General features: G+C 54.8%; 45 protein-coding genes and 1 other RNA gene (1 of these 46 running past the window's edge). 37 read left to right on the plus strand and 9 right to left on the minus strand.

Features of this window, described 5'->3' with window-relative positions; genetic code table 11:
* The 12 genes from MUU46_RS04965 to MUU46_RS05020 all read left to right on the plus strand — a co-directional run.
* Nucleotides 1-460 carry the end of a Rieske 2Fe-2S domain-containing protein gene (locus tag MUU46_RS04965; RefSeq protein WP_258964957.1) on the plus strand. The gene continues 563 nt to the left of window position 1, outside the view, so the window shows 460 of its 1023 coding nt (coding positions 564-1023); the start codon falls outside the window, past its left edge; the stop codon is at nt 458-460.
* Nucleotides 460-1209: an SDR family oxidoreductase gene (locus tag MUU46_RS04970; RefSeq protein ID WP_258964958.1), complete on the plus strand. Its 750-nt coding sequence runs from the start codon at nt 460-462 to the stop codon at nt 1207-1209. Before MUU46_RS04965 ends, MUU46_RS04970 begins: the two co-directional genes overlap by 1 nt.
* Before the next feature lie 14 nt (nt 1210-1223).
* Complete coding sequence (locus MUU46_RS04975; RefSeq protein WP_258964959.1) at nt 1224-2012, plus strand: IclR family transcriptional regulator; 789 nt, start codon at nt 1224-1226, stop codon at nt 2010-2012.
* Between the two features lie 88 nt (nt 2013-2100).
* A complete protein-coding gene (locus tag MUU46_RS04980) occupies nt 2101-3027 on the plus strand; it encodes a VOC family protein (protein WP_258964960.1) in 927 nt (308 codons plus the stop codon).
* Nucleotides 3024-4220: an NAD(P)/FAD-dependent oxidoreductase gene (locus MUU46_RS04985; protein WP_258964961.1), complete on the plus strand. Its 1197-nt coding sequence runs from the start codon at nt 3024-3026 to the stop codon at nt 4218-4220. The genes MUU46_RS04980 and MUU46_RS04985 overlap by 4 nt, the downstream gene beginning before the upstream one ends.
* 26 nt (nt 4221-4246) lie before the next feature.
* Nucleotides 4247-5503 (plus strand): MFS transporter, encoded by a 1257-nt coding sequence (locus MUU46_RS04990; RefSeq protein WP_258964962.1) that lies wholly within the window; start codon nt 4247-4249, stop codon nt 5501-5503.
* Nucleotides 5504-5513: 10 nt separating this feature from the next.
* A complete protein-coding gene (locus MUU46_RS04995) occupies nt 5514-6044 on the plus strand; it encodes a cupin domain-containing protein (protein WP_258964963.1) in 531 nt (176 codons plus the stop codon).
* Between the two features lie 9 nt (nt 6045-6053).
* The gene (locus MUU46_RS05000; RefSeq protein WP_258964964.1) at nt 6054-6824 is read left to right on the plus strand and encodes an alpha/beta fold hydrolase; all 771 of its coding nucleotides are present in this window, start codon (nt 6054-6056) and stop codon (nt 6822-6824) included.
* Entirely contained in the window at nt 6808-7602 is a 795-nt protein-coding gene (locus MUU46_RS05005) for an SDR family oxidoreductase (protein WP_258964965.1), read from the plus strand. The genes MUU46_RS05000 and MUU46_RS05005 overlap by 17 nt, the downstream gene beginning before the upstream one ends.
* Before the next feature lie 9 nt (nt 7603-7611).
* Nucleotides 7612-8382 (plus strand): aspartate dehydrogenase, encoded by a 771-nt coding sequence (locus tag MUU46_RS05010; RefSeq protein WP_258964966.1) that lies wholly within the window; start codon nt 7612-7614, stop codon nt 8380-8382.
* A 9-nt stretch (nt 8383-8391) separates the two neighbouring features.
* Nucleotides 8392-9861 (plus strand): aldehyde dehydrogenase, encoded by a 1470-nt coding sequence (locus MUU46_RS05015; protein WP_258964967.1) that lies wholly within the window; start codon nt 8392-8394, stop codon nt 9859-9861.
* 14 nt (nt 9862-9875) lie between these two features.
* On the plus strand, nt 9876-11516 hold the full coding sequence (locus tag MUU46_RS05020) for a thiamine pyrophosphate-binding protein (RefSeq protein WP_258964968.1): 1641 nt from the start codon (nt 9876-9878) through the stop codon (nt 11514-11516).
* A gap of 44 nt (nt 11517-11560) precedes the next feature.
* On the opposite strand, the gene loiP is transcribed toward MUU46_RS05020, so the two are convergent.
* Nucleotides 11561-12319: a metalloprotease LoiP gene (gene loiP, locus MUU46_RS05025; RefSeq protein ID WP_258964996.1), complete on the minus strand. Its 759-nt coding sequence runs from the start codon at nt 12317-12319 to the stop codon at nt 11561-11563.
* A 288-nt stretch (nt 12320-12607) separates the two neighbouring features.
* Between loiP and tkt the strand changes: the two genes are divergently transcribed.
* From tkt to mscS, 11 genes are all read left to right on the plus strand, one after another.
* On the plus strand, nt 12608-14599 hold the full coding sequence (gene tkt, locus MUU46_RS05030) for a transketolase (protein ID WP_258964969.1): 1992 nt from the start codon (nt 12608-12610) through the stop codon (nt 14597-14599).
* Nucleotides 14600-14944: 345 nt separating this feature from the next.
* On the plus strand, nt 14945-15388 hold the full coding sequence (cmtB, locus tag MUU46_RS05035) for a PTS mannitol transporter subunit IIA (protein WP_258964970.1): 444 nt from the start codon (nt 14945-14947) through the stop codon (nt 15386-15388).
* A gap of 27 nt (nt 15389-15415) precedes the next feature.
* Nucleotides 15416-16792, plus strand: a complete 1377-nt coding sequence (locus MUU46_RS05040; protein ID WP_258964971.1) for a PTS mannitol transporter subunit IIBC — start codon at nt 15416-15418, stop codon at nt 16790-16792.
* Nucleotides 16793-16819: 27 nt separating this feature from the next.
* Nucleotides 16820-18097, plus strand: a complete 1278-nt coding sequence (locus tag MUU46_RS05045; RefSeq protein WP_258964972.1) for a zinc-binding dehydrogenase — start codon at nt 16820-16822, stop codon at nt 18095-18097.
* Nucleotides 18094-19062 carry a class II fructose-bisphosphatase gene (glpX, locus tag MUU46_RS05050; RefSeq protein ID WP_258964973.1) on the plus strand — a complete coding sequence of 323 codons (969 nt, stop codon included), beginning with the start codon at nt 18094-18096 and terminating at the stop codon, nt 19060-19062. The genes MUU46_RS05045 and glpX overlap by 4 nt, the downstream gene beginning before the upstream one ends.
* Nucleotides 19063-19080: 18 nt before the next feature.
* Complete coding sequence (locus MUU46_RS05055) at nt 19081-19590, plus strand: MltR family transcriptional regulator (protein WP_159758531.1); 510 nt, start codon at nt 19081-19083, stop codon at nt 19588-19590.
* Nucleotides 19587-20297, plus strand: coding sequence for a nucleoside/nucleotide kinase family protein (locus MUU46_RS05060; protein ID WP_258964974.1), 711 nt, complete (start codon nt 19587-19589; stop codon nt 20295-20297). Before MUU46_RS05055 ends, MUU46_RS05060 begins: the two co-directional genes overlap by 4 nt.
* A 286-nt stretch (nt 20298-20583) precedes the next feature.
* Nucleotides 20584-21603 carry an erythrose-4-phosphate dehydrogenase gene (epd, locus tag MUU46_RS05065; protein WP_258964975.1) on the plus strand — a complete coding sequence of 340 codons (1020 nt, stop codon included), beginning with the start codon at nt 20584-20586 and terminating at the stop codon, nt 21601-21603.
* 47 nt (nt 21604-21650) lie between these two features.
* Nucleotides 21651-22814, plus strand: coding sequence for a phosphoglycerate kinase (gene pgk, locus MUU46_RS05070; protein ID WP_159758525.1), 1164 nt, complete (start codon nt 21651-21653; stop codon nt 22812-22814).
* Between the two features lie 103 nt (nt 22815-22917).
* Nucleotides 22918-23997: a class II fructose-bisphosphate aldolase gene (fbaA, locus tag MUU46_RS05075; protein ID WP_110511960.1), complete on the plus strand. Its 1080-nt coding sequence runs from the start codon at nt 22918-22920 to the stop codon at nt 23995-23997.
* Between the two features lie 191 nt (nt 23998-24188).
* Entirely contained in the window at nt 24189-25052 is an 864-nt protein-coding gene (mscS, locus tag MUU46_RS05080) for a small-conductance mechanosensitive channel MscS (protein ID WP_159758523.1), read from the plus strand.
* A gap of 49 nt (nt 25053-25101) precedes the next feature.
* On the opposite strand, the gene dctP is transcribed toward mscS, so the two are convergent.
* Complete coding sequence (gene dctP / locus MUU46_RS05085) at nt 25102-26148, minus strand: TRAP transporter substrate-binding protein DctP (RefSeq protein WP_258964976.1); 1047 nt, start codon at nt 26146-26148, stop codon at nt 25102-25104.
* Between the two features lie 205 nt (nt 26149-26353).
* Between dctP and argO the strand changes: the two genes are divergently transcribed.
* Together argO and MUU46_RS05095 are read left to right on the plus strand one after the other, a co-directional pair.
* Complete coding sequence (argO, locus tag MUU46_RS05090; protein WP_159758633.1) at nt 26354-26989, plus strand: arginine exporter ArgO; 636 nt, start codon at nt 26354-26356, stop codon at nt 26987-26989.
* A gap of 90 nt (nt 26990-27079) precedes the next feature.
* Nucleotides 27080-27817, plus strand: a complete 738-nt coding sequence (locus MUU46_RS05095; RefSeq protein WP_258964977.1) for an oxidative stress defense protein — start codon at nt 27080-27082, stop codon at nt 27815-27817.
* A gap of 50 nt (nt 27818-27867) precedes the next feature.
* On the opposite strand, the gene argP is transcribed toward MUU46_RS05095, so the two are convergent.
* The gene (gene argP, locus MUU46_RS05100) at nt 27868-28761 is read right to left on the minus strand and encodes a DNA-binding transcriptional regulator ArgP (RefSeq protein WP_159758517.1); all 894 of its coding nucleotides are present in this window, start codon (nt 28759-28761) and stop codon (nt 27868-27870) included.
* Between the two features lie 160 nt (nt 28762-28921).
* Here argP and rpiA point away from each other — a divergent pair, with 160 nt between their 5' ends.
* The gene (gene rpiA, locus MUU46_RS05105) at nt 28922-29581 is read left to right on the plus strand and encodes a ribose-5-phosphate isomerase RpiA (protein WP_159758515.1); all 660 of its coding nucleotides are present in this window, start codon (nt 28922-28924) and stop codon (nt 29579-29581) included.
* A 262-nt stretch (nt 29582-29843) separates the two neighbouring features.
* Entirely contained in the window at nt 29844-31076 is a 1233-nt protein-coding gene (serA, locus tag MUU46_RS05110; protein ID WP_159758513.1) for a phosphoglycerate dehydrogenase, read from the plus strand.
* Between the two features lie 94 nt (nt 31077-31170).
* Here the strand turns inward: serA and MUU46_RS05115 are convergent, their stop codons facing one another.
* The 3 genes from MUU46_RS05115 to zapA all read right to left on the minus strand — a co-directional run bounded on the left by MUU46_RS05115 (nt 31171) and on the right by zapA (nt 32340).
* Nucleotides 31171-31767 carry a 5-formyltetrahydrofolate cyclo-ligase gene (locus tag MUU46_RS05115; protein WP_258964978.1) on the minus strand — a complete coding sequence of 199 codons (597 nt, stop codon included), beginning with the start codon at nt 31765-31767 and terminating at the stop codon, nt 31171-31173.
* 18 nt (nt 31768-31785) lie between these two features.
* Nucleotides 31786-31969: non-coding RNA, 6S RNA (gene ssrS, locus MUU46_RS05120), on the minus strand.
* A 41-nt stretch (nt 31970-32010) separates the two neighbouring features.
* On the minus strand, nt 32011-32340 hold the full coding sequence (gene zapA / locus MUU46_RS05125; RefSeq protein WP_110511969.1) for a cell division protein ZapA: 330 nt from the start codon (nt 32338-32340) through the stop codon (nt 32011-32013).
* Between the two features lie 167 nt (nt 32341-32507).
* Here zapA and MUU46_RS05130 point away from each other — a divergent pair, with 167 nt between their 5' ends.
* The 8 genes from MUU46_RS05130 (at nt 32508) to MUU46_RS05165 (ending at nt 42538) form a co-directional block, all read left to right on the plus strand.
* The gene (locus MUU46_RS05130) at nt 32508-33086 is read left to right on the plus strand and encodes a YecA/YgfB family protein (protein WP_159758509.1); all 579 of its coding nucleotides are present in this window, start codon (nt 32508-32510) and stop codon (nt 33084-33086) included.
* 25 nt (nt 33087-33111) lie between these two features.
* Nucleotides 33112-34425 carry a Xaa-Pro aminopeptidase gene (gene pepP / locus MUU46_RS05135; protein WP_159758507.1) on the plus strand — a complete coding sequence of 438 codons (1314 nt, stop codon included), beginning with the start codon at nt 33112-33114 and terminating at the stop codon, nt 34423-34425.
* Entirely contained in the window at nt 34422-35588 is a 1167-nt protein-coding gene (ubiH, locus tag MUU46_RS05140; protein WP_258964979.1) for a 2-octaprenyl-6-methoxyphenyl hydroxylase, read from the plus strand. Before pepP ends, ubiH begins: the two co-directional genes overlap by 4 nt.
* A gap of 11 nt (nt 35589-35599) precedes the next feature.
* Nucleotides 35600-36802, plus strand: coding sequence for an FAD-dependent 2-octaprenylphenol hydroxylase (gene ubiI, locus MUU46_RS05145; protein ID WP_258964980.1), 1203 nt, complete (start codon nt 35600-35602; stop codon nt 36800-36802).
* 419 nt (nt 36803-37221) lie between these two features.
* Complete coding sequence (gcvT, locus tag MUU46_RS05150) at nt 37222-38316, plus strand: glycine cleavage system aminomethyltransferase GcvT (protein WP_258964981.1); 1095 nt, start codon at nt 37222-37224, stop codon at nt 38314-38316.
* Nucleotides 38317-38343: 27 nt separating this feature from the next.
* Nucleotides 38344-38733 carry a glycine cleavage system protein GcvH gene (gene gcvH / locus MUU46_RS05155; protein ID WP_258964982.1) on the plus strand — a complete coding sequence of 130 codons (390 nt, stop codon included), beginning with the start codon at nt 38344-38346 and terminating at the stop codon, nt 38731-38733.
* A gap of 128 nt (nt 38734-38861) precedes the next feature.
* The gene (gene gcvP, locus MUU46_RS05160) at nt 38862-41735 is read left to right on the plus strand and encodes an aminomethyl-transferring glycine dehydrogenase (RefSeq protein ID WP_258964983.1); all 2874 of its coding nucleotides are present in this window, start codon (nt 38862-38864) and stop codon (nt 41733-41735) included.
* Nucleotides 41736-41794: 59 nt separating this feature from the next.
* The gene (locus MUU46_RS05165; RefSeq protein ID WP_258964984.1) at nt 41795-42538 is read left to right on the plus strand and encodes an SDR family oxidoreductase; all 744 of its coding nucleotides are present in this window, start codon (nt 41795-41797) and stop codon (nt 42536-42538) included.
* 259 nt (nt 42539-42797) lie between these two features.
* Here the strand turns inward: MUU46_RS05165 and MUU46_RS05170 are convergent, their stop codons facing one another.
* Both MUU46_RS05170 and MUU46_RS05175 read right to left on the minus strand, forming a co-directional pair.
* Entirely contained in the window at nt 42798-44231 is a 1434-nt protein-coding gene (locus MUU46_RS05170; RefSeq protein WP_258964985.1) for a 6-phospho-beta-glucosidase, read from the minus strand.
* 119 nt (nt 44232-44350) lie between these two features.
* Entirely contained in the window at nt 44351-45085 is a 735-nt protein-coding gene (locus MUU46_RS05175; protein ID WP_258964986.1) for a MurR/RpiR family transcriptional regulator, read from the minus strand.
* Between the two features lie 44 nt (nt 45086-45129).
* On the opposite strand from MUU46_RS05175, the gene yqfB reads away from it, so the two are divergent.
* Together yqfB and trhA are read left to right on the plus strand one after the other, a co-directional pair.
* Entirely contained in the window at nt 45130-45441 is a 312-nt protein-coding gene (gene yqfB / locus MUU46_RS05180) for a N(4)-acetylcytidine aminohydrolase (protein ID WP_110511980.1), read from the plus strand.
* A 161-nt stretch (nt 45442-45602) separates the two neighbouring features.
* A complete protein-coding gene (gene trhA, locus MUU46_RS05185) occupies nt 45603-46262 on the plus strand; it encodes a PAQR family membrane homeostasis protein TrhA (RefSeq protein WP_159758487.1) in 660 nt (219 codons plus the stop codon).
* A 153-nt stretch (nt 46263-46415) separates the two neighbouring features.
* Here the strand turns inward: trhA and MUU46_RS05190 are convergent, their stop codons facing one another.
* A complete protein-coding gene (locus MUU46_RS05190) occupies nt 46416-47060 on the minus strand; it encodes a hypothetical protein (RefSeq protein WP_258964987.1) in 645 nt (214 codons plus the stop codon).
* Nucleotides 47061-47255 lie beyond the last annotated feature (195 nt).

The following is a 47255-nucleotide window of genomic DNA, read 5'->3' on the forward strand; positions in this document are numbered from 1 at the left end:
GGAGATGGTACTCCAGCCGACGAAAACCGGTTTTATCTTCGAGAAGAAAGGCCAAAGTGGCGTGAACTTCGACTGGGTAGAGCTGGGTAACAGCGGCGCTTACTGGATGCGGCTGTCTATTCCGTACAAAAAGCGCTTTGGGCCTGGTGGACACTTCTGGATTGTCGGAATGGTGGTGCCGGAAGATAACGACAACTGCCGGGTCTTTTTCTGGCGTATTCGTGGTGTGCAGGGCTGGCAGCGTGATTTATGGCGCTTTATGTACCGCAACCGCCTGGAAAAACTGCACTGGGAAGTGCTGGAGCAGGACCGTGTAGTTCTGGAAAGCCTCGCGCCCAATGCCCGCGATCACGAATACCTGTATCAGCACGATGTGGGCCTTTCCCGCCTGCGCCGCATGATGCAAAAAGCGGCTAAAGAGCAACTGGCTGCGCGCGAAGAACAGCAGGGAGCCGCCTAATGAACGGGCTGTTAAACGGTAAGCGTCTGGTGGTCACTGGCGCGGCGCGCGGCCTGGGCTTTCATTTTGCCAAAGCCTGCGCAGAGCAGGGGGCAGAGGTGGTGATGTGCGACATCCTGCAGGGCGAGCTGGCGGAAAGCGCCCATCGTCTGCGCGAGCAGGATTATCGAATCGAATCGCAGTTTATCGATCTGGCCGATGCGCACTCCATCACCGAGGCTTTTCGCGCGATCGGCGAGCAGGGGAAGATCGATGGTCTGGTGAATAACGCCGCGATGGCTACTGGCGTCGGCGGCAAAGATATGATCGATTACGATCCGAGTCTGTGGGATCGGGTGATGTCAGTTAACGTCAAAGGCACCTGGCTGGTGACTCGGGCGGCGGTGCCATTGTTGCGTGAAGGCGCAGGCATCGTGAACGTCGCCTCCGATACCGCATTGTGGGGCGCACCACGGCTGATGGCCTATGTCGCCAGCAAAGGGGCAGTGATCGCCATGACCCGCTCAATGGCCCGTGAGCTTGGCGAAAAGCGTATCCGTATCAATGCGATAGCCCCCGGTCTGACCCGCGTTGAAGCGACGGAATATGTTCCCGTCGAGCGTCATCAGCTGTACGAAAATGGTCGTGCGTTAAGCGGCGCTCAGCAGCCGGAAGACGTTACTGGCAGTGTGGTGTGGCTGTTAAGCGATCTGTCGCGGTTTATCACCGGGCAGCTGATTCCGGTCAACGGTGGATTTGTTTTCAACTAAAAAAGCGAGGCGGTATGGCAAACGATCAGGAAGTGAAATACCTGGTGCCGGGGCTGGAGCGAGGACTACAGCTGCTTCTGGCATTTGGCGAACAGCATCGCGATCTGACCTTTGCCGAGCTGCACCGGCTGGTAGATATGCCGAAAGCGACCGCCTATCGCGTGGTGCAGACACTGGAGTATATGGGTTTTCTGGAGCGTAATTCACGCACTAACACCTTCTCGCTTGGGATGAACGTGCTGCGTCTTGGTTTTGAGTACATTGCGTCGCTGGATGTGGCACAGGTCGGCCAGCCGGTAATTGAGCAACTGCGAGATACCAGCCAGTGCAGCAGCCATCTGGCGATCCGTGATGGACGGGACATTATCTACATCGCCCGCGTCAGCGCCGCCGGTTCACGCATCAATCAGGTCAGTATTGGCACGCGTCTGCCGGTTCACTGTACGTCGCTGGGTCGCATGCTGCTGACCGATGTCTCACGCAGCGATTTTGAACTGCTGTTTCCCGAGGAGCAACTGCCAGGCAATACGCCGGGACAACACCATGACCGTGAAACGCTGTGGCAGATGGTGCAGCAGGATAAAGCGCGCGGCTATGTGATTGGTGAATCCTTCTACCGTCATGGTATCTCCTCCATTGTCTACCCGGTCTACGATCGCAGCGGTCGAGTAGCGGCGGTGGTGAGCATTCTCGTGCCGTCGGATGAGATCCCTCAAACCGACAGGGAACGGCTGCAAAACGACGTCAGCATCGCGGCGGATAAAATTTCTGGCTTTTTAGGGTATCTGTCACAAGCCAGTTAAATCAATACGTTAATGGCAGGCGCTTGATTGCGTCGGGCATGTTTTACGCCCAAATCTGGGCGACAGAACAGTAAAGAGGCTACGAACAATGAGTGTAACCGGAATTGAAAAGCTGGAATTTGGTGTCGACGATCTGAACCATTGCGCCAAATTTATGCGTGATTTTGGCCTGACGGGCGATGCTAGCGGCCAGCGTTTTACGACCCTAAGCGGTGCGCGGGTGGAACTGAACCCGACTCAGAGCCCGGACTTGCCGCCGGCCTTTGAAGCAGGCAACACGTTACGCCGTATGACCTGGGGCGTAGCGGACCAGGCTGCGCTGGATGCGCTGCGACCTAAGTTGGCACAACAGCCGGCTTTTCGTGAGGTAGACGGCGCGCTGGAGTGTCAGGATCCGAACGGTATGACGCTGCGTGTGCAGGTCAGCCAACAAACCGCAGTGGATCTTGATGTCGAGCCGATTAACCAGTGGGGCGATGTGAGGCGAATTGATACGCCAAGTCCGGTTTATGATCGTGCGCAGCCGATCAACGTCGGTCATGTTGTGTTCTTCGTTGAAGAGCTGGCCGCGGTTGAAACGTTCTACCGTGAAGTGCTCGGTTTCCAGGTTTCAGACCGCTATATCAACCGGGCGGTATTCCTGCGCTGTGGCGTGCGCGGCGGTCACCATAACCTCTTTTTATTACAGTTACCTAACCGCAAACGAGGTCTTAATCACGTTGCCTTCACCGTGCGCGATATCCATGAAGTGATTGGCGGTGGTATTGCGATGAACAAAAACACCTGGAGCACCTTTATCGGTCCGGGTCGCCATCCGGTCTCTTCCGCCTATTTCTGGTACGTCAACAGCCCGACTGGCGGCGCATTTGAGTACTACACCAACGATGATTTTCTGACCGAGAACTGGCAGCCGCGCGAGCTGGAACATTCGCTGGTCTCCTTTACCGAATGGGCGGTGGAAGGCGGCATCGACCACGATACCCGCCGTCAGCAGAAAAAACCGGAGGCGGTATGACGGCGCGGATAGTGATTATCGGCGGTGGTCAGGCGGGCGGCTGGGCGGCGAAAACGCTGCGTGACGAAGGTTACGACGGTGAAATTTGCGTCATTGCTGAAGAGCCATGGGATTTCTATGAGCGTCCTCCACTGTCAAAGGCGACATTGCTGGAGGTTGAAGCGGCGCTGCCAAGGCTGTTTAGCGAGGAGGTCCAGCAAGCGTTAAACCTTAACTGGTATCGCCCACTACGCGCTGAATCCATTGATCGTGAAGAAAAAACCATACGCCTGAGTAATGGCGAGCGGCTCGGCTACGACAAACTGCTGATTGCCACCGGCGGTCGGGCTCGTTTGCCAGGCGAAGAATGGGCGAAACACCCGCAGGTTTACACCCTGCGCCACTGGCAGGATGCGCAGCGTCTGAAACAGCGGCTGACAGCCCTCTCGCGTCTGGGAATTGTTGGCGGCGGCTGGATTGGTCTTGAAATTGCCGCATCAGCGCGAAAGAGCGGCGTGGACGTCACCGTATTTGAACAGCAACCGGCGCTGTGTATGCGCTCGGTGAGCGGCGACGTGTCGCAGGAACTGGCACGCGTCCATCGTGCACAGGGCGTTGAGATCCGCAGTGGCTGTGGTGCGCTTGAGCTGGAAGAGCGTGATGGTCTGCCGGTTATCCACTGCGACGGCCAGCGTGAAGCTTTTGATGCAGTGGTGGTAGGGATTGGCGTTGATCTCAATCTTGAGCTGGCGCATGAGGCGGGGCTGGCCGTTGAGCGCGGGATCGTCGTTAATGCGCAGGGCCAGACCACCGATCCGGCTATTTTTGCAGCGGGGGATGTGGCTCAGCATCACCAGTATGGTCTGTGCATTCAGTCGTGGGCATTCGCCCAGAACCAAGCGATCGCGACGGCTAAAGCGATGCTGGATCCGCAGGCTGCGGGCTATGACGAAGCGCCGTGGCTGTGGTCGGATCAATACGGGCACAACATTCAGATCCTCGGGATCCCGCAACCAGGCATCCGGACGGTGGTGAGGGAGGATCCCAAAGGGTCGCTATTTTTCTCGATCGACGCTGACGGTCGCCTCAGTCAACTGGTGGCGTTTAACGATCCACGGACCGTCAAACTGGCGAAGCGCTGGATGGCAGCAGGACGGGATCTTTCTGCCGTACCGCTCGATGACCTGACCTTTTCGCTGATGTCATTGCGATAACACTCGCGCACCCTTAAGGGGGAGAGATGACCACATTAGAGACAAACGCCGCGCCGATCGAGGCAAGCGGTGAGGGCGTCCGTACGCCTGAAAAAGCGGTCCGCTGGGCAATTCCGTTGTCATTGCTGGCCTGCGTGCTGCTGGCGTTTTTTGACAAGATAAGCATTGCCGCGCTGTTTTCCGACAGCCATTTCCAGCAGGCGATGGGCATTGATTTTGACACCACGCGGCTCGGCATTTTGATGAGTGCGTTCTTGCTAAGCTACGGTTTTTCGTCGGTATTGCTGAGCGGATTAGGTGATCGTATCGCCCCGCAGCGCCTGCTTACCGGGATGATGGTGGTGTGGTGCCTCTTAATGGTGATGATGGGCTTCACGCATAACTACACGGCGATGGTCACCCTGCGCATTTTGCTCGGTATCGCTGAAGGGCCGCTATTCCCGCTGGCGTTCGCGGTTGTCCGCCATACCTTTCCGCAGCGGCTACAGGCGCGCGCGACCATGTTGTGGCTGCTTGGTACGCCAGTCGGTGCGGCTATTGGCTTTCCGCTGTCGATATGGCTACTCAACACCTTTGGCTGGCAGAGCACCTTCTTTGTGATGGCGATGCTGACGCTTCCGGTGCTGTTTTTGGTGCGTATCGGGCTGCGCGGCATTCAGCTGGAGAACAAAACAGCCGGAACGAAGGTGTCGCAGGAGGCGCGGCGTGCCGCGCGTCGCGAGTTGTTTGTGAGCTCCCATTTCTGGCTCATCTGTATTTTTAATATCGCCTTCCTGACCTATCTGTGGGGCATTAACGGTTGGTTGCCTGGCTATCTGATCAAAGGCAAAGGTATCCATCTGGAACATGCCGGGTGGCTGTCGTCGATGCCGTTTATTGCCATGCTGGTGGGCGAAGTGATTGGCGCCTGGCTCTCTGACCGTGTCGATAAACGTGCCGCTGCCTGCTTTATTTCGTTGGCCGGGGCCGCTGTGGGTCTGGTCGCCGTGATGCACTTGAGTACGCCGCTGACGATCATTGCGGCGATGAGCTTTAGCACCTTCATGTGGGGCACTGGTGCCCCCAACATCTTCGCGCTGTTGGCGAAGGCGACTCATCCCCGGGTCAGCGCCACCGCGGGAGGCATTTTCAACGGGCTGGGAAACTTTGCAGGCGCTTTGTCGCCGGCGGTGATGGGGGCGCTTATCGCCTTCACCCACAGCATGGATTCCGGGATGATTTTTCTGGCGGTGATGGCGGCTGTGGGCTGCGTCCTGTTACTGCCACTGCTGAGACGTTACTGAGGATAAAACGATGACTGATTCAACCGTAACTGCAAAACAGGGTATCAAACCTGAGCATCTGACGATGGAGGAGTGGGTGGAGTCGCGTATCGCGCGCTTTGAAGGACGTAAATATGACTGGAATGCGCTGAAATTCCAGGCCGATTTTGACCCTAAATATCGTCGGGCCCAGATGCGTTATATCGGTACCGGTGCTACTGGCGTTGCCAGCGACACCAATACCATCGCCGCAGAGAATTTCACTTTCTCCACCATGGTGTTGCCATCGAAATGCGAGGGGCCGCTGCACCTGCATGATGACGTGGAAGAGGTGTTTTTCATGCTCAAAGGGCAGATAACGCTGATGATTCAGGACGGTGACCGCTATACCGAAACTGTACTGCGTGAGCGTGACCTGATTTCTGTACCGGCGGGCGTCTATCGTGGGTTGTTTAACCACGGTGAAGAAGAGGCGCTGATGTGCGTCATGCTGGGCACCAGAAAGCCCAACATCCCGACCTACCCGGAAGATCATCCGCTGTCAAAAGTAAAACGTAATTAAGGAGGCGATATGACGGGTTTTCGTGAACAAGGGCACGGCACGCCGTTGATGCTGCTCCACGGTATCAGCTCCGGTGCAGCCTCCTGGCATAAACAGATGGCGCTGTCTGGCTACCGTGTACTGGCCTGGGATATGCCTGGTTATGGCGAAAGCCCGATGCTACCGGGTAAGCATGCTGATGCGGGCGAGTATGCCGATGCGCTGGCGATGATGCTGGACCATGCCGGCGTTCAGCAAGCGGTGCTGGTGGGCCATTCCCTTGGCGCACTGGTGGCCAGCGCCTTTGCGGCAAAGTATCCCCAGCGTGTGCTGCACCTGATTTTAGCCGATGCCGCACAAGGCTACGGCCAGGCAGCGCCTGAGCAGCGGGAAAAAGTCTGGCACGGACGCCAGCAGCAAATGGCGATGGGCACAGCCGTTCTGGCGCAAACTCGGGCAGCGAAGTTGCTGCATCCGTGCGCGGACGACGCTGATATTGCCACTGTGGCTTCCGGAATGCGTCAACTCCACCGCGAGGGCTATCTTGCCGCGGCATGGATGCTGGCGCATGACGATATTCACCGCTGGCTTGGTCATTATCGTGGCCGGTTTGAAGTGTGGTGTGGCGAACAGGACGCTATTACTCAGCCGGAACTGGTACAGGGGCTGGCGCTACGTTATGGCATGCCATACACCACCATCCCGCGAGCCGGGCATGCCAGCTATCTCGATAACGAGACCTTTTTTAATCAACAGCTTTTACGGGTAGGGGAAGAGGTGCGCGATGAATGCACAAATTGAAGGGCGTGTAGCGGTAGTCACCGGAGGATCGTCAGGGATTGGTTTTGAAACCTTGCGTCTGCTGCTGGGGGAAGGGGCGAAAGTGGCCTTCTGTGGCCGCAACGCGGACCGACTGGCCAGTGCTCATGCGGCACTGCAAAACGAGTATCCCGGAGCGAACATTTTTTCTTACCGCTGCGACGTGCTGCAAGAAACAGAGGTACAGGACTTTGCCGCGGCGGTGGCAAGCCGTTTTGGCGCCACCGATATGCTGATTAACAACGCCGGGCAGGGCTACGTGGCGCATTTTGCCGATACGCCACGCGAGGCGTGGCTGCGCGAAGCGGAGCTGAAACTGTTCGGTGTAATTAATCCGCTAAAGGCCTTCCAGGCGCAGCTGGAGCAGTCTGATATAGCGTCGGTTACCTGCGTGAATTCACTGCTGGCGCTGCAGCCTGAAGAACACATGATTGCGACCTCTGCTGCCCGCGCGGCGCTGCTGAATATGACGCTTACGCTGTCAAAGGAATTAGTGGGGAAAGGCATTCGCGTCAACTCGATTCTGTTGGGGATGGTGGAATCCGGGCAGTGGCAGCGACGTTTTGAAAACCGCACGGATAAACATCAGAGCTGGCCCGAGTGGACGGCGGATATCGCCCGTAAGCGTGGGATCCCGATGGCACGTCTCGGCAAGCCGCAGGAGCCTGCACAGGCTCTGTTATTCCTCGCCTCGCCGCTGGCGTCGTTTACCACCGGTGCGGCGCTGGATGTCTCTGGCGGTTTTTGCCGTCACCTATAAGGAGATGTCATGAAAAAGATCATGCTGGTGGGCTACGGCGCAATGGCGCAGGCGGTGATTGAACGGCTGCCGACGCAAGTGGCGTTAGGCTGGATTGTGGCACGTGAAGCGCATCATGCGGCAATCCGCGCTCGCTTCGGTAACGCGGTGACGGTGCTCGACGACCCGCAAGCCTGCACAGAAAATCCAGATTTAGTCCTCGAGTGCGCCAGTCAGCAGGCGGTTGCGCAATATGCTGAAGCCATTCTCACACGCGGCTGGCATCTGGCGATCATCTCCACGGGTGCATTGGCTGATAGCGCGCTGGAACAGCGCCTCCAGCAGGCAGGCGGCAGGTTGACGCTGCTGTCAGGAGCGGTGGCTGGTATTGACGGACTGGTGGCAGCGAAAGAGGGGGGGCTTGCGCGAGTGACCTACCAGTCGCGCAAAAGCCCGGCCAGCTGGCGCGGCAGCTATGCCGAAATGTTGATTAACCTCAACGCGGTCAGTGAAGCGACAATCTTTTTTGAAGGTAGCGCCCGTGAAGCGGCGCGCCTGTTTCCGGCGAATGCCAACGTTGCGGCAACAGTGGCGTTGGGCGGTGTGGGGATGGACGACACCCGCGTACAACTGATGGTCGATCCGACGACCCAACGTAACACCCACACGCTGCATGTTGAAGGGCTGTTCGGTGAGTTTCACCTGGAACTGAGCGGACTGCCGCTGGCCAGCAACCCAAAAACATCGACCCTGGCGGCACTGAGCGCAGTTCGCGCCTGCCGTGAACTGGCACAACGCTGAGAGGCTGCAATGGATGAATTAACGATTTTTATCGGCGGTCATTGGCGCCACGGTAGCGGTAATGTGATGCACAGCCACTTTCCGGCGGATGGCTCGGTGAATGCCACGCTCCATGCGGCGAGTCTCGACGATCTGAAGGAGGCGATTACGGCGGCGGAGCGCGCCTGGCGCGAACCTGGCTGGCGCAACATGCTGCCTCACCTACGGGCAAAAATTCTGCATAAGGTGGCGGATATTATCGAATCCCGTATCGATGAACTGGCGCAGTTGCAAAGTCGGGACAACGGTAAACCACTAGCGGAAACGCACGGGCTGGTGATGAGCGCTGCGGGATGCGCCCGATATTTTGCGGCCGCCTGCGAATTGCTGGAAGGGGAGCTGCCCACCCCGCGTCAGGCGGATCTGCTGACGCTGAGTCGCTACGAACCGCTGGGCGTTGTGGCAGCGATCACCCCCTGGAACTCGCCGATCGCCAGCGAGATGCAAAAAGTGGCACCGGCGATCGCCGCCGGTAACGCGGTGATCCTTAAACCGGCGGAAGCGACGCCGCTGATGGCACTGGAGCTGGCGCGGATCTTCGAACAAGCCGGTTTACCCGCCGGGCTGCTGAGTGTGCTGCCGGGGAAAGGGTCGGTGATTGGCGACGCGCTGGCTCGTCATCCTCTGGTGCGCAAAATCTCGTTTACCGGCGGCACCAGCACCGGACGTCGGCTGGCGCACGTGGCAGCGGAAAAACTCATTCCGGCCTCGCTGGAGCTGGGAGGGAAATCACCGACCATCGTGCTGGAAGATGCCGATATTGAGCAGGCGGCGCGGGGCATTTGCTATGGCATTTTTAGCTCAGGTGGCCAGGCGTGTATCGCCGGTTCACGGCTGTTTGTGCATGAAAATGTCTACCCGCAGCTGATGACGCGTCTGCTGGAGCTGGCGCGTGGTTTACGGATAGGTCACCCGTTTGACGACGGCACACACATCGGGCCGCTGATCAATGAAAAGCATCGTGACAGCGTGCTGGAGTATGTCGAGCTGGCAAAACGTGAAGGTGGGAGGGTGTTGTGCGGCGGCGAGATCCCCGCGGATCCCGCGCTGGCGGCAGGCAGTTATTTCCAGCCTACCATCATCGAAGGACTGACGAACGGCGCGCGCGCCTGTCAGGAAGAGATCTTCGGTCCGGTGTTGGTGGCGATCTCCTTTCGCGATGATGAGCAACTGATTCGCGAAGCCAATGATTCTGTTTACGGCCTGGCGGCGGGCATCTGGACACGGGATAGCGGGCGGGCATTGCGCCTGAGCGATCGGCTGGAGGCTGGTACGGTATGGATAAACACCTACAAAGTTTTCTCTATCTCTACCCCGTTCGGGGGCTTTAAACAGAGCGGTCTGGGCCGCGAAAAAGGTATCCAGGGACTGAAAGGCTGGATGCAACAAAAGAGTATTTATCTGGCGACGGGTAATAGCGTCAACCATTGGTGCGACTAAGAAAAGGGTGAGCAATGAGCGAAATGATAACCGTCGGCGACGCCATCGCCAGAACGCTGGAGCAGTACAATGTTGAGGCTATTTACGGCGTCATCTCCATTCACAATCTGCCTATTGCCGATGCGATTGGTCAGCGCGGCAATATCCGCTTTGTCCCGGCGCGCGGAGAAGCTGGGTCGGTCACGATGGCCGACGCCCATGGCCGTTTTTCCGGTCTGGGCGTGGCGCTGACCAGTACCGGCGCAGGGGCAGGCAATGCGGTCGGCGCGCTGGTCGAGGCGATGAACGCCTGCACGCCGCTGTTGCACCTGACCGGCCAGGTGGAGAAAACTTGGCTGGATGCAGACACTGGCTTTATTCACGAAACCCGCGATCAACTGACTTTCCTGAAAGCAAGTTCGAAACGGGCTTATCGCATCAGCAATGCCAACCAGGCGATAGCGATTTTGCACAAGGCGATTCAGGATGCGCAGACGCCGCCGTGCGGGCCGGTGTCGGTCGAGATCCCGATTGATATTCAGGGGACGAAGATCCCGCTTTCGCTGGTGACGGCTCCGCTGAACAATGCATCGGTTGCATCAGTGGATCCGGCGGCGGTTGATGCTCTGTGGGCACAACTCAGGCTGGCAAAACAACCGCTGCTGTGGCTGGGCGGTGGGGCAATTGGCAGTGCAGCGGCGGTAAAAAAACTGGCGGATGCCGGGGTAACGGTTATTTCCAGCACTCACGGACGTGGCATACTGCCGGACAGCCATCGTGCCAGCCTGCGAGCCTTCCATAATTCGCCATCCGTTGAGGCGCTGATGGCGCAATGTGATTTTACCCTGGTGGCAGGCTCACGCCTGCGTAGCAATGAAACCTGTTCCTGGACGCTGGAGTTGCCGTCTCCGCGGGTGCAGATTGACATCGATCCGGCGGCGGCCAGCCGCAACTACCTGATGGACAACACACTGATTGCCGACTGTTCCGCGTTGCTGGGTGCGCTGGCGGAAAAAGTCCAGGGGCGCGAATGGGGTAATGCCCACTGGGATGCGCAAATAAAAGAGGCGCTCATGCATGCAGAACGCGGGTTACGTGAACAGTGTGGTGCTTATGCGCAACTGAACGATGCTATCGAGCAGGCGCTTCCCGATGATGGCATTCTGGTCCGCGATATTACGGTCTCGGGCAGCCTGTGGGGCAGTCGTCTGTTTCGCGCCCACGGTCCGCTGATGAACATCCATTCGCTGGCCGGGGCGATTGGTATGGGCCTGCCGATGGCTATCGGTACGGCGATAGCTAACCCGCAGCGGAAGATTGTTGCGTTAGTCGGTGATGGTGGACTGAGCCTGAATCTCGGGGAAATGGCGACGCTGGCACAGGAAAAAGCCAATCTGACGCTGCTTATCATGAATGATGGTGGCTATGGCGTGATGCGCGGTATTCAGGATAAGTATTTTGGCGGTCGTCAGTATTACAACGAACTGCATACGCCCGATTTCACTCTGCTGGCTCAGGCCATGGGTCTGCAGGCGTGGAGCGTCGAGCGGGCGGAGGATTTCCAGGCGGTTATGACCGAAGCACTGGCGATGCCTGGACCGTCGGTGGTGGAAGTCAGAATGGGGCACATTGGCGCACTCCGTTTTGCCGGGCCACCGCAGAAAACGCTTTATTGAGTCACGCGGTTCCCCTCTCTGCGAGACAGAGAGGGGATTTGTGTTTACTTAATGCCATCCGCCTTCATGCGGTCGCGAATATGTTGCGCGCGCTCTTCGGAGGCCGGGTGATCGTCGAGCATCGAGCTTTGACGTCCCGCTTCCAGTTTCGCCAGCTTTTCAAAGCTGGTGGCCAGTCCAACCGGGTTGATCCCGCGTTTTCGCAGCAGGTCGTAAGAGTAATCATCTGCTTCAGATTCCTGACGCTGGGAGAACTGCGCATTCACCAGTTTTTCACCCAAATCACCAAGCTGTGACTGCGACAGACTACCAATCATGCCGCCTGCAGACGCTGCCGCCACGCGCAACGCGTTGGTGCTGAGCGCAACTTGCATCCCTTTCTTCACGTGGCCGAGTGCGACGTGACCCATTTCGTGGCCAATCACCGCTTCAACTTCGTTATCCGTCATGATGTCCATCAGTCCGGTGTAGACGCGAATACAGCCGTTGGCCATCGCGAAGGCGTTCACATCTTTAGTGACGTAAACCTTGTAGTTCACCGGTTGTCCGTTGATATTGTCGCCCAGCGCTGTGGCGATGGTGTTCAGGCGTTTGGCGTAATCGCTCCCAGCAGAGGCAAGAGTGGCTTTGCTGTCCATCTCTTTACATGCCTGGTCGCTCAACGTTTTAACCTGCTCGTCGCTCAGCGTGTAAGCCTGGAAGGCTTCGGCGCCTGAACTCATGAGTCCGTTTGAATCCATGTTCTGACACCCGGTCAGAACGCTCGCTATCCCAAAGGCCAATACCACAGAGTGCAGTTTCATCATTAATTTTCCGTAATTATGGGTCGCCAGTCATCGCCATTATCTGAAATATTCCGTAATTCAAAGAAACGGAATTTAGCCAAAGTATAAAGAAAATAATGACAAGGCAGTGAGGAGATTGCGCAACCTGTAGACACAATCCAGAGATTTCCCAGGCACCGCGCGGATGCTCCATGTACATGACTTGCGGCTTGGGTTACATTGTTCACACTTTTTTCCGGCGTAGCCTAAAACGCGCTGTCGTCAAGCCGTTTTGGCATTGCCTTCATTAGTCCGATTGGAGTCAAAATGTCCTCACGTAAAGAGCTTGCTAATGCTATTCGTGCGCTGAGCATGGATGCAGTACAGAAAGCCAAATCCGGCCACCCGGGTGCCCCAATGGGTATGGCTGACATTGCCGAAGTCCTGTGGCGCGATTTCCTGAACCACAATCCGCAGAATCCATCCTGGGCCGATCGTGACCGCTTCGTGCTGTCTAACGGTCACGGCTCCATGCTTATCTATAGCCTGTTGCACCTCACTGGCTATGACCTGCCGATGTCTGAACTTAAGAACTTCCGCCAGTTGCATTCCAAAACCCCGGGTCACCCGGAAGTGGGCTATACCGCCGGTGTAGAAACCACTACTGGCCCGCTGGGTCAGGGCATTGCCAACGCAGTCGGTATGGCTATCGCGGAAAAAACCATGGCCGCGCAGTTCAACCGTCCAGGTCACGACATCGTCGACCACTTCACCTATGCGTTCATGGGTGATGGCTGCATGATGGAAGGTATCTCCCACGAAGTGTGCTCCCTGGCGGGTACCCTGAAGCTGGGCAAACTGGTTGCATTCTACGATGACAACGGTATCTCCATCGACGGTCACGTTGAAGGCTGGTTCACTGACAACACCGCACAGCGTTTCGAAGCCTACGGCTGGCACGTTGTTACTGGCGTTGACGGTCACGACGCAGACGCTATCAAGCGTGCAGTAGAAGAAGCGCGCAAAGTAACGGACAAACCGTCCCTGCTGATGTGCAAAACCATCATCGGTTTCGGTTCTCCGAACAAAGCCGGTACGCACGATTCCCACGGTGCTCCGTTGGGTGAAGCTGAAGTTGCCGCTACGCGTGAGCAGCTGGGCTGGAAATATGCGCCATTCGACATCCCGTCTGAAATCTATGCTCAGTGGGATGCGAAAGAAGCAGGTCAGGCTAAAGAAGCCACCTGGAACGAGAAGTTCGCGGCTTACGCAAAAGCTTTCCCACAGGAAGCTAAAGAATTCACGCGTCGCATGAAGAACGAAATGCCCGCTGATTTCGATGCAAAAGCACAGGCTTTCATCGAGAATCTTCAGGCAAATCCAGCGAAAATCGCCAGCCGTAAAGCGTCTCAGAACTCTATCGAAGCATTCGGTCCGTGGCTGCCAGAGTTCCTCGGTGGCTCTGCTGACCTGGCACCGTCCAACCTGACTATCTGGTCTGGTTCGAAGGCCATCAATGAAGACACCGCCGGTAACTACATCCATTACGGCGTGCGTGAATTCGGTATGACAGCGATTGCCAACGGCATCTCTCTGCATGGTGGTTTCCTGCCGTACACCTCGACCTTCCTGATGTTTGTTGAGTATGCACGTAACGCCGTACGTATGGCTGCGCTGATGAAACTGCGCCAGGTGATGGTCTACACCCACGACTCTATCGGTCTGGGCGAAGATGGCCCGACTCACCAGCCTGTAGAACAGCTGGCATCCCTGCGTGTGACGCCGAACATGAGTACATGGCGTCCATGTGACCAGGTTGAATCTGCCGTTGCGTGGAAATACGCCGTTGAGCGTCACGATGGCCCAACCGCGCTTATCCTTTCTCGTCAGAACCTGGCGCAACAGGATCGCACCGCTCAGCAGCTGGCAGACGTGGCACGTGGTGCATACGTTCTGAAAGATTGCGACGGTCAACCGCAGGTTATCTTCATCGCAACCGGTTCTGAAGTTGAACTGGCTGTTGCTGCGTGGGATCAGCTCTCTGCTGAAGGCGTTAAAGCGCGTGTGGTTTCCATGCCATCTACCGATGCATTCGACAAGCAGGATGCCGCATACCGTGAATCCGTGCTGCCGAAAGCGGTTTCTCCTCGCGTAGCGATCGAAGCCGGTATCGCAGATTACTGGTTCAAATATGTGGGTCTGAACGGTGCTATCGTCGGCATGACTTCCTTCGGCGAATCTGCTCCGGCAGAACTGCTGTTTGAAGAGTTCGGCTTTACCGTGGCGAACGTCGTCGCGAAAGCGAAAGAACTGCTGTAATTCTTCTCTGTCATCATTAACAGAGAACATCAAACGGGTCGCGAAAGCGGCCCGTTTTAAATTTAGAGGCTAATTATTTTTACTCTGACAACCCTTATAATGTGATCTGAATTGCAAATATGTATTTTGTGTTTGTTCTATATTTGCAATTCAAATCACATTTATATGCTTGCCATTTGTAATTCATGTCATAACTTATTGATTGTTCTCGGCTGTAATAAGTTCTCTTCAAGACGTTGCCAAATATCCCCTGCATTGCTTTCATCTCCTGCCGCGCGTATTTTGTTTTTACACCGTTTATGACAATCACTGACGTACCCCGAAAATAAATTATGAGGATCCACTATGCGATTGATCGATTATTTTCCGGCTTCATCGATTTCAATTAGACCTTCGGCAGGATCATGGCAGCAGGCTATCGATTTTTCGATGGAGCCATTGTTAAAACACCGCTGCATTAATGAAACATACATTCAGTCAATAAAATATTCGACCATCAATAATGGACCGTATTATATTCTGGCTCCGGGCGTTGCAATGCCCCATGCCCGGCCAGAATGTGGAGCGTTAAAAACGGGGCTTTCACTCACGTTACTCAACACTCCGGTGGAGTTTGGTCACGCCAATGAACCGGTCTCATTATTAATCGGCTTATCCGCCGCAGATTCAACTTCACATATTGATGCCATTCAGGCATTAAGCGAGCTGTTATGTGAAGAGGAAAATCTTTCTGAATTATTGTCGGCAAAGTCTGAACAACAGCTCGCGGATATTCTCGCCCGCGCTTGATACCCATTTCCTTCTCAGGATTTCATTATGGAAAATAAGTCTGCTCGTGCAAAAGTCCAGGCTTTTGGGGGCTTTTTGACCGCCATGGTCATCCCCAATATCGGTGCATTTATTGCCTGGGGATTTATTACTGCTTTATTTATCCCGACTGGCTGGTTGCCCAATGAGCATTTTGCCAAAATAGTCGGGCCGATGATCACTTATCTGCTTCCCGTTATGATTGGTTCGACCGGGGGGCATCTGGTCGGCGGCAAGCGTGGCGCGGTAATGGGCGGGATTGGTACCCTCGGGGTGATTGTCGGGGCGGATATCCCGATGTTTATCGGCGCGATGATCATGGGCCCGCTCGGCGGATTAGTGATTAAGCATATCGATAGGCTGCTGGAGAAACGTATTCCCGCCGGTTTTGAGATGGTTATCAATAACTTCTCACTGGGTATCGCCGGGATGCTGTTGTGCCTGCTGGGTTTTGAGATCATTGGCCCGGCGGTACTTATCGCTAACACCTTCGTCAAAGGCTGCATCGAAGCGCTGGTGCACACCGGCTATTTGCCGCTGCTGTCGATAATCAATGAACCTGCGAAAATACTGTTCCTCAATAATGCCATCGACCAGGGCGTTTATTACCCACTGGGAATGCAGCAGGCGTCTGAAACCGGCAAGTCCATCTTCTTTATGGTCGCGTCGAATCCAGGGCCGGGCTTGGGGTTACTGTTGGGCTTTGCGGTGTTTGGCAAAGGCATGAGTAAAAAGTCGGCGCCTGGGGCGATGATTATTCACTTCCTCGGCGGGATCCATGAACTCTATTTCCCGTATGTGCTGATGAAGCCGTTGACCCTGCTTGCGATGATTGCAGGCGGGATGTCAGGCATTTATACCTTCAATCTGCTCGGCGGTGGACTGGTCGCGGGCCCAAGCCCAGGCTCCATCTTCGCCTATTTGGCGCTGACGCCAAAGGGATCGTTTGTCGCCACTCTGGCAGGCGTGACCGTGGGGGCGGTGGTATCGTTCGCGGTGACGTCGCTTATCCTCAAAATGGAAAAAAGTACCGAGGCACAAGGGGAAGATACCTTCACTGAGTCGGCCCAAAGCGTCAAGACGATGAAGCAGGAGGGCGCGTTTTCCTACACCAGTGTGCAGCGCATCGCCTTCGTGTGTGATGCCGGAATGGGCTCCAGCGCGATGGGCGCGACGACTTTCCGCAAGCGTCTTGAAAAGAACGGTCTGAGTATCGAGGTCAAACATTATGCTATCGAAAACGTCCCTGACGACGCTGATATAATTGTGACCCACGCCAGCCTCGAAGGTCGCGTAAAACGCGTTAGCCATAAGCCGCTAGTGTTAATTAATAACTACATCGGCGATCCACAACTCGACACTTTATTTAAACAGCTTAGCGCATAACGCTTAATTCATTTATCGAGGTCAATAATGAAAACCAAAGTAGCGGCTATATATGGTCCGCGGGATGTCCGCATCCGTGAGTTTGAATTACCTGAAATTAATGATAACGAACTGCTGGTCAGCGTTATTTCCGACAGCGTCTGCTTATCTACCTGGAAAGCGGCATTGTTGGGTAGCGAGCATAAACGTGTACCGGATGATTTAGAGCAACATCCTGTTATTACCGGGCATGAATGTGCCGGTGTTATTGTTGAGGTTGGGAAAAACCTCAGCGGTAAATATAAAAAAGGTGAGCGCTATGTTTTGCAACCGGCGATGGGGTTATCGAGCGGTTATTCCGCTGGCTACAGCTATGAACATTTCGGTGGCAATGCCACCTATATGATTATTCCCGAGCAGGCAATTAATCTTGGCTGTGTATTGCCGTATAACGGTTCTTATTTTGCCGCAGCGTCACTTGCGGAACCGATGTGCTGCATCATCGGCGCTTATAAGGCGAACTATCACACCACACCGTATATTTATGACCATCAGATGGGGATTAAAGCGGGCGGGAATCTGGCGCTACTGGCCTGTGCTGGCCCAATGGGAATTGGTGCGATTGATTACGCGATTAATGGTGAGATAAAACCATCGCGCATTGTGGTGGTGGATATTGATGACGTGCGGCTGGCACAGGCTGAGAAATTGCTGCCCGTGACGCTGGCGGCGAGTAAAGGGATTGAGCTGATTTACGTCAACAGTCGCGAGATGGAAAATCCACAGGACGAACTACGCGCCCTGACAGGCGGGGCTGGTTTCGACGACGTGTTTGTCTACGCGGCCGTCCCTGCGGTGGTGGAACTGGCGGATGGGCTGCTGGCGGAAGATGGTTGTCTGAACTTCTTCGCCGGTCCGACGGATAAAAACTTCAGCGTGCCGTTTAACTTTTACAACGTGCACTACAACCGGACTCACGTCGTCGGCACGTCGGGGGGATCAACGGACGACATGAAAGAGGCCATCACGCTGAGTGCGGCCGGGCAATTGCAACCTTCCTTTATGGTGACTCACATTGGTGGGCTGGATGCGGTACCGGACACGGTACTCAATCTGCCCGACATTCCCGGTGGCAAAAAGCTTATCTATAACAGCGTCAGCATGCCGCTGACGGCGATTGCCGATTTTGCCGAGAAGGGTAAAACAGATCCGCTGTTCCAGGAACTGGCGCGGCTGGTTGAACCCACGCACGGCATCTGGAACGAGCAGGCCGAGCAATATCTGTTGGCGCAGTTTGGGGTCAACACAGGGGAGGCCGCGCAATGAATTCATTAGCGTGGTCGCTGATTCGCACCACGGAACGGGCCGCGCTGGCGGCCTGGCCGCAAACCGGATGCGGCGATAAGAATGCGATAGATGACCTGGCGGTGGTCGCCATGCGTCAGGCACTGAATGACATCCCGATGCAAGGCCGCATTGTGATTGGCGAGGGTGAAATCGACAATGCCCCGATGCTGTATATCGGCGAGCAGGTCGGCAGCGGGACCGGACCGGGCGTGGATATCGCCGTGGATCCGATTGAAGGAACCCGAATGGTAGCCATGGGGCAAAGCAATGCGCTGGCGGTAATGGCGTTTGCCCCTCACGGCAGTCTGCTGCATGCCCCGGATATGTACATGAAAAAACTGGTGGTGAACCGCAAAGCGCGCGGGGCTATCAATCTGGCGGACTCGCTGAGTGATAATTTGCGCAATGTGGCACGCGCGTTAGGCAAACCGCTGAGCGAACTAAAAATGGTCACGCTGGATAAGCCGCGCTCTCTGGCATTCATTCAGGAAGCGTCAGCCCTTGGCGTAAAGGTGTTTGCTTTGCCGGATGGCGACGTTGCTGCCAGCGTGCTCACCTGCCAACCGGCTAACGCTTTCGATGTGATGTTTACCGTGGGTGGTGCGCCGGAAGGCGTGCTCTCCGCCTGCGCGGTGACGGCGATGGCAGGCGATATGCAGGCCGAACTTATCGATTTTTGTGAGGCAAAAGGAGAAAGCGACGAGCATCGCCGAATTTCTGTTGATGAGCGCCGCCGCTGCGCGGAGATGGGTGTGACGGTCAACCATATCTACACACTCGGCGAGCTGGTGCGCAGCCAGGATATTTTGTTCAGTGCGACCGGCGTTACCGCCGGGGATTTACTTCAGGGTATTAGCCGGACCAACGAAGGTGTGCGGACGCACACTATGCTGATCAACGGTATAGACCGAACGTGTAATATTATAAACTCCCTGCATTCCTGATGATTTATCGAGAGACGAATGACCGCACTGACTGAAGATGAGGTGCTTGAGCAGTTAAATGCTCAGGACACTTTGCCTGCCTTTATGAGTGAGGCAAATACGCTGTTGCTGAAAGCAATTAAGCGTTTTCTGCCGTCGTTATTCGTCAATAACGATGAGGAAATTGTGGAATATGCAGTGAAGCCGTTACTTGCGCAAAGTGGGCCGCTCGATGACCTCGATGTGGCGCTCCGCCTGATCTATGCGCTGGGGAAAATGGATAAATGGCTCTACGCCGATATCACGCATTTTTCCCAGTACCATCAGTTTCTGAGCGGGCAGGATAACGCCCCGGGTTTTACGGATGAGCTGACCTGGGACTTTATCTGTAACGTGAATGCGATAACCGATAACACCCCGATGTATAACGCTCTGAAGAGCATGAAGTTTGCCGATTTCGCGTTGTACTCGGAAAGCCGCTTCATCGGGATGATCAAAACCGCGTTGGCCCTCGCAGTAACGGCAATTCTCAAGGAATTAACGCCGTGAAGATAATGCTGACCATTAATGGGATTGACGTTGCTGCCCATTTTAGTGAACAGGATATTGAAACCGTCCATAAGCCCCTTCTGCAAAGACTGGCGAGACTACACGCAGCCTCCCCGCACCAACGAACGATTGTTTTCCTGAGTGCGCCGCCGGGCACCGGAAAGTCGACGCTTACGGCGTTCTGGGCGTGGCTTGCCGCACAGGACCCCGAACTCCCGGCGTTGCAAACGCTGCCGATGGACGGTTTTCACCACTACAACGACTGGCTGGACGCGGAAGGTTTACGTCCTTATAAAGGCGCGCCAGAGACCTTTGACGTCACAAAGCTGGCGGGAAATCTGCGGCAAATCCGTGAAGGGCAGGGCACATGGCCGCAGTACGACCGGCAAAGGCATGATCCGCAGGAGCACGCCTTGCAGGTGACTGCGCCATTGGTGGTAGTGGAAGGTAACTGGCTTCTGCGCGACGATGTAGATTGGTGCAAACTCCGGGAATATTGTGATTTTTCGATTTTCATCACCGTCCCGGCGGCTGCGTTGAGCCAGAGACTTATTGCCAGAAAACAGGCTGGCGGCCTGAGCAAGCAGGACGCGATCGCTTTTTATCGACGTACCGACGGGCCAAATGTCGAACGCGTTCTCAGCGAGAGTGTGCCTGCCGACGTGACGCTGGCAATGACCGAAGAAGGCGACTATCGTTTCGTTTGATTATGGGCAGAGTGAATAGCCCTCAGCGAAATGCAGGGGTAAATTATTCTTAATCGCTGCAAAAGGGCATGGGAAAATGTGACGTAGATCAGATAACTGTTTTCTGTCGCGGGTCACGGATTCCCTTTATTCCAGGTTTCGCTTACTCTAGCTGAAGCGTTTCAGTCGATTAAATGTTCGACAAATAATCAATCAGTCGCGGTTTGCGACAGCAAGGATTCCTTTCCAGGTGAGGCTGGATTACGCTCTCAGCCACACACTTCAGGGAAAGTCTTGCAGGAGACCTATGACCGTACGCGTAGCGATTAATGGCTTCGGTCGCATTGGACGTAACGTGGTTCGTGCTTTATATGAATCCGGGCGTCGTGCGGAAATCACCGTGGTGGCAATCAACGAACTGGCTGATGCTGCGGGCATCGCGCATTTGTTGAAATATGACACCAGCCATGGCCGCTTTGCCTGGGATGTTCGCCAGGAGCGAGAGCAGCTTTACGTCGGTGATGATGTCATTCGCCTGCTACACGAGCCGTCGCTTGAAGCGCTGCCGTGGCGTGAACTGGGCGTTGATGTCGTGCTCGATTGCACCGGCGTGTATGGCTCCCGAGCCGATGGCGAAATGCATCTGGCGGCGGGCGCTAAGAAAGTGCTCTTTTCACACCCTGGCAGCAACGATCTCGACGCAACGGTAGTTTACGGTGTCAATCACCACGAGTTGCAACGCGATCACCGTCTTGTCTCCAACGCATCCTGTACCACCAACTGTATTATTCCTGTCATCAAATTGCTCGACGATGCCTGGGGTATTGAATCGGGAACGGTTACGACTATCCATTCGGCGATGCACGATCAACAAGTTATTGATGCGTATCATCCGGACCTACGTCGTACCCGTGCGGCCAGTCAGTCGATTATTCCAGTTGATACTAAACTGGCTGCTGGCATCACCCGAATTTTCCCGCAGTTTAATGATCGATTTGAAGCCATTGCCGTGCGCGTGCCGACGATTAACGTCACCGCAATCGACCTCAGCGTAACCGTGAAGCATCCGGTAAAAGCGAGTGAAGTCAACCAGTTGTTGCAAAAAGCGGCGGCGGGGGCATTTCATGGTATAGTTGACTATACGGAATTACCGTTGGTCTCAATAGATTTTAACCACGACCCGCACAGTGCCATTGTCGATGGCACGCAGACGCGGGTCAGCGGTGCGCATCTGATCAAAACGCTGGTCTGGTGTGATAATGAATGGGGTTTCGCTAACCGAATGCTCGACACCACGTTAGCGATGGCCAATACAGGTTTCAGGTAAGGCGCTGTCGCGTCTGCAAAACTTTAGAATCAACGAGAGGATTCACCATGTCTGTAATTAAGATGACCGATCTGGATCTGGCTGGTAAACGCGTTTTCATCCGTGCCGATCTGAACGTTCCGGTTAAAGACGGAAAAGTGACCAGCGATGCGCGTATTCGTGCGTCCCTGCCAACCATCGAAATGGCTCTGAAACAGGGCGCTAAAGTGATGGTGACTTCTCACCTGGGTCGTCCGACTGAAGGTGAGTACAACGAAGAATTCTCTCTGCTCCCGGTAGTTAACTACCTGAAAGACAAATTGTCTAACCCAGTTCGCCTGGTAAAAGATTACCTGGATGGCGTTGAAGTTGCTGCCGGTGAACTGGTGGTTCTGGAAAACGTTCGCTTTAACAAAGGCGAGAAGAAAGACGACGAAGCGCTGTCCAAGAAATACGCTGCTCTGTGTGACGTATTCGTAATGGACGCATTCGGTACTGCACACCGTGCACAGGCTTCCACCCATGGTATCGGCAAATTTGCTGACGTCGCGTGTGCAGGCCCGCTGCTGGCAGCAGAACTGGACGCACTGGGTAAAGCACTGGGTAACCCGGCTCGCCCAATGGTTGCTATCGTTGGTGGTTCTAAAGTTTCCACCAAACTGACCGTTCTGGATTCTCTGTCCAAAATCGCTGACCAGCTGATCGTTGGTGGTGGCATCGCTAACACCTTTGTTGCCGCTCAGGGCCACAATGTGGGCAAATCCTTATACGAAGCTGACCTGGTTGAAGAAGCAAAACGTCTGCTGACCACTTGCGACATCCCAGTTCCGACTGACGTTCGCGTGGCGACTGAGTTCTCCGAAACTGCACCAGCAACCCTGAAATCTGTTAACGACATTAAAGATGAAGAGCAGATTCTGGACCTGGGCGACGTTTCTGCACAGAAACTGGCTGATATCCTGAAAAATGCCAAAACTATTCTGTGGAACGGTCCGGTTGGCGTGTTCGAATTCCCTAACTTCCGTAAAGGTACTGAGATCGTGGCTAATGCCATCGCTAATAGCGAAGCGTTCTCCATCGCAGGCGGCGGCGATACTCTGGCTGCAATCGACCTGTTCGGTATCTCCGACAAGATCTCCTACATCTCCACTGGCGGTGGCGCATTCCTCGAATTCGTGGAAGGCAAAGTTCTGCCAGCAGTAGCGATGCTCGAAGAGCGCGCTAAGAAGTAATGCTTCCGGGCAGGGTTAACTTGCCCGTTGATTTTTTGCCGCCGTAACGCATTCGGTGGCACAAACGTTTTTTCTAAATGCCGACGATACAGGACAAACAATCATGTCTAAGATTTTTGATTTCGTAAAACCAGGTGTAATCACCGGTGATGACGTACAGAAAGTTTTCCAGGTAGCAAAAGAGAACAACTTTGCACTGCCAGCGGTCAACTGTGTGGGTACTGACTCCATCAACGCCGTACTGGAAACTGCTGCAAAAGCTAAAGCACCTGTTATCGTTCAGTTCTCCAACGGCGGCGCTGCGTTCATCGCAGGTAAAGGCGTGAAAACTGACGTTCCTCAGGGCGCTGCTATCCTGGGTGCTATCTCTGGTGCACACCATGTTCACCAGATGGCTGAGCACTACGGTGTTCCAGTTATCCTGCACACTGACCACTGCGCGAAGAAACTGCTGCCATGGATCGACGGTCTGCTGGACGCTGGCGAAAAACACTTCGCTGCTACCGGTAAACCACTGTTCTCTTCTCACATGATCGACCTGTCCGAAGAGTCTCTGGAAGAGAACATCGAGATCTGCTCCAAATACCTGGCGCGCATGGCCAAAATGGACATGACTCTGGAAATCGAACTGGGCTGCACCGGCGGTGAAGAAGATGGCGTTGATAACAGCCATATGGACGCATCCGCTCTGTACACTCAGCCAGAAGACGTTGACTACGCGTACACCAAACTGAACGCGATCAGCCCACGTTTCACCATCGCTGCTTCCTTCGGTAACGTGCACGGCGTGTACAAGCCAGGCAACGTGGTTCTGACCCCGACTATCCTGCGTGATTCTCAGGAATTCGTGTCCAAGAAACACAACCTGCCGCACAACAGCCTGAACTTCGTCTTCCACGGCGGTTCCGGTTCTTCTGCTCAGGAAATCAAAGACTCCGTAAGCTACGGCGTAATCAAAATGAACATCGATACCGATACCCAGTGGGCAACGTGGGAAGGTATCCTGAACTATTACAAAGAAAACGAAGCTTACCTGCAGGGCCAGTTGGGCAACCCGAAAGGCGACGACCAGCCGAACAAGAAATACTACGATCCACGCGTATGGCTGCGTGCTGCTCAGACCTCTATGATTACTCGTCTGGAGCAGGCATTCAAAGAGCTGAACGCGGTTGACGTTCTGTAATTTTTGAAGCCAATTTCTGCCCTAAGCCCGCTTTTTAGCGGGCTTTTTTATTGTCTTTTCAACAGGATGATTTTGCTTAATTCTGTGAACTACTTGGCAAAACGGACAATTCTTGTTTACCCTTAACCCACTGCCTGTTTGCAGGTTCGTCGAGTTTTATTCCCCGTGAGGGTAGCTATAAGGATTATCAGATGGAAGATTTGAACGTTGTCGACAGTATAAACCACGCAGGCTCATGGCTGGTGCGCAATCAAGCGTTGCTGTTGAGCTATGCGGTAAATATCGTCGCGGCTATCGCCATTATCGTCATCGGGATGATTATCGCCCGACTGGTCTCGAATGCCGTTAACCGTGTGATGCGCGCGCGTCAGATTGATGCCACTGTAGCTGACTTCCTGTCAGCAATGCTGCGCTATGTGATTATTGCCTTCACCCTGATTGCTGCGCTCGGTCGCGTAGGCGTGCAGACTGCATCGGTTATCGCCGTCCTCGGTGCCGCAGGTTTGGCCGTCGGCCTGGCGCTGCAAGGCTCGCTCTCCAACCTGGCAGCGGGTGTGCTGCTGGTGATGTTCCGTCCGTTCCGTGCAGGTGAATATGTTGATCTCGGCGGCGTGGCCGGTACTGTGCTCAATGTGCAGATTTTCTCCACCACCATGCGCACTATCGACGGCAAAATCGTGGTTATCCCGAATGGGAAAATCATCGCCGGGAACATCATCAACTTCTCCCGCGAGCCGGTACGCCGTAACGAGTTCATCATTGGTGTGGCCTATGATTCAGACATCGATAAGGTCAAGCAGCTGTTGACCAATATCGTTGAGTCTGATGAGCGCATCTTAAAAGATCGTGACATCACCGTGCGTCTGAATGAGTTGGGACCTTCATCCATGAACTTTGTGGTCCGTACCTGGAGCAACAGTGGTGATTTAATGAATGTTTACTGGGATGTGCTGGAGCGAGTGAAAAAAGATTTTGATGCCAACGGCATCAGCTTCCCGTTCCCGCAGATGGATGTGAACTTCAAACGTGCAAAAGAGCAGTCCGAAGCCGCCTGACGTCGGCTCTTTACTGAACGAAAGCCCGCCGCGAGCGGGCTTTTTTACATCACTCTTTGGTTATCATATGAAGCTGTTTTGCCACCGCGTTCAGCGTTTCGCCCGCATTGGTGACACCGTTGGCTTCCTGCTTCGCCACCCAATCTGCCTGTATGACCTGATAACGGCTGGTGCGCAGCCAGGTGTTTAGCTCCTCCGGCGTCAGTGTCCGAACATGCGCGCCTTGCTGGCTCATGTTCTGAGTCATCTGTTTCAGGCTAGCGTCGAGCGTCACGCCCAGTGTTTTCTCTGTGTGCGCAGCAGCCCGACGAATGGCGGCTTTATCGTCTTCTGACAGGTTTTCCCAGCGCGTTTTGTTCATCACCAGCAGATAAACATGTCCCAGCCACAGACGTGGCGAAACACGAACTTCTTTTGCCGCCTGCCAGGCGTGAATGTCATCTCCGCTGTCCAGATTAACCAGCAGGCCGCTTAGTGTTCCGTTACGCAAGGCGTCGGTGATTTGCGCATTCCAAGGCATTTTGACAACCTTTGCACCCGCATTTTCCAGGTATGCCTGATGCCAGAAACTTGCGGTGCGCCAGGTGGTGTCTTGCAGATTGTCGTATTTCAGCGAAGGACTGGTTGAGAAGAACGCAGCAGGATAGCCGAGGAAAAATTGCAGATTCACCAGGTTGTTGGCGGCAAGCTCAGCAGAAAATTGCGGCAAATCACGAAACACGCGATGGAAGAATTTCACCTGCTCATCGCCGTTATCTGGCCCCAGCGGGAAGCTTTTGAAGATCTGATGGAGCGGTAATTGTTCTGCGGTGTATTCCGGCACCACGATACCCATATCCGCGATTTTCCCTTCGCTGACCGTTTTCAGTGCGTCATAGCTTACCGACAGCTCGCCGTTCCAGTGATCTTCCACGCGCAGGCGTCCGTGTGACTCCTTAGCGATGGCGGCAAAGAAAACGTCTTTAATCACTTTGGTGCGCATGTTGCTCAACGGTTCGTGATCGGTGTAACGCAATACGGTTTCCGCCTGAACCGGCGATATCGAAATGAGCAGGGCGAGGGCAGCGCTCTGCACTAAAAACGCCTTTAAGTTCATGATCTGTCCTTGAGAAAGTGAAAAGGGAAGGGCACCAGAAAAATACAATGTGCAGTATAACTCACGTCTGATGAATGAATATGCATTCGAGCAAGGAGTGTGCATTATTAGTAAGGCTAATAAGGGATTGGCATTATCCATTTCCGCTAATGATAATCGCGCGTTATAGTCTGGTCATTAACGAACACTTGTGAGTAAAGCTATCGTGTTATCTTATTATATTCAGGGGCTTGTCCTCGGCGCAGCCATGATCCTTCCTCTTGGGCCGCAGAATGCGTTTGTCATGAACCAGGGCATTCGCCGTCAGTATCACATCATGATTGCCTTCCTTTGTGCTGTCAGTGATTTAGTGTTGATATGCGCCGGCGTGTTTGGCGGCAGCGCATTACTGACGCAGTCGCCGTGGCTGCTGGCGTTCGTCACCTGGGGCGGCGTTGCGTTCCTGTTATGGTACGGATTTGGCGCGCTGAAAACGGCGATGGGCAGCAATATGGAGCTTGCCAGCGCGGAAGTGATGAAACAGGGCCGCTGGAAGATTATTGCCACCATGCTGGCGGTGACCTGGCTTAATCCGCACGTTTACCTGGACACCTTCGTGGTGCTCGGCAGCCTCGGCGGGCAGTTGGGCGCAGAGCCAAAACGCTGGTTCGCGCTTGGCACTGTGAGTGCTTCGTTTCTGTGGTTCTTTGGCCTGGCTCTGCTCGCCGCCTGGTTGGCCCCGCGTTTACGCACTGCCAAAGCGCAGCGCACCATTAATACCCTGGTCGGCCTGGTGATGTGGTTTATCGCCTTCCAGCTGGCGAAAGATGGCATCTCACATGTTCACGCCTTGTTCAACTAAGCCTTGTCTTATGGACATTTAGTCCTCAGAAGCTAAGCTTGCAGGCATGCGCCCTGTTTTGGGGTCAAGACGTAACAAGGAGGAACGACAGTGAAGTTTAAAGTGATGGCCCTGGCGGCATTAGTGGGATTCGGCGCGATGTCGGTACAGGCAAATGAGTTGCCAGATGGACCGCACATTGTTACCTCCGGAACGGCAAGCGTAGACGCAGCGCCTGATATCGCGACCCTGGCGATTGAAGTCAACGTGGCGGCAAAAGATGCTGCAACGGCGAAGAAACAGGCCGATGATCGCGTATCCCAGTATCTCTCTTTCCTTGAGAAAAATGATGTCGCTAAAAAAGACATCAGTTCTGCCAACCTCCGTACTCAGCCGGATTATGACTATCAGAATGGCAAAAGCATTCTGAAAGGATACCGGGCAGTGCGTACCGTTGGAGTCACGCTGCGTCAGCTGGATAAGCTCAACTCGCTGCTGGACGGCGCGCTGAAAGCGGGTCTGAATGAAATCCGTTCCGTATCGCTTGGCGTTGCGCAACCGGAAGAGTACAAAGATAAAGCCCGTAAAGCGGCGATCGACGATGCTGTGCATCAGGCAAAAGAGCTGGCTTCCGGCTTTAACGCCAAACTCGGCCCGGTCTATAGCGTGCGTTATCACGTGTCTAACTATCAGCCGAGCCCAATGGTTCGCATGATGAAGGCCGATGCGGCAGCCGCACCTTCCGCGCAGGAAACCTACGAACAACCCACTATTCAGTTCGACGACCAGGTCGACGTTGTCTTCCAGCTTGAACCGACGCAGGCTGAGCCGCAGAAAAAAGCGGAATAAAAAGCCGTAGTGCTATAAATGAAAACGCCGGGGAAACCCGGCGTTTTTGATCAATCCTGGCGCAGAACTTTGTGCCCGTACCCCAGCAGGGCATCGGTTACCCGACGCATCATACGGCTTTCCGGCGCAAACCGGTGCCAGTACAGCATCCGGCGCTGGAACAGGCCCGGCGTCAGGTTGATAAGCTCGCCGCTGTCCAACTCACGCTCGATTTGCAGGTGCGGGATCATACAGCAGGTGGTGCCCTGACGCGCCAGTTGCACGAAGGCTTCCGACGAGTTCACGATATGGCACGGTACGCTGCCTGGCGGCAGATCGAAATTCTGCTGTAAAAAGGCCTGATGCATATCATCGAGATGGTCAAACGCCACTACCGGTGCTTTCAGCAGAGCAGAGCGCGTTACGCCGTTGGGGAAGTAGCGTTGCGCAAATGATTTTGATGCGACGAAAAGATAATCGAGCGCACCGAGCTGATCGACCAGACAACTTGGCAGAGCCTGTGGCTGGATACTGACCGCACCCACCACTTCACCACGACGCAAACGTTCTTGCGTACGCGTTTCATCTTCGACCTGCAGGTTCAGGCGAATCGGCGAATCAGACAGTACCGCAGACAGCGCGGGCAGCAGCCAGGTTGCCAGACTGTCGGCGTTGACCGCCAGCGACAGCAGCAGCGGCGTGGAACCGGTTTGCTCATCGCCCAGCCACTCTTCCTCCAGTAGCTCAACCTGACGCAGCAGCGCCAGCAGTTTCTGTCCTTGTTCGGTCGGACGAGGAGGCACGGTTCGCACCAGTAAAGGCTGCCCGAACATGTTTTCCAGTTGTTTGATTCGCTGGGAGACGGCGGACTGGGTAATACACAGCTTTTGTGCGGCGCGTTCAAACCCGCGTTCCCGAATAACCGCATCCAATGCCTGTAGTGTTCTGTAGTCCGGACGTTTCATTGTTCTGACTGACTCCTCATCTTGTGTTATCCGCACTATGACATAAATCTACGTTAGATACAGGACCAAATTGGGGCCGCAACACTTGTCGTCTGTAAGGACATTTCTGAGGTGAATAGTCTATAATGCGCGGCATCCCATCACATCACAGGCAAAAATCATGACGCAGGATGAACTGAAAAAAGCAGTTGGCTGGGCAGCACTTCAATATGTACAACCGGGAACCATCGTAGGTGTTGGTACGGGCTCGACCGCCGCGCACTTTATCGACGCGCTGGGCACCCTGAAAGGCCAGATTGAAGGTGCCGTTTCCAGCTCGGACGCTTCTACCGAAAAGCTTAAAAGCTTAGGTATTCACGTGTTTGATCTCAACGAAGTGGACAGCCTGGGCGTCTACGTTGATGGTGCTGATGAGATTAACGATCATATGCAGATGATTAAAGGCGGTGGTGCGGCGCTGACCCGAGAGAAAATCATCGCCTCCGTTGCCGACAAGTTTATCTGCATTGCAGATTCCTCCAAGCAGGTGGCTATCCTCGGTAATTTCCCGCTGCCGGTGGAAGTGATCCCGATGGCGCGCAGCGCAGTGGCACGTCAGCTGGTGAAACTGGGCGGTCGCCCGGAATATCGTCAGAACGTGGTCACTGATAACGGCAACGTTATTCTTGATGTGCACGGGCTGGAGATCCTCGACGCGATTGCACTGGAAAACGCGATTAACGCGATTCCTGGTGTGGTGACCGTCGGCCTGTTCGCCAACCGTGGCGCGGATGTGGCGCTGATTGGCACCGCCGATGGTGTCAAAACTATCGTGAAATGATCTGACGGGAGCTGCCTGGCTCCCGTAAAAAATTTCCGACAGGCGAAATTCGGTGACTTGTGTCACATTTATCGACTGCTTCTGATTAACTCTCTGCCTCAATCTATCCATCCAGCATTTTATGCTGCTAATTTCCACTGAATGACATTTCTTCAGCACGCCGACGCAAACGTTCATATTGCTGCAATAGTTTTTTTTGATATGTTGCTGAGGTGGACGTTCGTTCACCACAACAACGATACAAGACAGACAGGGCGGGGAAATGGCTAAGGTATCACTGGAAAAAGACAAGATTAAGTTTCTGCTGGTGGAAGGCGTGCATCAAAAAGCACTCGATAACCTTCGTGCGGCAGGCTACACCAATATTGAATATCACAAAGGCGCGCTCGACGCAGAGCAGCTGAAAGAATCGATCCGTGATGCCCATTTCATCGGCCTGCGCTCCCGTACTCAACTGACTGAAGACATTATTCAGGCGGCGGAGAAACTGGTGGCCATCGGCTGTTTCTGCATCGGCACTAATCAGGTCGATTTGAGTGCTGCGGCGAAGCGTGGCGTTCCGGTCTTTAACGCGCCATTCTCGAATACCCGTTCCGTGGCAGAGCTGGTGATTGGCGAACTGCTGTTACTGCTGCGTGGTATTCCAGAAGCGAACGCTAAGGCGCACCGCGGGATCTGGAACAAACTGGCTGCGGGCAGCTTTGAGGCGCGTGGCAAGAAGCTGGGGATTATCGGTTACGGCCATATCGGCACGCAGCTCGGTATTCTGGCAGAATCGCTGGGGATGCACGTTTTCTTCTACGACATAGAAAGCAAGCTGCCGCTCGGCAACGCGACACAGGTACAGCATCTGTCTGACCTGCTGAACATGAGCGATGTGGTGAGCCTGCACGTGCCTGAAAATGCCTCCACCAAAAATATGATGGGTGCGGAACAATTGGCGCTGATGAAGCCGGGTTCATTGCTGATCAACGCCGCACGCGGCACGGTAGTAGATATTCCTGCGCTGTGTGAGGTGCTGGCGAGCAAGCATCTTGCCGGGGCGGCTATCGACGTATTCCCGACCGAACCTGCAACCAACACCGATCCGTTCACTTCCCCATTGTGTGAATTCGACAACGTGATCCTGACGCCGCACATTGGCGGTTCAACTCAGGAAGCGCAAGAGAACATTGGTCTGGAAGTGGCAGGCAAGCTGGCTAAATACTCCGATAACGGTTCTACGCTGTCAGCGGTTAACTTCCCTGAAGTGTCGCTGCCGCTGCACGGCGGCCGTCGTCTGTTACACATCCACGAAAACCGTCCGGGTGTGCTGACGGCAATCAACCAGATCTTTGCCGAGCAGAGTGTGAACATTGCCGCGCAGTATCTGCAAACAACGCCGCAGATGGGCTATGTGGTGATTGATATCGAAGCGGAAGAAGATGTTGCGGAAAAAGCACTGCAAAGCATGAAGGCGATTCCGGGAACTATTCGGGCGCGTCTGCTTTACTGATAAGATATTTCTGCCCGGCGGCGCAAAGCTTGCCGGGCCTACGTCTTTCCGTTTTGTAGGCCTGGCAAGCAACGTACCACCGGGAAAATATGTATTACCACTCCCATACTTTCGATGGCGTTACCACCGCGGGCAGCGGAATATCCCACTTCTCTGTAGGCAGAGTCTCCACCTGCTGACAATCATGCGCGTAACCGACCGGCTGCAGGCCGTGCTGTTGCCAGTTTTGCAGCGTCCTGTCGTAAAACCCACCGCCCATACCTAATCGTTGGCCCTGCGCGTCAAACGCGACCAGCGGTGTAATCAGCACATCCAGTTCATTGAGCGGCAGCACGTCGCGCACGTCCAGTTTCGGCTCCTGAATTTTCAGCCTGTTCACAACCAGTTCGGAATGGGGATGGTAATAAAGGAACAACAGATTTCCAGGACTGAACGGATGCAGAACCGGCAGATACACTTTCTTTCCGCTGAGCCAGAGCTGCTCAATGAGCGGGCGAGTATCAAGTTCACCGTCGAAAGAGAGAAACAGCGCCACGTTCTGACCCATCATCACGGGCGGATACGCCATCATGCGATGAGCAGCCTGTTCGGCAAAATGCTGTTGTTGGTCTGAAGTCAGTGCGCGTCTGCGCTGCCGGATAATCTGGCGAATTGCTTGTCTTGCTGAGGGAATTTCAGGTACGCGTGTCATGGTAGAAACAGAAGGTAGGGAATCTCCGAGATGCCGCCGCAGGCTGTAACCCTTGAACCCTTGGTTCAAGGTGAATATGTCGTCACAGTCTTAAGGCTTCTCGGACGAACCGAGCTTGCTCACCAACCGTGGAGCGCCACATTCTTGTGGTATGAAATATCGGCTCAGGGGACTGGCCCGCTTGCGAACATCTCAGAGAAATTTTGTCTTCAGGGCCACTCTACCATAGTAAACCATGAAGTGTTATTCAAACTTTGGACCCGTCTTTTCAGTTGTGCGACCTTGATCAAGAAGTGCCTGTTCAATGGTCTGTTGCAGCATCCGAATACGTGTTTCCATGCTGGCAGCGTAATCACGCGTCTTCGCTCTTTCCTGCGTCAGCTCGTAGCTGATATTCAGGGCGGCAATGAAGACCAGCTGCTCAGTATTTGTGACTCTAGTGCGTTCTTTTAGATCTTGCAACCGCTGATTCAGATCGTCCGCGGCCTGATTAAGGGCATCCCTTTGTTCAGGCGGGCAATTCACGCGTAGTGAACGGCCAAAAATTTGGATATCGACGGGTTCTGCAGACATGCCACCTTCCTGCTGATTGACTGCGCAACCTTCACAGCCCGCACCGGGGCCCGCGAAGGGGCGACACTATAGCTACCCCAGTGTGAACATACAAGCCCTTTTCTGGTTCACCAGGGTCCAAAGTGGTAGCATAACATGAAACTTCCCCCCAACGACGACGAATGCGCATGTCTATACAGAACGAAATGCCTGGTTACAACGATGTGAACCAGTTACTTACCCAACAGGGTGTGGGTTTAACGCCTGCCGAAATGCACGGACTGATTAGCGGAATGCTGTGTGGCGGTAACAAAGACAGCACTTGGCTGCCGTTGGTGCATGACCTGACCAACGAAGGCATGGCCTTCGGTCACGAGCTGGCTGAAGTGCTGCGTAAGGTCCACGCCGTCACCAGCGATGCGCTGGAAGACGAAGGCTTCCAGTTCCAGCTGTACATCCCGGATGGCGATAACATCAGCGTCTTTGAACGCGCCGATGCGCTGTCTGGCTGGGTCAATCACTTCTTGCTAGGACTGGGCGTTACTCAGCCGAAGCTTGAGAAAGTGAAAGGCGAAACCGGCGAAGCCATCGACGATCTGCGTAACATTGCCCAGCTGGGTTATGAAGAAGACGAAGATCAGGAAGAGCTCGAGATGTCGCTCGAAGAAATCGTCGAGTACGTTCGTGTTGCTGCTTTGCTGTGCCACGATACGTTCACACATCAACAGCCGACCGCGCCAGAAGTTCGCAAACCGACCTTACATTAACAATAAGAATGCTCAGGAGGGTGTCATGACTCAGCAAGAGTACCTTCAGCGTCGGCAAAAGCTGCTGGCGCAGATGCCATCAGGCAGCGCGGCATTAATTTTTGCCGCACCGGAAGCCATACGCAGCGCCGACACGGAATACCCGTATCGCCAAAGCAGTGATTTCAGCTACTTCACTGGCTTTAACGAGCCAGAAGCAGTGCTGGTGCTGATTAAAAGTGATGACACCCACAACCACAGCGTTCTGTTTAATCGCATACGCGACCTGACCGCAGAAATCTGGTTTGGCCGCCGACTGGGCCAGGATGCCGCGCCTGAAAAGCTGGGCGTGGATCGTGCGCTGGCGTTCAGTGAAATCGACGAACAGTTGTATCAACTGCTGAACGGCCTGGATGCGGTGTATCACGCACAGGGCGAATACGCTTATGCCGACAGCATCGTGCTCAATGCGCTGGATAAGTTGCGCAAAGGCGCGCGTCAGAATCTGAAAGCCCCGGCGGCGATGGTCGACTGGCGTCCTTTGGTGCACGAAATGCGGCTATTCAAATCTGCAGAAGAAATTGACGTGATGCGCCGGGCCGGGGAAATCTCCGCGCTGGGGCACACTCGTGCGATGGAAAAATGCCGTCCGGGCATGTTCGAGTATCAGCTCGAAGGTGAAATTCACCATGAATTTACCCGCCACGGCGCGCGTTACCCGTCATATAACACTATTGTTGGCGGGGGTGAGAACGGCTGCATTCTGCATTACACCGAAAATGAATCTGAACTGCGTGACGGTGATTTAGTGCTGATCGACGCAGGCTGTGAATATCGCGGCTACGCGGGCGACATCACGCGTACTTTCCCGGTAAACGGCAAATTCACCCCGGCGCAGCGTGAAATCTATGACATCGTGCTCGAATCGCTGGAAACAGCGCTAGAGCGCTATCGTCCGGGAACGACCATGCAGGACGTCACCGGCGATGTGGTGCGTGTGATGGTCAGCGGATTGGTGACGCTCGGCATCCTCAATGGGGAGATTGACCAGCTGATTGCCGACAACGCGCACCGTAAATTCTTCATGCACGGCCTCAGCCACTGGCTGGGCCTGGACGTTCATGATGTCGGCGAATACGGCGTGGATCGTTCCCGTGTGCTCGAGCCGGGAATGGTACTGACCGTTGAGCCGGGGCTTTATATCGCCCCGGACGCCGATGTGCCGGAGCAATACCGTGGTATCGGCATTCGTATTGAAGATGACATTGTGATTACCGTAAACGGTAACGAGAATCTGACCGCCAGCGTGGTAAAACGCGCGGACGATATCGAAGCCCTGATGGCGGCGCACGCCCAATGAGCGTGATTATCGTAGGCGGCGGCATGACTGGCGCAACACTGGCACTGGCGATCTCGAATCTCAGTGCAGGCAAACTGCCAGTACATCTCGTTGAAGCCGTCGCGCCTGATTCACAGACGCATCCGGGCTTTGATGCTCGCGCAATCGCGCTGGCCGCAGGGACCTGTCAGCAGCTGGCCCGCGTCGGTATCTGGCAGGCACTGCGTGAATGCGCCACGGCTATTCGCACCGTACACGTCAGCGATCGCGGCCATGCAGGTTTCGTTACGCTGGATGCCGATGATTACAGCCTGCCTGCATTAGGGCAGGTGGTCGAGCTGCACGATGTCGGCCAGCGTCTTTTCGCCTTGTTACGCAAAGCGCCAGGCGTGACCTTACATTGCCCGGCGCGGGTGGACAGTTTTACCCGTAGCCAGGACAGCGTCGATGTGGTGCTTGATAACGGCGTCACACTCACCGGTAAACTGGTGGTGGCCGCAGACGGCTCACGTTCAGCGCTCGGAGAACAATGCGGCATTGCCTGGCAGCAACAGCCTTACGAACAGCTGGCGGTGATCGCCAACGTGACTACCGCCGTGCCGCACGACGGCCGCGCGTTTGAGCGTTTTACCGAACATGGCCCGCTGGCGATGCTGCCGATGTCAGATGGACGCTGTTCGCTGGTGTGGTGCCATCCGCTGGCAAACCGTGATGAGGTTCTGAGCTGGTCTGATGCTCGTTTCTGCCAGGAACTGCAGCAGGCATTTGGCTGGCGACTCGGGCGCATTACCCACGCTGGCTGCCGCAACGCCTATCCGCTTTCTCTGACCACTGCCAGCCGGGCGATATCGCACCGCATGGCGCTGGTAGGCAATGCGGCGCAGACCCTGCATCCGATTGCCGGACAGGGTTTCAACCTCGGGCTGCGCGACGTTATCTCGCTGGCAGAAATGCTCGCGCAGACGAACGATCCGGGCGACTACGCGCTGTTAAGTCAGTATCAGCAGCGCCGCGCCGACGATAAAAGTGCGACGGTCGGCGTGACCGACGGTCTGGTCCATCTGTTCGCCAATCGCTGGGCCCCGCTGGTGGCCGGACGAAACGTCGGACTGATGACGATGGAATTATTCACTCCGGCGCGCGATGCGCTGGCGCAGCGTACCCTGGGTCAGGTAGCGAGATAAGGAACAACAACGTGCAAAATGTAGATATCGCTATCGTCGGTGGTGGAATGGTCGGTCTCGCCGTAGCCTGCGGATTGCAGGGCAGTGGGCTGCGCGTGGCGGTCATTGAACAACATCAGCCCCAGCCTGTTACGGCTGATTCCGCACCACAGCTTCGCGTTTCCGCCATCAACGCCGCCAGTGAAAAGCTGCTCTCACGCCTTGATGTCTGGAATGACATTGTGGCCGAACGCGCCAGCTGCTATCACGGCATGGAAGTATGGGATAAAGACAGCTTCGGGCGCATCGCGTTTGATGATGCAAGCCTCGGCTACAGCCATTTAGGGCACATCATCGAAAATGGTGTGATCCACCACGCGCTGTGGAAAAAAGCGGAGCGCTGTAAAGATGTCACGCTGATGGCACCCGCCGAACTGGCGCAGGTGGCATGGGGTGAAAACGAGGCGTTTTTGACCCTGAAAGACGGCAATATGCTGACCGCGCGCCTGGTGATTGGTGCGGATGGGGCGAACTCCTGGCTGCGTGGCAAAGCGGATATTCCGCTGACCTCCTGGGATTATCGCCATCACGCGCTGGTGGCGACCATTCGCACCGCTGAACCGCATCAGGCGGTGGCGCGTCAGGCATTTCACGGCGAAGGCATTCTGGCGTTTCTGCCATTGAGCGACCCGCATCTGTGCTCTATCGTCTGGTCGTTAGCCCCGGACGACGCTGCGAAAATGCAGCAGGCCGACGACGGGACATTCAATCAGGCGTTGAACGTGGCTTTTGATAACCGTCTGGGCTTGTGTGAAGTGGCAAGCGAGCGGCAGGTGTTCCCGCTAACGGGACGCTATGCTCGGCAGTTTGCAGCGCATCGCCTGGCGCTGGTTGGTGATGCGGCGCACACCATTCATCCGCTGGCCGGGCAGGGCGTAAATCTGGGCTTTATGGATGCCGCAGAGCTGATCGACGAAATTCGCCGTCTGCACGCGCAGGGGAAAGATTTCGGCCAGCATTTCTATCTGCGCCGCTACGAGCGCAGTCGTAAGCACAGTGCGGCATTAATGCTGGCGGGTATGCAGGGCTTCCGCGAACTGTTTGCCGGGGTCAATCCAGCGAAGAAACTGTTCCGCGATATCGGCCTGAAACTGGCCGACACGCTGCCGGGGGTAAAACCTCAGCTTATTCGTCAGGCGATGGGCCTGAACGATCTTCCTGGCTGGCTGCGTTAAGTCGATCACACTTCCTCACCCGGCAGTCTTGCCGGGTGTGTTTCCCTCGTTTGAAATAATCTAATCTCACTGCTTTTTTCGCATTAGTTTTATTAATGTCACAAGAATTCCCTTACGAAAAATCAGCCCAATTTCCCGCATGAAATATCATTTATCACCAAACAATGAACAGCATTGTTAATTTTATGTGGCATTAGTCGCAGAAAGCCAGTCGATCGTTCTGTAGAGTTTTTCGTACATTTTGGTCATAAGCTAATCTGATGGATTGCTTTGCCTTATGGTTTACCGCGGTTTTCGGTGGTAACGTCAGACGAAAGAGAACGTTTGCGTCGGTGCCCTGAGCGGTATCGGCGCTGGGCTTTGTGGCGACTTTTGGGACCGCAAAGCACCTGTAGCCCCGCTTATTCAATGAGGACAAGATGGCTCAACAGACGCCTTTGTATGAACAACACACGCTGTGCGGCGCACGCATGGTGGACTTCCATGGCTGGATGATGCCGCTGCATTATGGTTCGCAGATTGACGAGCATAACGCGGTACGCACCAGCGCCGGGATGTTCGATGTTTCGCACATGACCATCGTCGACCTGCGCGGCAGCCGTACCCGTGAATTCCTGCGCTATTTGCTCGCCAATGACGTTGCCAAGCTGACCAAGCCCGGCAAAGCGCTCTACACCGGCATGCTCAACGCATCCGCTGGGGTCATTGATGACCTGATTGTTTATTTCCTCACCGAAGATTATTTCCGTCTCGTCGTAAACTCCGCCACCCGTGAAAAAGACCTTGCCTGGATTAGCCAACATGCTGAACCGTACGGCATCGAAATCACCGTGCGTGACGATCTGTCGCTGATTGCGGTGCAGGGCCCGGACGCGCAGGCTAAAGCTGTCAGCCTGTTCAACGATGAACAGCGCAGCGCGGTGGAAGGCATGAAGCCATTCTTCGGCGTGCAGGCAGGTGACCTGTTCGTAGCGACCACCGGCTACACTGGCGAAGCGGGCTATGAAATTGCGCTGCCGAATGAGAAAGCGTCAGACTTCTGGCATGCACTGGTCGAAACCGGCGTGAAGCCTTGCGGTCTGGGCGCACGTGACACGCTGCGTCTGGAAGCGGGTATGAATCTGTACGGTCAGGAGATGGACGAAGGTGTTTCTCCGCTGGCGGCCAACATGGGCTGGACCATTGCCTGGGAACCTGCAGACCGTGCCTTTATCGGACGTGAAGCTCTGGAAGCTCAGCGTGAGCACGGCACCGAACAATTAGTGGGTTTGGTGATGACCGAGAAAGGTGTACTGCGTGGCGAACTGCCGGTGCGCTTTACCGATGCTCAGGGCAATCAGCGAGAAGGCATGATCACCAGCGGCACTTTCTCTCCAACGCTGGGCTACAGCATTGCGTTGGCTCGCGTGCCTGCGGGCATCGGTGAAACGGCGGTGGTTCAAATCCGTAACCGTGAAATGCCCGTCACCGTAACCAAACCTGTCTTTGTACGCGCCGGCAAAGCCGTCGTGTAATCAATTATTTTTTCTGGAGAAATTTTAATGAGCAATGTACCTGCGGAACTGAAATACAGCAAAGAACACGAATGGCTGCGCAAAGAAGCTGATGGCTCTTACACCGTCGGCATCACCGAGCACGCACAAGAATTGCTGGGCGACATGGTGTTTGTCGACCTGCCAGAAGTGGGTAAAACCGTTGACGCTGGCGATGACTGCGCGGTAGCGGAATCCGTAAAAGCGGCTTCTGACATCTATGCACCTATCAGCGGTGAAATCGTGGCTGTCAACGACGCGCTGAGCGATTCCCCAGAGCTGGTTAACAGCGAGCCGTACACCGACGGCTGGATCTTCAAAATCAAAGCCAGCGATGACGCAGAAGTTGCCGCTCTGCTGGATGCAACCGCATATGAAGCATTGCTCGAAAACGAGTAAAGCTGTGCCGGATGGCACTGCGTTTATCCGGCCTACATTTGAAGGTGTAGGCCCGGTAAGCGACAGCGCCACCGGGCATGTTAGTTAAGACAATACCGATTCACTGCACGTTTCAGGAACCATCGCTCATGACACAGACCTTAAGCCAGCTTGAACACTGCGGCGCATTTATCGATCGCCATATCGGCCCAGATGCGCAGCAGCAACAGGAAATGCTGAATACCGTTGGCGCAGAGTCGTTAGACGCGCTGACTGGCCAGATTGTGCCGCAGGATATTCAGCTCGCGACGCCACCGCAGGTTGGTGACGCGACCACCGAATTCGCCGCGCTGGCCGAGCTGAAAGGCATCGCCAGCCGCAACAAGCGCTTTAAGTCTTACATTGGCATGGGCTACACCGCCGTGCAGCTGCCGCCGGTGATTCAGCGCAATATGCTGGAAAATCCGGGCTGGTACACCGCCTACACGCCTTATCAGCCAGAAGTCTCACAGGGCCGACTGGAAGCGCTGCTGAACTTCCAGACTGTCACGCTTGACCTGACCGGGCTGGATATCGCCTCTGCATCACTGCTCGACGAAGCTACCGCTGCGGCGGAAGCAATGGCGATGGCTAAACGCGTCAGTAAACTGAAAAATGCCAACCGCTTCTTTGTGGCTGCAGATATTCATCCGCAGACCCTGGACGTGGTACGCACTCGGGCTGAAACCTTCGGTTTTGAAGTGATTGTCGACGACGCTGAAAAAGCGCTCGACCATCAGGATGTGTTCGGCGTGCTGTTGCAACAGGTCGGTACTACCGGTGAAGTGCATGATTACAGCCCGCTGATTAACGAGCTGAAAGCACGCAAAGTGGTCGTCAGCGTTGCCGCCGATTTTATGGCGCTGGTCCTGCTAACTGCCCCGGGCAAACAGGGCGCAGATATCGTGTTCGGCTCCGCTCAGCGCTTCGGCGTACCGATGGGCTACGGTGGCCCACACGCCGCCTTTTTCGCTGCAAAAGATGAATTCAAACGCTCCATGCCAGGCCGGATTATCGGCGTGTCCAAAGACGCTGCGGGTAACACCGCGCTGCGCATGGCGATGCAGACCCGCGAGCAGCACATCCGCCGCGAGAAAGCGAACTCCAATATTTGTACCTCTCAGGTACTGTTGGCCAACATCGCCAGTCTGTACGCTGTGTTCCACGGTCCGGTGGGCCTGAAGCGTATTGCCGGGCGTATTCACCGCCTGACCGATATTCTGGCGACCGGCCTGCAACAGAAAGGCCTGAAGCTGCGCCACGAACACTTCTTCGACACCCTGTGCGTTGAAGTGGCCGACAAAGCCGCCGTACTGGCACGTGCAGAAGCCGCAGAAATCAACCTGCGCAGCGACATTCATCACGCGGTCGGTATCACGCTGGATGAAACCACCACGCGCGAAGACGTACTGGCGCTGCTGACCGTTATCGTAGGTGACGATCACGGCCTGAATATCGACAGCCTGGATAAAGACGTGGCGCACGACAGCCGCTCTATTCCGCAGGCGATGCTGCGTGAAGACGAAATCCTGACCCATCCGGTGTTCAACCGTTACCACAGCGAAACCGAGATGATGCGCTACATGCACTCTCTGGAGCGCAAAGATCTGGCGCTGAACCAGGCGATGATCCCGTTGGGATCCTGCACCATGAAACTCAACGCCGCAGCGGAAATGATCCCAATCACCTGGCCAGAATTTGCCGAGTTGCACCCGTTCTGCCCGGCAGATCAGGCTGAAGGCTATCATCAGATGATCAACCAGTTATCCGACTGGCTGGTGAAACTGACCGGATACGACGCACTGTGCATGCAGCCGAATTCTGGCGCACAGGGTGAATACGCAGGCCTGCTGGCGATTCGTCATTACCACGAAAGCCGCAACGATGGGCATCGAGATATCTGTCTGATCCCAAGTTCAGCCCACGGCACCAACCCGGCTTCCGCGCAAATGGCGGGCATGCAGGTCGTGGTCGTGGCCTGCGACAAGCAGGGTAACATCGACCTGCCTGACCTGCGCGAGAAAGCAGAGCAAGCGGGCGAGAACCTCTCTTGCATCATGGTGACCTACCCATCCACTCACGGCGTGTACGAAGAAACCATCCGCGAAGTCTGCGAAATCGTGCATCAGTTTGGCGGTCAGGTTTACCTCGACGGCGCGAACATGAACGCCCAGGTGGGTATCACCTCGCCAGGCTTTATCGGCGCGGACGTATCTCACCTCAACCTGCACAAAACCTTCTGTATCCCGCACGGCGGCGGCGGCCCAGGCATGGGACCGATTGGCGTGAAAGCGCACCTGGCGCCGTTCGTGCCAGGCCACAGCGTGGTACAAATCGAAGGTATGTTGACGCGCCAGGGCGCGGTTTCTGCGGCACCATTCGGCAGCGCATCAATTTTGCCAATCAGCTGGATGTACATCCGCATGATGGGTGCGCAAGGTCTGAAGCAGGCGAGCCAGGTGGCGATTCTTAACGCCAACTACATTGCGACCCGTCTGCAAGATGCGTATCCAGTACTGTATACGGGGCGCGATGGTCGCGTGGCGCATGAGTGCATTCTCGATATTCGTCCACTAAAAGAAGAGACCGGAATCAGCGAGCTGGATATTGCCAAGCGTCTGATCGACTACGGTTTCCACGCACCGACCATGTCCTTCCCGGTAGCGGGCACGCTGATGGTTGAGCCAACGGAATCGGAAAGCAAAGTGGAAATCGACCGCTTCGTCGACGCAATGCTGGCTATCCGCAATGAAATCAGCCGCGTACAGCAGGGCGAATGGCCGCTGGAAGATAACCCGCTGGTGAACGCGCCGCACACTCAGAACGAGATGGTGGCTGAGTGGAATCACGGTTATAGCCGCGAAGTGGCCGTCTTCCCGGCAGGCATGGCGAATAAGTACTGGCCTACCGTGAAACGTCTCGATGACGTCTACGGCGACCGCAACCTGTTCTGCTCGTGTGTACCGATGAGCGAATATCAGTAATTAACTGAATAATCTACCTTTCAAGGGCGCTTAGGCGCCCTTTCCTTTGGGAGAATAGCATGGGTATCGCACTGGTCACTGGCGCTAGCCGGGGAATTGGCAAAGCGACAGCGTTACAACTGGCGCAGGAAGGCTACACCGTTGCGGTGAACTACCACCATAACGTCAACGCCGCCATGCAGGTGGTGAACGAGATTATCGAAAAGGGCGGAAAAGCGTTCGCCGTGCGTGCGGACATCAGCGATGAAGCACAGGTGATGACGCTGTTTGATGCACTCGACAGAGAAGGCGAGCCGCTGACGGCGCTGGTGAATAACGCCGGGATTTTGTTTCAACAGAGCACCATTGAAAACCTGACCGCCGAGCGAATTAATCACGTGCTGGCGACCAACGTCACCGGATATTTCCTTTGCAGCCGCGAAGCGGTGAAGCGTATGTCGCATAAACACGGCGGAAAGGGTGGGGCGATCGTTAACGTTTCTTCCGCTGCGTCGCGGCTGGGCGCGCCTTTCGAATACGTCGACTACGCGGCGTCAAAAGGGGCGGTCGACTCGCTCACCACCGGGCTGGCGCTGGAAGTGGCGGCGCAAGGTATTCGCGTAAACTGTGTGCGTCCAGGGCTTATTTATACCGAAATGCATGCCTCCGGCGGTGAGCCAGGGCGCGTGGATCGCGTGAAAGCTGCATTGCCGATGCAGCGCGGCGGCCAGCCAGAAGAAGTGGCCCAGGCGATTGTCTGGCTGCTGAGCGACAAAGCCTCGTACGTGACCGGAAGCTTCATGGATATTGCGGGCGGGCGATAGTTTCCCCTCACCCCGGCCCTCTCCCCAAAGGGGCGAGGGAGAAGGTCCATTTAAAGACAGGGAAGGACACTGAACTATCCCCTCTCCGCTATGGGGCAAGGGAGAAAAGGCGGGGCTGAACTATCCCCTCTCCGCTATGGGGCGAGGGAGAAAAGACGGGGCTAAACTATCCCCTCTCCGCTATGGGGCGAGGGAGAAAAGACGGGGCTGAACTATCCCCTCTCCCCTATGGGGAGAGGGTTAGGGTGAGGGGTATCTCTCAAAGTTTCTCGCCGTTGCTGGCGATCACTTCTTTGTACCAGTTAAAGCTCTTCTTACGCGAACGCGCCATATCACCGGTACCGTCATCATGTTTGTTCACATAAATGAAGCCGTAGCGTTTGCTGTACTGGCCAGTGGTGAAGGAGACGCAATCAATACAGCCCCACGGGGTGTAGCCCATCAGGTCCACGCCGTCGTGCGTCACCGCTTTCATCATCTCTTCCACGTGCGCCCGCAGATAATCAATACGGTAATCATCATTAATGCTGCCGTCTTCTTCGACTTTGTCATACGCGCCAAAACCGTTTTCAACGATAAACAGCGGCTTCTGATAACGTTCGTACAGCTCGCACATTGCGTAACGCAGGCCAACCGGGTCAATCTGCCAGCCCCAGTCGGAAGCCTTCACGTGCGGGTTCGGGACGCTGCCTTCGAAGCCGGAAATCGCATCGCCGCTGCCGCCTTCTGCTTTCACCGCGTTGGTCATGTAGTAGCTGAAACCGAGGTACGCACAGGTGCCATCGCGCAGGATCTGCGCATCACCGTCTTCCATGGCGATGTTAAATCCACGTCGTTCCCATTCATTGAGCACATAGGTCGGGTAATAGCCGCGCAGTTGCACATCGGTAAAGACGTAGCGCTCACGCATTGATTCCTGGGCAAACATTATGTCAGCCGGCTTACAGGAGAATGGATACAGCGGCACCATCGCCAGCATGCAACCCACCTGCATTTCCGGGTTAATTTCACGAGCCGCTTTAACCGCCAGCGCGCTGGCAACGAACTGGTGATGCAACACCTGATACATCACTTCTTCCGGGTTGTCGTGCTCGGTATACACTACGCCGGAGCAGCAGTAGCCGAACAGCGGCGCACGCCAGTTACGCTGGTTGTTGATTTCGTTGAAGGTCATCCAGTATTTGACCTTACTCTTAAAGCGCTCGAACACCACTTCGGCAAAACGCACAAAGAAATCAACCACTTTACGGTTCGTCCAGCCACCGTATTCCTGCACCAGATGCAGCGGCATCTCGAAGTGGGAAAGGGTAATCACCGGTTCGATATTGTATTTGAGCAACTCGTCGAACATGTCGTCGTAGAATTTCAGCCCTTCTTCATTCGGCTGAGTCTCGTCGCCTTTCGGGAAAATTCGGGTCCAGGCAATCGAGGTGCGGAAGCATTTGAAGCCCATTTCAGCGAACAGCTTTATGTCTTCTTTGTAGTGGCTATAGAATTCGATGGCTTCGTGGTTTGGGTAGTATTTTCCTGGCTCAACCTGGTCCGTAATCTCGCGTGACACGCCGTGCGCGCCGCCGGTCAGCACGTCGCAAATGCTCGGACCTTTGCCGCCTTTGTTCCAGCCGCCTTCAACCTGGTGTGCCGCCACTGCGCCACCCCATAAAAAGTCTTTAGGTAAGGTTAATTTTTTCATCGTTGTCATTCCCATGATATTTCATCTTGGGAATGAGTCTAACAAAGGGGCGTTAAATGTCACGATATAACAAATTCAGCATTAGGTAATTTGTTACATCCAAAAAACAGGGCGTTTTTTTATGTCATTTTTTTCGCCAACTTACGGCCAAGAGTTTCAAGAATATAAATAACCGGTATTTGCGTTGTAATATCGTAGACGCCACCAATGCGGATCGGCGATATATGCCAGGAGAGATTAAAGTCGGCAAGCTTGGCCAGTCGTGAGTGCTCGTGGCTGGTGATTGAGAGCACCTTACAGCGGTGCAGGCTGAACTGGCCAGCGAAGCGCAGGATCTCTTCGGTTTCACCGGAAACGGAAAGCACAATCGCCAGCGCATTTTTGGCCATGTCATTGGTGACCGGAAAATAAGGATCGTCGATATGATTACTGAATTTTCCGACGTTAGAGAAAAATCGGGCGCCATATTTGGCTAATGCGCCAGACGTTCCCGCGCCAACAAATATAATACGTTCCGACGCCAGGATAATATCCACGGCTTCATCAATGAGCTTATCAAAATCTTCATTATTGACGCTTTTGAAAAAACTGATAATTTCACTGGCAGCAAACTGACTTTGCTGCGGTTCGTCTTGTTCCAGATACAGTTTAAAACGCACCCGAAATTCGGAATAGCCTTCGCAGTTCAGCTTGCGGCAGAAGCGTAGCACGGTCGTTGTGGAAACGCCCGCCACCTCGGCCAGTTCGCGAATCGTCATATACATGACTTTGTCACGATTTTTAATGACATACTGATAGACCATCATCTCAAGATTGTTGAGACTTGCGATGGCGGCGTGGGAGAAAAGACTCACGTTGGCAGGCACTCATCCGGCAAATTCAATACAGGAATCATAACATGGCCCCGAACGACATCACTTTTTTTCAACGCTTTCAGGAAGACATTCTGGCCGGGCGTAAGACCATCACCATCCGGGACGCCAGCGAATCACACTTCAAAACCGGCGATGTCCTGCGCGTAGGGCGTTTTGAAGATGACGGCTATTTTTGCACCCTCAAAGTGACTGCCACCTCAGAAGTGACCCTGGATTCCCTGACCGAACAACACGCACAACAGGAAAACATGACGCTGCCTGAGCTGAAAGCAGTGATAGCAGAAATCTACCCCGACCAGCAGCAATTTTATGTCATTGAATTTCAGTGCGTTTGATTTTTAGGAAACATCTGTGCGTTGAAAATGACGTTTAACTTTATGATTTTTAATGTTTTGTTAAATGACGCCTTTTTATTTTAGCTAACAGGTGTTCACTGGAATAATTCTCAGATAGGCTAGTGATGCGTTAACGTGTTTTTATCCTCTCGGAGTGCAATATGGTTAGTAAGCCATTAATTACGCAGGGTTATTCGCTGGCCGAGGAAATCGCCAATAGCATCAGCCATGGAATCGGGCTGGTGTTCGGGATTGTCGGTCTGGTGCTGCTGCTGGTGCAAGCCGTGGACGCCAACGCCAGTGCAACGGCGATTGCCAGCTACAGCCTTTATGGCGGCAGCATGATCCTGCTGTTTCTCGCGTCCACGCTTTACCACGCCGTCCCGCATCAGCGCGCTAAACGCTGGCTGAAGAAATTCGACCACTGCGCGATTTATCTGTTGATTGCCGGGACCTATACGCCGTTTCTGCTTGTGGGGCTGGATTCAGGGCTGGCGCGCGGATTGATGGTTGTTATCTGGAGCCTGGCGCTGCTCGGCATTCTGTTCAAACTGACCATCGCGCATCGGTTTAAAGTGCTGTCGCTGGTGACCTATCTGACAATGGGCTGGCTGTCGCTGATTGTGGTGTATCAACTGGCGGTGAAGCTGTCGGCGGGTGGCGTCACATTACTGGCCGCTGGTGGGGTGGTTTACTCTCTCGGGGTCATCTTCTACGTCTGCAAGCGTATTCCCTACAATCACGCCATCTGGCATGGCTTTGTCCTTGGGGGCAGCGTCTGCCATTTTCTGGCAATTTATCTCTACGTCGGGAAAGTGTAAGCCGGAAACAGGCGAAAAAAAACCTGATCGTCAGCCGTATACTGGCTTACGATCAGGCGGTCAATGACCATTAACAACACCAGGGGATAATGCCCGCCGCCATGCGGCCGAGGGCATCATTTCGAACCTTTCGCCTACGAACAGGCAAAAGGACTAATTCAGTCGATACACCAGAGGTTCAATCTCAACTTCTGGCTGCTTGCTCAGAGAACTGAGCACATAATCCAGCGCGTTGTGCATGCCCCAAACATCGATATAGTCGTAGCGTTCTTCCGCCGACAGCTTCTGCGCGTGCAGTTCACGCAGACGGGCGTAGTCGTACCACTGGCGAATGCTGCCGTAACGATGGTGCCAGTCGTGACACACCAGCGAGCCCTGCACAAACAGCATCCGACACGGCAGATGGAAGAACAGATGCATTGCCGTCCACTTGCTCCAGCTGCCCCAATATTTCACGCTAAAATTCGGTGGGCAATTCGACCCGCAAAACCGTGCCAGGCAATTGTTGATATGACTGTCGCGAACCGATTCACCCACTTTGCGTACCCGCCATACGTGCTCCGTAAGCAAGTGGATAAGCGACGCCATCTGGTAAAGCACCACAAACGGCAGAACCAGAATCAGCACCGTCGCGTGCGCACCCAGGAAATAGCTCAACGTACTGAGTGCTGCAAGCCAGGTTCGCGTCATTATCAGACGATAAACCGGTAGGCCGATCAGGTTTGATTTCAGGCGGCCATAAAAAAACATCAAATGGAATTTTGGGCTCAACAGCGTCAGCAACAAACGGGTATACATCGCCGCTTTGGTTTTCCCGGGAGTAAAGCCAAGCTGATAAATCGCGGCCAGATCTTTATCATCAAAGGGGCTTTGTTGAATAAATCAGATTTGAGGCGAGTTTCCCCTGTAACAGCTCCGGCTCTCAGCCGATACGTACACTTTCTGGCATACCTGCCTTCGTCATTTTGTTCAGCGCACGCACCATGGCCAAAG

The organism is Scandinavium tedordense, assembly GCF_024764965.1.
Lineage (GTDB): Bacteria > Pseudomonadota > Gammaproteobacteria > Enterobacterales > Enterobacteriaceae > Scandinavium > Scandinavium tedordense.

Excerpts from the sequence above, each read along its gene's own strand:
- rpiA (WP_159758515.1), top strand. The coding sequence starts at position 28,922 with ATGACGCAGGATGAACTGAAAAAAGCAGTTGGCTGGGCAGCACTTCAA.
- dctP (WP_258964976.1), bottom strand. The coding sequence starts at position 26,148 with ATGAACTTAAAGGCGTTTTTAGTGCAGAGCGCTGCCCTCGCCCTGCTC.
- gcvP (WP_258964983.1), top strand. The coding sequence starts at position 38,862 with ATGACACAGACCTTAAGCCAGCTTGAACACTGCGGCGCATTTATCGAT.
- MUU46_RS04990 (WP_258964962.1), top strand. The coding sequence starts at position 4,247 with ATGACCACATTAGAGACAAACGCCGCGCCGATCGAGGCAAGCGGTGAG.
- gcvH (WP_258964982.1), top strand. The coding sequence starts at position 38,344 with ATGAGCAATGTACCTGCGGAACTGAAATACAGCAAAGAACACGAATGG.
- MUU46_RS05170 (WP_258964985.1), bottom strand. The coding sequence starts at position 44,231 with ATGAAAAAATTAACCTTACCTAAAGACTTTTTATGGGGTGGCGCAGTG.
- MUU46_RS05015 (WP_258964967.1), top strand. The coding sequence starts at position 8,392 with ATGGATGAATTAACGATTTTTATCGGCGGTCATTGGCGCCACGGTAGC.
- mscS (WP_159758523.1), top strand. The coding sequence starts at position 24,189 with ATGGAAGATTTGAACGTTGTCGACAGTATAAACCACGCAGGCTCATGG.
- fbaA (WP_110511960.1), top strand. The coding sequence starts at position 22,918 with ATGTCTAAGATTTTTGATTTCGTAAAACCAGGTGTAATCACCGGTGAT.
- MUU46_RS04995 (WP_258964963.1), top strand. The coding sequence starts at position 5,514 with ATGACTGATTCAACCGTAACTGCAAAACAGGGTATCAAACCTGAGCAT.
- glpX (WP_258964973.1), top strand. The coding sequence starts at position 18,094 with ATGAATTCATTAGCGTGGTCGCTGATTCGCACCACGGAACGGGCCGCG.
- yqfB (WP_110511980.1), top strand. The coding sequence starts at position 45,130 with ATGGCCCCGAACGACATCACTTTTTTTCAACGCTTTCAGGAAGACATT.
- MUU46_RS04970 (WP_258964958.1), top strand. The coding sequence starts at position 460 with ATGAACGGGCTGTTAAACGGTAAGCGTCTGGTGGTCACTGGCGCGGCG.
- MUU46_RS05020 (WP_258964968.1), top strand. The coding sequence starts at position 9,876 with ATGAGCGAAATGATAACCGTCGGCGACGCCATCGCCAGAACGCTGGAG.
- zapA (WP_110511969.1), bottom strand. The coding sequence starts at position 32,340 with ATGTCTGCAGAACCCGTCGATATCCAAATTTTTGGCCGTTCACTACGC.
- trhA (WP_159758487.1), top strand. The coding sequence starts at position 45,603 with ATGGTTAGTAAGCCATTAATTACGCAGGGTTATTCGCTGGCCGAGGAA.
- MUU46_RS05005 (WP_258964965.1), top strand. The coding sequence starts at position 6,808 with ATGAATGCACAAATTGAAGGGCGTGTAGCGGTAGTCACCGGAGGATCG.
- gcvT (WP_258964981.1), top strand. The coding sequence starts at position 37,222 with ATGGCTCAACAGACGCCTTTGTATGAACAACACACGCTGTGCGGCGCA.
- MUU46_RS05055 (WP_159758531.1), top strand. The coding sequence starts at position 19,081 with ATGACCGCACTGACTGAAGATGAGGTGCTTGAGCAGTTAAATGCTCAG.
- tkt (WP_258964969.1), top strand. The coding sequence starts at position 12,608 with ATGTCCTCACGTAAAGAGCTTGCTAATGCTATTCGTGCGCTGAGCATG.
- pgk (WP_159758525.1), top strand. The coding sequence starts at position 21,651 with ATGTCTGTAATTAAGATGACCGATCTGGATCTGGCTGGTAAACGCGTT.
- pepP (WP_159758507.1), top strand. The coding sequence starts at position 33,112 with ATGACTCAGCAAGAGTACCTTCAGCGTCGGCAAAAGCTGCTGGCGCAG.
- MUU46_RS05040 (WP_258964971.1), top strand. The coding sequence starts at position 15,416 with ATGGAAAATAAGTCTGCTCGTGCAAAAGTCCAGGCTTTTGGGGGCTTT.
- argP (WP_159758517.1), bottom strand. The coding sequence starts at position 28,761 with ATGAAACGTCCGGACTACAGAACACTACAGGCATTGGATGCGGTTATT.
- MUU46_RS04975 (WP_258964959.1), top strand. The coding sequence starts at position 1,224 with ATGGCAAACGATCAGGAAGTGAAATACCTGGTGCCGGGGCTGGAGCGA.
- MUU46_RS05010 (WP_258964966.1), top strand. The coding sequence starts at position 7,612 with ATGAAAAAGATCATGCTGGTGGGCTACGGCGCAATGGCGCAGGCGGTG.
- cmtB (WP_258964970.1), top strand. The coding sequence starts at position 14,945 with ATGCGATTGATCGATTATTTTCCGGCTTCATCGATTTCAATTAGACCT.
- MUU46_RS05165 (WP_258964984.1), top strand. The coding sequence starts at position 41,795 with ATGGGTATCGCACTGGTCACTGGCGCTAGCCGGGGAATTGGCAAAGCG.
- serA (WP_159758513.1), top strand. The coding sequence starts at position 29,844 with ATGGCTAAGGTATCACTGGAAAAAGACAAGATTAAGTTTCTGCTGGTG.
- MUU46_RS05045 (WP_258964972.1), top strand. The coding sequence starts at position 16,820 with ATGAAAACCAAAGTAGCGGCTATATATGGTCCGCGGGATGTCCGCATC.
- MUU46_RS05000 (WP_258964964.1), top strand. The coding sequence starts at position 6,054 with ATGACGGGTTTTCGTGAACAAGGGCACGGCACGCCGTTGATGCTGCTC.
- epd (WP_258964975.1), top strand. The coding sequence starts at position 20,584 with ATGACCGTACGCGTAGCGATTAATGGCTTCGGTCGCATTGGACGTAAC.
- ubiH (WP_258964979.1), top strand. The coding sequence starts at position 34,422 with ATGAGCGTGATTATCGTAGGCGGCGGCATGACTGGCGCAACACTGGCA.
- MUU46_RS04985 (WP_258964961.1), top strand. The coding sequence starts at position 3,024 with ATGACGGCGCGGATAGTGATTATCGGCGGTGGTCAGGCGGGCGGCTGG.
- MUU46_RS05190 (WP_258964987.1), bottom strand. The coding sequence starts at position 47,060 with ATGTATACCCGTTTGTTGCTGACGCTGTTGAGCCCAAAATTCCATTTG.
- MUU46_RS05115 (WP_258964978.1), bottom strand. The coding sequence starts at position 31,767 with ATGACACGCGTACCTGAAATTCCCTCAGCAAGACAAGCAATTCGCCAG.
- MUU46_RS05130 (WP_159758509.1), top strand. The coding sequence starts at position 32,508 with ATGTCTATACAGAACGAAATGCCTGGTTACAACGATGTGAACCAGTTA.
- loiP (WP_258964996.1), bottom strand. The coding sequence starts at position 12,319 with ATGAAACTGCACTCTGTGGTATTGGCCTTTGGGATAGCGAGCGTTCTG.
- MUU46_RS04980 (WP_258964960.1), top strand. The coding sequence starts at position 2,101 with ATGAGTGTAACCGGAATTGAAAAGCTGGAATTTGGTGTCGACGATCTG.